The 57,671-nt window shown below is 44.7% G+C and carries 59 protein-coding genes, 1 riboswitch and 1 other annotated feature (2 of these 61 cut by a window edge); of the genes, 22 read left to right on the top strand and 37 right to left on the bottom strand.

All coding sequences use genetic code 11. From position 1 onward, the window contains the following. Positions 1-1,555, bottom strand: partial view of a biosynthetic-type acetolactate synthase large subunit gene (gene ilvB, locus MHI51_RS06555; RefSeq protein WP_036679490.1) — the 5' portion only. 188 nt of this gene lie to the left of the window's left edge; only the first 1,555 of its 1,743 coding nucleotides appear in the window; it begins with the start codon at positions 1,553-1,555; the stop codon falls past the left edge of the window. Positions 1,556-2,146: 591 nt separating this feature from the next. Here ilvB and MHI51_RS06550 point away from each other — a divergent pair. Further along, a complete protein-coding gene (locus MHI51_RS06550; RefSeq protein WP_036679492.1) occupies positions 2,147-2,593 on the top strand; it encodes an N-acetyltransferase in 447 nt (148 codons plus the stop codon). A 22-nt stretch (positions 2,594-2,615) separates the two neighbouring features. Here the strand turns inward: MHI51_RS06550 and MHI51_RS06545 are convergent, their stop codons facing one another. The 5 genes from MHI51_RS06545 to MHI51_RS06525 all read right to left on the bottom strand — a co-directional run bounded on the left by MHI51_RS06545 (position 2,616) and on the right by MHI51_RS06525 (position 7,920). Next, complete coding sequence (locus tag MHI51_RS06545; RefSeq protein ID WP_076128060.1) at positions 2,616-2,945, bottom strand: hypothetical protein; 330 nt, start codon at positions 2,943-2,945, stop codon at positions 2,616-2,618. A 184-nt stretch (positions 2,946-3,129) separates the two neighbouring features. Further along, positions 3,130-4,086: an ABC transporter permease gene (locus MHI51_RS06540; protein WP_036679496.1), complete on the bottom strand. Its 957-nt coding sequence runs from the start codon at positions 4,084-4,086 to the stop codon at positions 3,130-3,132. Beyond that, positions 4,087-5,160, bottom strand: a complete 1,074-nt coding sequence (locus MHI51_RS06535) for an ABC transporter permease (protein ID WP_076107269.1) — start codon at positions 5,158-5,160, stop codon at positions 4,087-4,089. Then, positions 5,153-6,691 carry an ABC transporter ATP-binding protein gene (locus MHI51_RS06530; RefSeq protein WP_036679500.1) on the bottom strand — a complete coding sequence of 513 codons (1,539 nt, stop codon included), beginning with the start codon at positions 6,689-6,691 and terminating at the stop codon, positions 5,153-5,155. The genes MHI51_RS06535 and MHI51_RS06530 overlap by 8 nt, the downstream gene beginning before the upstream one ends. A 179-nt stretch (positions 6,692-6,870) precedes the next feature. Further along, positions 6,871-7,920 carry a BMP family protein gene (locus tag MHI51_RS06525; RefSeq protein ID WP_076107271.1) on the bottom strand — a complete coding sequence of 350 codons (1,050 nt, stop codon included), beginning with the start codon at positions 7,918-7,920 and terminating at the stop codon, positions 6,871-6,873. 309 nt (positions 7,921-8,229) lie between these two features. On the opposite strand from MHI51_RS06525, the gene MHI51_RS06520 reads away from it, so the two are divergent. Beyond that, a complete protein-coding gene (locus MHI51_RS06520; protein ID WP_051491073.1) occupies positions 8,230-8,772 on the top strand; it encodes an acyl-CoA thioesterase in 543 nt (180 codons plus the stop codon). Positions 8,773-8,901: 129 nt separating this feature from the next. On the opposite strand, the gene rplT is transcribed toward MHI51_RS06520, so the two are convergent. From rplT to MHI51_RS06500, 4 genes are all read right to left on the bottom strand, one after another. Then, complete coding sequence (rplT, locus tag MHI51_RS06515; protein ID WP_036679505.1) at positions 8,902-9,261, bottom strand: 50S ribosomal protein L20; 360 nt, start codon at positions 9,259-9,261, stop codon at positions 8,902-8,904. Between the two features lie 31 nt (positions 9,262-9,292). Next, positions 9,293-9,493 (bottom strand): 50S ribosomal protein L35, encoded by a 201-nt coding sequence (gene rpmI / locus MHI51_RS06510; protein ID WP_036679507.1) that lies wholly within the window; start codon positions 9,491-9,493, stop codon positions 9,293-9,295. Positions 9,494-9,553: 60 nt separating this feature from the next. Further along, positions 9,554-10,051: a translation initiation factor IF-3 gene (gene infC, locus MHI51_RS06505; protein ID WP_036679510.1), complete on the bottom strand. Its 498-nt coding sequence runs from the start codon at positions 10,049-10,051 to the stop codon at positions 9,554-9,556. A gap of 57 nt (positions 10,052-10,108) precedes the next feature. Beyond that, positions 10,109-10,253, bottom strand: a sequence feature (ribosomal protein L20 leader region). 78 nt (positions 10,254-10,331) lie between these two features. Continuing rightward, the gene (locus MHI51_RS06500; RefSeq protein WP_036679513.1) at positions 10,332-11,570 is read right to left on the bottom strand and encodes a glycosyltransferase family 2 protein; all 1,239 of its coding nucleotides are present in this window, start codon (positions 11,568-11,570) and stop codon (positions 10,332-10,334) included. A gap of 404 nt (positions 11,571-11,974) precedes the next feature. Between MHI51_RS06500 and MHI51_RS06495 the strand changes: the two genes are divergently transcribed. Next, positions 11,975-12,502, top strand: coding sequence for a phosphatase PAP2 family protein (locus MHI51_RS06495; RefSeq protein ID WP_076128062.1), 528 nt, complete (start codon positions 11,975-11,977; stop codon positions 12,500-12,502). A gap of 51 nt (positions 12,503-12,553) precedes the next feature. Continuing rightward, positions 12,554-13,669 (top strand): MGDG synthase family glycosyltransferase, encoded by a 1,116-nt coding sequence (locus MHI51_RS06490; protein ID WP_076128064.1) that lies wholly within the window; start codon positions 12,554-12,556, stop codon positions 13,667-13,669. A 92-nt stretch (positions 13,670-13,761) separates the two neighbouring features. Here the strand turns inward: MHI51_RS06490 and trmB are convergent, their stop codons facing one another. Beyond that, the gene (gene trmB, locus MHI51_RS06485; RefSeq protein ID WP_036679523.1) at positions 13,762-14,478 is read right to left on the bottom strand and encodes a tRNA (guanosine(46)-N7)-methyltransferase TrmB; all 717 of its coding nucleotides are present in this window, start codon (positions 14,476-14,478) and stop codon (positions 13,762-13,764) included. Between the two features lie 196 nt (positions 14,479-14,674). Further along, the gene (locus MHI51_RS06480; protein WP_036679526.1) at positions 14,675-14,854 is read right to left on the bottom strand and encodes a hypothetical protein; all 180 of its coding nucleotides are present in this window, start codon (positions 14,852-14,854) and stop codon (positions 14,675-14,677) included. 324 nt (positions 14,855-15,178) lie between these two features. Between MHI51_RS06480 and MHI51_RS06475 the strand changes: the two genes are divergently transcribed. The 4 genes from MHI51_RS06475 to MHI51_RS06460 are packed head-to-tail and all read left to right on the top strand — an operon-like array spanning position 15,179 to position 18,732. After that, positions 15,179-16,135 (top strand): TIGR01212 family radical SAM protein, encoded by a 957-nt coding sequence (locus MHI51_RS06475; protein WP_076107276.1) that lies wholly within the window; start codon positions 15,179-15,181, stop codon positions 16,133-16,135. Continuing rightward, positions 16,135-16,737 (top strand): class I SAM-dependent methyltransferase, encoded by a 603-nt coding sequence (locus tag MHI51_RS06470; protein ID WP_076219068.1) that lies wholly within the window; start codon positions 16,135-16,137, stop codon positions 16,735-16,737. The genes MHI51_RS06475 and MHI51_RS06470 overlap by 1 nt, the downstream gene beginning before the upstream one ends. A 48-nt stretch (positions 16,738-16,785) precedes the next feature. Continuing rightward, entirely contained in the window at positions 16,786-17,754 is a 969-nt protein-coding gene (locus MHI51_RS06465; RefSeq protein ID WP_076219069.1) for a type I phosphomannose isomerase catalytic subunit, read from the top strand. A 27-nt stretch (positions 17,755-17,781) separates the two neighbouring features. Continuing rightward, a complete protein-coding gene (locus MHI51_RS06460; RefSeq protein ID WP_076219070.1) occupies positions 17,782-18,732 on the top strand; it encodes an alpha/beta fold hydrolase in 951 nt (316 codons plus the stop codon). 1,804 nt (positions 18,733-20,536) lie between these two features. Here MHI51_RS06460 and MHI51_RS06455 read toward each other — a convergent pair. Next, the gene (locus tag MHI51_RS06455; protein WP_076278041.1) at positions 20,537-22,426 is read right to left on the bottom strand and encodes a B12-binding domain-containing radical SAM protein; all 1,890 of its coding nucleotides are present in this window, start codon (positions 22,424-22,426) and stop codon (positions 20,537-20,539) included. Between the two features lie 15 nt (positions 22,427-22,441). Beyond that, positions 22,442-24,277, bottom strand: a complete 1,836-nt coding sequence (recQ, locus tag MHI51_RS06450; protein WP_076219381.1) for a DNA helicase RecQ — start codon at positions 24,275-24,277, stop codon at positions 22,442-22,444. Positions 24,278-24,447: 170 nt separating this feature from the next. On the opposite strand from recQ, the gene MHI51_RS06445 reads away from it, so the two are divergent. The 9 genes from MHI51_RS06445 (at position 24,448) to MHI51_RS06405 (ending at position 33,114) form a co-directional block, all read left to right on the top strand. Continuing rightward, complete coding sequence (locus MHI51_RS06445; protein WP_179087516.1) at positions 24,448-26,061, top strand: spore germination protein; 1,614 nt, start codon at positions 24,448-24,450, stop codon at positions 26,059-26,061. Next, a complete protein-coding gene (locus MHI51_RS06440) occupies positions 26,054-27,157 on the top strand; it encodes an endospore germination permease (RefSeq protein WP_076219380.1) in 1,104 nt (367 codons plus the stop codon). The genes MHI51_RS06445 and MHI51_RS06440 overlap by 8 nt, the downstream gene beginning before the upstream one ends. Then, on the top strand, positions 27,150-28,373 hold the full coding sequence (locus MHI51_RS06435; protein WP_076128080.1) for a Ger(x)C family spore germination protein: 1,224 nt from the start codon (positions 27,150-27,152) through the stop codon (positions 28,371-28,373). Before MHI51_RS06440 ends, MHI51_RS06435 begins: the two co-directional genes overlap by 8 nt. A 24-nt stretch (positions 28,374-28,397) precedes the next feature. Then, complete coding sequence (locus MHI51_RS06430; RefSeq protein ID WP_076219379.1) at positions 28,398-28,586, top strand: CLC_0170 family protein; 189 nt, start codon at positions 28,398-28,400, stop codon at positions 28,584-28,586. 101 nt (positions 28,587-28,687) lie between these two features. Continuing rightward, positions 28,688-29,668 carry an RluA family pseudouridine synthase gene (locus tag MHI51_RS06425; RefSeq protein ID WP_076219378.1) on the top strand — a complete coding sequence of 327 codons (981 nt, stop codon included), beginning with the start codon at positions 28,688-28,690 and terminating at the stop codon, positions 29,666-29,668. Between the two features lie 153 nt (positions 29,669-29,821). Next, positions 29,822-30,343: a hypothetical protein gene (locus tag MHI51_RS06420; protein WP_076193016.1), complete on the top strand. Its 522-nt coding sequence runs from the start codon at positions 29,822-29,824 to the stop codon at positions 30,341-30,343. 47 nt (positions 30,344-30,390) lie between these two features. Then, entirely contained in the window at positions 30,391-30,786 is a 396-nt protein-coding gene (locus MHI51_RS06415; RefSeq protein ID WP_076219377.1) for a hypothetical protein, read from the top strand. Positions 30,787-30,806: 20 nt separating this feature from the next. After that, positions 30,807-31,376 (top strand): TetR/AcrR family transcriptional regulator, encoded by a 570-nt coding sequence (locus tag MHI51_RS06410; protein ID WP_036681438.1) that lies wholly within the window; start codon positions 30,807-30,809, stop codon positions 31,374-31,376. Between the two features lie 157 nt (positions 31,377-31,533). Beyond that, entirely contained in the window at positions 31,534-33,114 is a 1,581-nt protein-coding gene (locus tag MHI51_RS06405; RefSeq protein WP_342410525.1) for an oleate hydratase, read from the top strand. Between the two features lie 139 nt (positions 33,115-33,253). On the opposite strand, the gene MHI51_RS06400 is transcribed toward MHI51_RS06405, so the two are convergent. Next, positions 33,254-33,976: a DsbA family oxidoreductase gene (locus tag MHI51_RS06400; RefSeq protein ID WP_076142179.1), complete on the bottom strand. Its 723-nt coding sequence runs from the start codon at positions 33,974-33,976 to the stop codon at positions 33,254-33,256. A gap of 236 nt (positions 33,977-34,212) precedes the next feature. On the opposite strand from MHI51_RS06400, the gene MHI51_RS06395 reads away from it, so the two are divergent. Both MHI51_RS06395 and MHI51_RS06390 read left to right on the top strand, forming a co-directional pair. Continuing rightward, positions 34,213-35,145, top strand: a complete 933-nt coding sequence (locus MHI51_RS06395) for a glycosyltransferase family 2 protein (protein WP_036681860.1) — start codon at positions 34,213-34,215, stop codon at positions 35,143-35,145. A gap of 173 nt (positions 35,146-35,318) precedes the next feature. Beyond that, on the top strand, positions 35,319-36,425 hold the full coding sequence (locus MHI51_RS06390) for an FAD:protein FMN transferase (RefSeq protein ID WP_076219375.1): 1,107 nt from the start codon (positions 35,319-35,321) through the stop codon (positions 36,423-36,425). A 158-nt stretch (positions 36,426-36,583) separates the two neighbouring features. Here the strand turns inward: MHI51_RS06390 and MHI51_RS06385 are convergent, their stop codons facing one another. From MHI51_RS06385 to MHI51_RS06340, 10 genes are all read right to left on the bottom strand, one after another. Further along, positions 36,584-37,306, bottom strand: a complete 723-nt coding sequence (locus MHI51_RS06385) for an HAD family hydrolase (RefSeq protein ID WP_076219374.1) — start codon at positions 37,304-37,306, stop codon at positions 36,584-36,586. A 33-nt stretch (positions 37,307-37,339) separates the two neighbouring features. Beyond that, positions 37,340-37,801: a GNAT family N-acetyltransferase gene (locus MHI51_RS06380; RefSeq protein WP_342410524.1), complete on the bottom strand. Its 462-nt coding sequence runs from the start codon at positions 37,799-37,801 to the stop codon at positions 37,340-37,342. Between the two features lie 102 nt (positions 37,802-37,903). After that, on the bottom strand, positions 37,904-38,410 hold the full coding sequence (locus MHI51_RS06375) for a metallophosphoesterase (RefSeq protein WP_036681852.1): 507 nt from the start codon (positions 38,408-38,410) through the stop codon (positions 37,904-37,906). Positions 38,411-38,612: 202 nt separating this feature from the next. Then, on the bottom strand, positions 38,613-39,806 hold the full coding sequence (locus tag MHI51_RS06370) for an anti-sigma factor (protein WP_076220004.1): 1,194 nt from the start codon (positions 39,804-39,806) through the stop codon (positions 38,613-38,615). Continuing rightward, entirely contained in the window at positions 39,799-40,302 is a 504-nt protein-coding gene (locus MHI51_RS06365; protein WP_036681849.1) for a sigma-70 family RNA polymerase sigma factor, read from the bottom strand. The genes MHI51_RS06370 and MHI51_RS06365 overlap by 8 nt, the downstream gene beginning before the upstream one ends. A 168-nt stretch (positions 40,303-40,470) precedes the next feature. Then, positions 40,471-41,475, bottom strand: a complete 1,005-nt coding sequence (locus MHI51_RS06360; RefSeq protein WP_282579687.1) for a siderophore ABC transporter substrate-binding protein — start codon at positions 41,473-41,475, stop codon at positions 40,471-40,473. A gap of 122 nt (positions 41,476-41,597) precedes the next feature. After that, positions 41,598-42,353 (bottom strand): ABC transporter ATP-binding protein, encoded by a 756-nt coding sequence (locus tag MHI51_RS06355; protein ID WP_036681845.1) that lies wholly within the window; start codon positions 42,351-42,353, stop codon positions 41,598-41,600. Then, positions 42,347-43,291 carry an iron chelate uptake ABC transporter family permease subunit gene (locus tag MHI51_RS06350; protein WP_036681842.1) on the bottom strand — a complete coding sequence of 315 codons (945 nt, stop codon included), beginning with the start codon at positions 43,289-43,291 and terminating at the stop codon, positions 42,347-42,349. The genes MHI51_RS06355 and MHI51_RS06350 overlap by 7 nt, the downstream gene beginning before the upstream one ends. A 2-nt stretch (positions 43,292-43,293) precedes the next feature. Beyond that, positions 43,294-44,241 (bottom strand): ABC transporter permease, encoded by a 948-nt coding sequence (locus MHI51_RS06345; protein ID WP_036681839.1) that lies wholly within the window; start codon positions 44,239-44,241, stop codon positions 43,294-43,296. A 228-nt stretch (positions 44,242-44,469) separates the two neighbouring features. Then, complete coding sequence (locus MHI51_RS06340) at positions 44,470-44,730, bottom strand: YqkE family protein (RefSeq protein ID WP_036681837.1); 261 nt, start codon at positions 44,728-44,730, stop codon at positions 44,470-44,472. A gap of 91 nt (positions 44,731-44,821) precedes the next feature. On the opposite strand from MHI51_RS06340, the gene MHI51_RS06335 reads away from it, so the two are divergent. Next, positions 44,822-45,166 carry a helix-turn-helix domain-containing protein gene (locus tag MHI51_RS06335; protein WP_076128100.1) on the top strand — a complete coding sequence of 115 codons (345 nt, stop codon included), beginning with the start codon at positions 44,822-44,824 and terminating at the stop codon, positions 45,164-45,166. Positions 45,167-45,183: 17 nt separating this feature from the next. On the opposite strand, the gene MHI51_RS06330 is transcribed toward MHI51_RS06335, so the two are convergent. Beyond that, positions 45,184-45,687 carry a GNAT family N-acetyltransferase gene (locus MHI51_RS06330; RefSeq protein ID WP_076128102.1) on the bottom strand — a complete coding sequence of 168 codons (504 nt, stop codon included), beginning with the start codon at positions 45,685-45,687 and terminating at the stop codon, positions 45,184-45,186. A gap of 25 nt (positions 45,688-45,712) precedes the next feature. After that, a complete protein-coding gene (locus MHI51_RS06325; RefSeq protein ID WP_405173697.1) occupies positions 45,713-46,555 on the bottom strand; it encodes an SDR family oxidoreductase in 843 nt (280 codons plus the stop codon). 225 nt (positions 46,556-46,780) lie between these two features. Between MHI51_RS06325 and MHI51_RS06320 the strand changes: the two genes are divergently transcribed. After that, entirely contained in the window at positions 46,781-47,875 is a 1,095-nt protein-coding gene (locus tag MHI51_RS06320; RefSeq protein ID WP_342410519.1) for a Xaa-Pro peptidase family protein, read from the top strand. 84 nt (positions 47,876-47,959) lie between these two features. Here MHI51_RS06320 and MHI51_RS06315 read toward each other — a convergent pair whose 3' ends face one another. The 10 genes from MHI51_RS06315 to MHI51_RS06270 form a co-directional block, all read right to left on the bottom strand. Further along, positions 47,960-48,925 (bottom strand): nitronate monooxygenase family protein, encoded by a 966-nt coding sequence (locus MHI51_RS06315; protein WP_076142180.1) that lies wholly within the window; start codon positions 48,923-48,925, stop codon positions 47,960-47,962. A 6-nt stretch (positions 48,926-48,931) separates the two neighbouring features. After that, entirely contained in the window at positions 48,932-49,735 is an 804-nt protein-coding gene (locus MHI51_RS06310; protein WP_342410517.1) for an energy-coupling factor transporter transmembrane component T, read from the bottom strand. Beyond that, positions 49,728-50,585 (bottom strand): ATP-binding cassette domain-containing protein, encoded by an 858-nt coding sequence (locus MHI51_RS06305; protein ID WP_076142166.1) that lies wholly within the window; start codon positions 50,583-50,585, stop codon positions 49,728-49,730. The genes MHI51_RS06310 and MHI51_RS06305 overlap by 8 nt, the downstream gene beginning before the upstream one ends. Beyond that, on the bottom strand, positions 50,570-51,370 hold the full coding sequence (locus MHI51_RS06300; protein WP_405173696.1) for an energy-coupling factor transporter ATPase: 801 nt from the start codon (positions 51,368-51,370) through the stop codon (positions 50,570-50,572). Before MHI51_RS06300 ends, MHI51_RS06305 begins: the two co-directional genes overlap by 16 nt. Further along, complete coding sequence (locus MHI51_RS06295) at positions 51,371-52,192, bottom strand: SDR family NAD(P)-dependent oxidoreductase (RefSeq protein ID WP_405173695.1); 822 nt, start codon at positions 52,190-52,192, stop codon at positions 51,371-51,373. 2 nt (positions 52,193-52,194) lie between these two features. After that, the gene (locus MHI51_RS06290) at positions 52,195-52,536 is read right to left on the bottom strand and encodes a MaoC family dehydratase (protein ID WP_405173694.1); all 342 of its coding nucleotides are present in this window, start codon (positions 52,534-52,536) and stop codon (positions 52,195-52,197) included. Further along, the gene (locus tag MHI51_RS06285; protein ID WP_076128119.1) at positions 52,511-52,912 is read right to left on the bottom strand and encodes a MaoC family dehydratase N-terminal domain-containing protein; all 402 of its coding nucleotides are present in this window, start codon (positions 52,910-52,912) and stop codon (positions 52,511-52,513) included. The genes MHI51_RS06290 and MHI51_RS06285 overlap by 26 nt, the downstream gene beginning before the upstream one ends. Beyond that, a complete protein-coding gene (locus MHI51_RS06280; protein WP_405173693.1) occupies positions 52,909-54,060 on the bottom strand; it encodes a thiolase family protein in 1,152 nt (383 codons plus the stop codon). The genes MHI51_RS06285 and MHI51_RS06280 overlap by 4 nt, the downstream gene beginning before the upstream one ends. Further along, the gene (locus MHI51_RS06275) at positions 54,057-55,538 is read right to left on the bottom strand and encodes an AMP-binding protein (protein ID WP_405173692.1); all 1,482 of its coding nucleotides are present in this window, start codon (positions 55,536-55,538) and stop codon (positions 54,057-54,059) included. The genes MHI51_RS06280 and MHI51_RS06275 overlap by 4 nt, the downstream gene beginning before the upstream one ends. A gap of 271 nt (positions 55,539-55,809) precedes the next feature. Continuing rightward, positions 55,810-56,523 (bottom strand): queuosine precursor transporter, encoded by a 714-nt coding sequence (locus MHI51_RS06270; protein WP_076128125.1) that lies wholly within the window; start codon positions 56,521-56,523, stop codon positions 55,810-55,812. Between the two features lie 10 nt (positions 56,524-56,533). Then, a riboswitch (PreQ1 riboswitch) is annotated at positions 56,534-56,579 on the bottom strand. A 366-nt stretch (positions 56,580-56,945) separates the two neighbouring features. Between MHI51_RS06270 and MHI51_RS06265 the strand changes: the two genes are divergently transcribed. After that, positions 56,946-57,671 carry the 5' end (the start) of a methyl-accepting chemotaxis protein gene (locus MHI51_RS06265; RefSeq protein WP_076193028.1) on the top strand. 963 nt of this gene lie beyond the right edge of the window, so 726 of the gene's 1,689 nt are visible here — the first part of the coding sequence; its start codon is at positions 56,946-56,948; its stop codon lies beyond the right edge, outside the window.

Genomic DNA, 57,671 nt, shown 5'->3' with positions numbered 1-57,671 from the left:
GCTTAACGAAGTCCGGACTGCCTGCGAGGTCTGTAAAGCTGTAACGTTTATCATAGATAAGATTCTGCCATTGGCGAACCATGCCAAGCACCTGATTGTTAATTACTACAATTTTGACTGGTATATTGTTAATCGCACATATCGCTAGCTCTTGGGAACACATTTGCATGCCGCCATCACCATTAATCGATACTACCAACCGTTCAGGATGTGCCATCTGTGCACCGATAGCTGACGGGAATCCGAAGCCCATCGTTCCAAGACCGCCTGAAGTAATCCATGAACGCGGATGATTGAACTTATAGTATTGTGCAGCCCACATTTGATGCTGACCAACATCCGTTGTAACAATCGCTTCACCTTTAGTGGTGTCATTGATCATTTCAATCACCCATTGTGGTTTAAGCTCTGTTTCTGAATCCTTATACCGAAGCGGCTGATCTAGCTTCCACTGAGCAATCTGTGTTCTCCAAGCATCAGCATTAGATGCGCGGCCAACCTCAGGATTCAGCATTTCCAATACCGTTTTCACATCGCCTACAATCGGAATATCAGGCGATACATTTTTCCCGATTTCTGCAGGATCGATATCGATATGCACGATTTTGGCTTTTGGCGCGAAGCCGTCCAGTCTGCCAGTAACACGGTCATCAAAACGTGCACCGATATTAATGAGCAAATCGCACTGTTGGATCGCATTATTCGCGGTATACGTACCATGCATACCCGGCATTCCCATCCAAAGTTCTTCTGCACTAGGGAAAGCTCCGAGACCCAGCAAGGTTGTAGTAATTGGAATCTCTGTCCGTTTCACGAATTCGAACATAGCTTCATGTGCTCCGGAGTAAATAACTCCACCACCTGCAATGATGATCGGACGTTCAGCAACCGCAATCGCACGAACCAATTTATCAAGCTGCAGTTTGTTTGGAACTGTACAAGGATTGTAGCCCCGAAGATTCACTGTTTTCACTGGTGTGAACAACGTCTTCGCTGCTGACACGTCTTTCGGAATATCGATCAACACTGGACCTTTACGACCGGTATTCGCCACATGAAAAGCTTCATGTATAACACGGGGGAGATCCTCAACATCTCTTACAAAGTAGCTATGCTTAGTGATTGGCATCGTTATCCCGGTAATGTCTGCTTCCTGGAAAGCATCTGTACCGATCAGGCTGGAGAATACGTTACCTGTGATTACAACCAATGGAGTGGAGTCCATATATGCTGTAGCAATACCTGTTACAAGATTCGTTGCTCCGGGACCTGAGGTAGCTATACATACCCCTGGTTTGCCACTTGCTCTAGCGTAACCGTCAGCTGCATGAATAGCACCTTGCTCATGACGTGTTAACACGTGATTGAAATCCGTAAAACCGTACAATGCATCATAGATGTACAGTACAGCTCCACCCGGATATCCGAATACAGTGTCTACACCTTCTAATACAAGGCTGCGGAGTAATATCTCGGAACCGGAAATGACCTCCGGCTCCATCCATTTTTCTTTTAACTGCTCAGTAGACCGTAATTCCGGTATTTGCGCGCTCATCAGTATTCCTCCTCCGATATTTAACATTCATTATGCAAATGACGGACCGTCCTTTATACATCAGCAAATGGTTCCTTATAAAACAAAAAAACCTTTCGCCTCCCACGCACAGTATTAGCGCGTGAGGGACGAAAGGTTGATCTTCCGTGGTACCACCCATGTTTGCATTACATCTCGCGATGCAACGCCTTATCAGGTATACAAAAATCCATCGATGTAGGCAAGGGCCCTAATCTCTGTAACCTGAAGTCCCTAACGCGGACTAAACGATTTCCCCTAATAATTCCACCACTCTAGCCAGTGGACCTTTCAGGAAAACAGCTCCGAGGTGAGCTCGTATATAAGGGATTTCGGTGGAGGTTGCAGCAGATCCTCACACTCTCTGAGCAAAAGAGCCCTTAAAACTTCGTCCTCATCATTGCCGATACATGTATGTTCGATAAAATGTTTAGACACATTATATGATTCCTAACATGGATAAGTCAATACCCTTATTTTTAATATTGTCACAACTCCTACTTCTACGTGCTGGGAACCCCCACCACGCTCCCGACATATGATGTACGACAATGCGTAGAAAGGGGGCGCTCTATGATCCGTTATCGTCGACCCAAGCAGGATGACGTCATTATCCTTGATTTAATCGAGCGACAGCTTGTACCATTATCTCATTTGCCAAAGACTGAAATTGCCAAAATCAAAAAAGATATCCCCCGTCGTCTGGGACACGGTATCACCTTAGTCGCCTGTCCCGACTATGAGAGTGATCCAATGGGGTTTGTCCATTTCCTGCTGCATGGTGATTTACTTTATATCGATATGTTAGCCATAGCACCCGCAGCACGGCGCAAACACTTGGGGAATATGCTCATGGATCGAGCAGAACGATTTGCACTATCACGCGGATGTCATCGGGCTAAGGTATCCGTCGATTTAGGAAACACAGCAGCTCTTGCCTTTTATCAAAAATTGGGCTACAGCGTAGCCCGTTATCAATCCCTAAGCTTCTGTTACGAATTGGAGAAAAGGTTCATCTAGTTAAATCGAATTTCAACTGAACTTAAAAGAATCCGAAAGGTGGATAGGGTGTGCCTCCGTACCCGTAACCTCCATAAGGATTACCATAGCCAGGACCTCCGCCATAAGGAGCTCCACCGCCATAGCCACCACCAAAAGCATAAGGTGCTGTACCAATAGCTAGCAAATCAAACAACACTAAAGGAATGATTGCTTTGGTTTGTACTTTTTTACCACTTACGCGTTGTAATATCAGACGATTTCCGGATACACGAAGCAGTTTCCCTGTCACCTGAGTACCGTCCTTTTTTACTGCAATGATCTGCTTACCCACGAGTCTCATAACCTGCTTCTTCGTAACTGGCTTAGTCATATGATCCCCTCCTAAATGTTTTGTACGCCTCTCATTTGCATCATCTACAAAACAGTCTATTCGATGGAAAGGACCTTCGCCTGTACACTTGCCCTCCTGCCTCAATGTTTATCCTTGCTGATCCTAATAAAAAAGCCGTATTTCCGGGAAAAGACCGGAAATACGGCTTTGAAAAGTTACATTTCTATCGCTTACCAGGATCGTATGGCTGTCCTAATGCCTTAGGAGCAGAGGATCGGCCTACAGCCCCTACCAGCACGATGATAGTCAGTACATAAGGGATCATAAAGATAAACTCTTGAGGAATATTTTGTGACCACTCATACAATTGAACATAGTTGCGGATCGCTTGGGAGAATCCGAAGAATACCGCTGCACCAAAGGCACCAAGTGGATTCCATTTCCCAAAGATCATCGCTGCAATGGCGATAAAACCTTGACCAGAGATTGTATTATGTCCAAAGGTTCCGGTTGTTGTTAAAGTGATTGTAGCTCCACCAATACCCGCCATCAATCCACTCAACATTACACCGATATATCTCATCCGATTAACTTTTACACCCAGTGTATCTGCAGCACTTGGATGCTCACCTACTGCACGCAAACGCAATCCAAATGGCGTCTTAAACAGAACCAAATAAATAACGATGACCAGTATTATGGCCAGATAAGTTGTAGGATAGGAATTAAAAATCCCTTCACCAATCACTGGGATTTTGGAGAGCCCAGGAATTGCAACCTTGCTAAACCCATCAATGATCGGAGTTTCAGCAGATCCATCAAACAGGAGCTTTACCATATAGAGCGTGCTTCCTGCAGCTAAAAAGTTAATAACCGTACCACTAATCGTCTGATCAGATTTAAAGGTTATAGATGCAACCGCATGAATTAGTGAGCCTAGCACACCAACAGCTATAGCACAGAGTACACCAACCCAAGGAGCCCATTCGCCCATTCCAGCGTCCTGAGCATAATAACCGCCTACTGCTGCCGCAAAGGCACCAAACATCATCAAACCTTCAAGTCCAATGTTTACGACACCGGAACGTTCAGAGAAGATGCCGCCAAGTGAGGCAAAAATGAGCGCTGTGGAAAAAACAAGCGTTGTATTAAGCAGTTGACCTAACGTCTGCAGATCCATCTATAACACCTTCTCTTTCTTGCGCTTGAAGTAAAAGGGCTTAAGCACCCAGCGCACAATCCCTTGTGCCGCAATAAAGAATATGATTGAACCAATAACGATACGAATAAGCTCTGGTGGAACATCTGCAGCAAAACTCATACCCGCAGAACCATAAGTCAGCGTACCGTAGAGAATCGCAGCCAGAATAACACCAAGTGGATGTGTTAAACCAAGAAGAGCAACAGCGATACCATCAAATCCATATCCTGGCGATGCCGCGAAAATAGCTTGATAATGGAATACACCAAGCACCTCTCCTGCTCCGGCCAGACCGGCGAATACACCACTTATGAACATTGCCTTCATAACGTTACGTCCAACATTCATCCCTGCATATTCGGCAGCATGTGGATTGTAACCAACTGCACGCATTTCGTAGCCCTGCTTGGTCTTCCATAAGTACACATAGAAGAATACCGCTGCAGCAAGAGCAATAGCTGTACCCCAGTGTAGACGTGCATTATCAAATATCGAATTCAAAAAGGTCATGGAAAGCGAGGCCGGAATATCCTCGGAACGATTTTGTCCTGGAAGCAACAAAAAGTTTCTAACGATATAATTCGACAGGTAAAGAGCAATCCAGTTTAACATGATTGTGGTAATAACTTCGTTAATCCCACGTTTTGCTTTCAAATAACCGGCAATCCCTGCCCATAAACCACCACAGACACCCGCAATAATTACAGCAAGCGGGACAAGCAGGAAGGATGGCAGACCTGCCATCTTAATACCCACCACTGTTGCCGCTGTCATACCAATCATTACTTGGCCATCTGCCCCGATATTAAACATCCCTGAACGGAATGCGAAAGCTACGGCTAGCCCTGTAAGCATTAATGGTGTCATTTCGCGCACAGCTTCACCAAAGTTATACAAATTACCAAACACCCGTTTGAACAGTGCGGAGTAAGCAGTTATCGGATCATAACCGCCCAGAAGCATAACTATTGCTCCCACAAGAAAACCAAGCACGATGGCAACCAGAGGAACGATGTAGCTGTCAGTTGTGAAGATTTTTTTGAACTTATTCAACTGCCTTACCTCCCCGCTGCAAGCTGCCTGCCATCATAAGACCCAGTTCCTGATCATTCGTATCTTGCGGGAACACTTCACCGACAATTTTCCCTTCATAGATAACAGCGATTCTGTCAGAGACGTTCATAATCTCGTCCAATTCAAAGGAAATAAGTAGAACAGCCTTTCCTTGATCACGCTGAGCTATGAGTTGCTTCTGAACAAATTCGATAGCCCCAACATCTAAACCGCGCGTAGGTTGTGCGGCAATTAACAATGTCGGATTTTTATCTATTTCCCGCGCAATAATCGCTTTCTGTTGATTTCCGCCGGATAAAGAACGGGCTTTGGTCTCTATTGAAGGTGTACGTACATCAAATTGCTCTATAAGCTTCGCTGCGTACTTATCAATGACATCATTTTGCAAAAAGCCATTTTTGTTGTAAGGACTCTTATAATAGGTTTCCAAAACCATATTCTCACTCATGGTGAAATCAAGCACTAATCCATGCTTGTGGCGGTCCTCAGGAATATGAGAGACATTCATCTCTGAAACCTTCCGCGGTGATAAATTAGCAATTTCATTGCCAGAAACGGTTATCGAACCCGAATCAATTTTGCGCAGACCTGTAATGGCCTGGATCAACTCACTTTGTCCATTGCCATCTACGCCAGCAATCCCGAGAATTTCCCCTGCTTTAACTTCAAAGCTAAGACCATCCAGTACGGAGACCCCGTCTTTACTCTTACTGCTGACATCCTTCAGTTTGAGTACAGATTGGCCAACCTCAGGAGCTTTCTTGTCCACTTTAAAAGTTACGCCACGCCCAACCATTTTTTCAGCTAGCTCATTAGGATTGGTCTCTGCGGTATTCACAGTATCAATTACTTTCCCACGTCTAATAATGGTGACCCGATCAGATATTTGCATGATTTCTTTAAGCTTATGCGTGATCAAAATAATGGATTTTCCCTCTGCAACAAGCCGCTTCATAATCGCCATGAGTTCCGTAATTTCTTGAGGCGTAAGTACTGCGGTCGGCTCATCAAATATGAGAATATCCGCTCCACGGTACAGGGTCTTCATAATTTCTACCCTTTGCTGCATACCTACCGAAATGTCATGAATAACGGCATTTGGATTCACTTGCAGGCCATATTGCTCCGATAGCTTCCGAACCTGTTCCGCAGCGGATTTATAGTCAATTTTAAGACCTTTTTTCGGCTCCATCCCAAGAACAATATTCTCGGTCACCGTAAAAGGCTCCACAAGCTTGAAATGCTGATGAACCATACCAATACCAAGCTCAATAGCTTTATTGGGGTTATCAATAATAACCGGTTTCCCGTCGATTTCAATACTGCCTTCATCCGGTTGATACAATCCAAATACAATGTTCATCAAAGTGGACTTGCCTGCACCATTCTCACCAAGCAATGCAAGGATTTCACCCTTTTTAAGCGTCAAGCTAATGGAATCGTTAGCAACAATACCGGGAAAGCGTTTTGTGATTTGCTTCAACTCTACGACAGGAGCCGCAGCACTCATGGAATCACCCTCATCACAGAATATATAACTACCTTATAGACACGGATGTACCGCCCTTTGTAAGGCGGTATATCTATGTTCCTCTTATCATAACCAGTGCTTTAACAAGGAATAAGGCCAGCACAACACCGGCCTTATTCTTTGATCCTTATTGTATTGCAATAAATGGAGACTAACTATTACTCGGAAGGAACAGTGATTGTTCCATCAATGATTTGTTTTTTGTATTCTTCAACTTTAGCCAGGATCTCTTCAGAAACGTTGTCCTTAGTATCAGAAATACCTACACCATTATCTTTCAGACCAAGAACGGTTGTAGTACCACCCTTGAACGTACCGTCAATTACTTCTTTAGAAACTTTAAGAACAGCTTCGTCTACACGTTTGATCATGGAAGTCAAAGTAACGTCAGTACCAAACTCGATGGATTGGTCTTTATCTACACCAATAACCCATACTTTAGTACCGCCTGCTTTGTTACGAGCTTTAGCTTCGTTGAATACGCCATTTCCTGTTTGTCCAGCAGCAGGGAAGATAATGTCGTTTCCGTCGTTATACAATGTAGCCGCAAGAGATTTACCAACGTCTGGTTTGTCATAACCACCGGCATAAGTAGGTGTTACTTTAGCTGAAGGGTTAACTGCTGCTACACCAGCTTTAAAGCCAGCTTCAAAACGTTTGATTACAGGGCTTTCCAGACCGCCGATGAATGCAACTTTGTTAGTTTTTGTAGTCAGACCAGCAACCACACCAACCAAGAAGGAACCTTCATTTTCGGAGAAAGTAACGGAAGCTACGTTAGGAGCTTCAACTACGCTATCAATGATAGCCAAGTTAGCATTTGGGTTCTCAGTAGCTACTTTTTTAATTGCGTCGCCAAGATCAAAACCAATACCCCAAGTCAAGTTGTATCCATCTTTAACGAAGGAGTTAAGGTTTGGCTCATAGTCAGCATTTGATTTACTTTGCAAGTACTTAACGCCACTACCTGTTTCTTTTTCAAGAGCTTGCAATGCTTCCCATGCGGATTGGTTAAACGATTTATCGTTTACACCACCAATGTCAGTAACCATACCAAATTTGAAATCGGATTTAGGTGCGTTTGTTCCTGCATTGGTTCCTGCATTAGTTTCACCTTTAGCGGCGTTGTTATTGTTGTTTCCACAGCCTGTCAAAACGACTGTAAGAGACAGCAACATTGCAAGAGATAGCTTTAAACCTTTTTTCATTGAATGTAATCCCCCTTAAAATATTGGATGTCTTCTGTGTTCTGCTTGGACATTCCATTAGTTCAAATTATAACTGCAATAAAATCTAAAATCCAGTGCATAAATGACCTCAGGTCAATAATAATTTGCACTTTTTAGCAAGTAACCGCTTTCCATGACATAGCATGTTACAGTTATGTCCGGTTAATGTCAGAAACCCTGATTTTACTCTGTATAGTATTCCAACACATTACAAATATTATTGCACACTTAAGTGTTTTCTATTATTATGATTCCTTAGTAATTGCACTGAAAGGAAGTTATCAGATCATGACCGAAGAAATAAATCCACAAACAACACCGGCCTTCAAATATTGCCGTGAATCCCGTGTCTTCAAAACCGGACGCGTTTTCCCTAATGATGTCAATAATCACAAAACATTATTCGGTGGCAAGCTTATGAGCGGCATTGATGAAGTAGCCTCCATTTCAGCTATGCGCCATTGTCGAACTAACGTCGTCACAGCCTCTACAGACTCTGTAGACTTCTTGAGACCCATTCGCCCTACTGACTCCGTATGCTTTGAATCCTTCGTCTCCTGGACCGGACGGACAAGCATAGAGGTGTTTGTGAAGATCATTTCAGAAAATCTATATACTGGAGAGCGCGCTGTCGCTGCTACTTCATTCCTAACCTTTGTCGCAGTCGAAGAGGATGGCACGCCTACTCCGGTCCCAGCTATCATCCCAGAGACAGACGAAGAGAAGCTGATCAACGAATCTGCTAATGAACGTTCCGAGCTACGGAAAGTTCGCCGCAATATCAGCAAAAAACTCGCCGCTCAATTAAACACCATAAAGTACTGGGAATAGCTCTGCAGATGCAGAGCTTTTTCTTTTATGTAGGGAATGTCAACGCTGCTTCATCCCTATCTTACCGCACAAAAAAGCACCGCTGCATGGGCAACCCGCAGGCGGTGCTTTTCGGTTATATTACAACACTTACGCGTTGATTTTCTCTTTAGCAATACCAGCCAAGGAGTTGAATGCGTTAAGATCATTTACAGCCAGATCAGCCAGCATTTTACGGTTAACTTCTACACCAGCCAATTTCAGGCCGTATACAAGCTTGCTGTAAGAAAGACCGTTCAAACGAGCTGCTGCATTAATACGAACGATCCACAGTCTGCGGAAGTTACGTTTAGTTTGACGACGGTCGCGGTAAGCGTAAACCATCGATTTCATTACTTGTTCTTTAGCTGTTTTAAAAATACGGTGTTTAGAACCGAAATAACCTTTTGCCAATTTCAACACTTTTTTATGTTTACGACGAACTACAAATCCGCCCTTAACTCTTGCCATATTAATAAACCTCCCAAAAATGTGTAATAAACTATTTCAAGTTAGCCAATCCTTGTTTCAAACGTCTTACATCCCCAGGGGCCATTACTGGATTTCCGTTCAGAACGCGCTTAGCGCGTTTAGATTTGTGGGACAGCAAGTGGTTTTTGTGAGCTTTGTAACGTGTTACTTTACCAGTTCCGGTAATTTTGAAGCGGCCTTTCAGGCTGCTGTGTGTTTTCATCTTAGGCATGGTGTTTCCTCCTTGAATATTATGCGGCGCCAAATTGCAGATAAGCAAGTGACTCCAGATTTATTGAGCTTTAGGAGCCAAAATCATAATCATGCTGCGGCCTTCCAGCTTTGGCTGGCGCTCAACAACAGATATATCAGCCACTTCGTTCTTCACTCGTTCGAGGATTTTTTGGCCGATATTCGCGTGTGTAATCTCACGTCCGCGGAAACGTACGGAGCACTTCACTTTATCGCCCTCACCCAAGAACTTGATCACATTGCGGAACTTAGTTTGATAATCATGTTCCTCAATGTTAGCACGGAACCAGACTTCCTTGATATCAACGACCTTCTGGTTTTTACGCGCTTCCTTCTCTTTCTTCTGCGTTTCATAACGGAACTTGCCGTAATCCATGATGCGGCATACCGGCGGCTTAGCCTGTGGTGCTACATTGACTAGATCCAGATTAAGATCGATCGCCATTTGCAGCGCTTCGCGGATCGGTTTAATTCCGATTTGCTCACCTTCCGCACCAACCAACCGTACCTCTTTGGCCCGAATTTCATCATTGATCATATGTTCCTTACTGATAACTCTCCACCTCCGGATCTTTTTAACAACTATTCTCACGTAACTCCATAAAAAAGGGGTGCCGGTAACACCCGACACCCCGTGTTTGATCAACGTTCATGAACATTAACATTCATAAAGCATTGAGATCAAAACCAGCCGGCGAATATGCCAGTCAGGTGAGAAGCAGGTGCTTCTTCTTGCAATCCCTATGATTTGCGTACTTGAATACTATACACCACACTATTTGGGGTGTCAATCCTTTTATGCAGAAATTTCGTGAATTTTATACCTGCTTACTTTGTACTTCTTCAAGTCGTACTACGCGAGTATGCTTGGTATGGCTCCATTGCTTATTGTTCTGCGTGAAGAACGCATAGAACGTAATCGGATACCACGAGATCAAGTAGATCGGGAAGAATACAAGATAAGCATATACTTTCTTGAACGTAACCTTCTCCAATGCCATCGCAATACCAAAAGTCACCAGATTGGCGCCAATAGCCAGGAAGCTGAGCCAGATCGGCAAGCTGCCGTAAATGTTAGCGATATTCGGTCCGTTAAAGAACGCCATATCCACCCACATTACCGCCGTCATTAAAAAAGTGAGCAATACAATATATACATTCGCTCCATAAAGCGCGAGGTCAAACTTCGTTAAGCTGCGTTCTTTAATACTTTGCCAAAGCAATGGGAAAAAATAACGGCGAGCAACAGTGAAGTGCCCCTGCATCCAACGCAGACGCTGTCTTGAGGAGGCCTTGAAGGTTAACGGCTTCTCATCAAATACCTTTGCATCATAATTGAACTTAGGATATACACCATGTGCTGCACTACGCATCGTAAACTCCAAGTCCTCGACCAAACTTGTAGCTCCCCAGCCCATTTCTTTAAGAAGTGTGGTCTCAAAACACATTCCGGTTCCGCCAAGGAAGTTAGCCATATTTAAATTATGGCGTGAAAGTTGCCACAAACGGTTAATATACCAGTACGAAATACCATAAGCAGCTGTAATCCAGGAATCCTCTGGATTCTTGGTGTCGATATAACCTTGGATTACCCGTGCACCTGAACAAAGATCATTATTCATCTCCATCAGGAACTCGGTATGCGCCAAGTTATCAGCATCGAACATGACAACAGCATCATATTGCCGCGGCATAGCCCACAGCTCTTTAAGCATCCATTCTATTGCGTAGCCTTTACCTCTCAGATTTGCATTGGTGCGGACACAGGCGTTCATGCCGTGTTCTCTAACGATGCGAGCTGTACCGTCTGTACAATTGTCACAAATTACAAATACATCGTACAGTTCTGATGGATAATTAAGCTGCTTCAGATTCTCCATTAATGCGCCGACAACTTCTTCCTCGTTATGTGCGGCAACAAGTACGGCAAAAGATTTTTCCGGCTTATACTGCGTTTTTTTCTTTTTCCTGTGCAGTCCGAATAATGAAAACGTAAACTGATAGACTGCGATTGCTGCCAAGATCACTTGGAGCGTAACAAACAGTGCGTCTGTCATGACCTTTTGATGCCCCCTTTTTTCACTCTTGGTGTTCTTTTTTTCTCTCTAGCTTGCTTGACGTTCTTTCTGACCCTTTTGTTGCATCCCTTAACAATAGACCAAGAGTATTCTTATTCTCGGCAGACTTCACAATTTTTATATATGCTGTTTAAAAGAATTCTATGGATTCCTTTTTTTGAATCCTTATTTATCTCTTACCCTTTTAAACAGGTTTAGTCTGCTTGAATCATTGTAAAGCGTAATAGTGCTCTAAGTCAAAACTGGCAAATTTCGTGTAAACCTGAGCTTTTCCTTGAAATGAACTACCTTTAAAAAGTATGATTAAGACAGATCTAAGCTATAGAACGGATTACTGCATTAACATCTGTTAACGGTAGCCGGACTAGCGGAGGGAATTAGATATGAGACATTTATTCATGAAACTACATCTCTGGGAGCGGCATCTTTTTAAGTGGATCAACGGACGAATGCATAATCGTTTTTTGAACTTTTGGCTCTTTTACCTTACTCATTTGGGTGGAGCTACAAGCACGATTGTTATCAATATACTGGTATGGGTATTAGCTCCTGAGCCTTGGAGAACTACAGGTTTACAAGCCTTAACAGCACTAGCTGTCAGCCATATACCCGTAGCTATCGCCAAAAAACTGTACCCGCGTATGCGTCCTTATCTGGCGTTACCGGAAACCAATACTTTTCGTAATCCATTAAAGGATCATTCTTTTCCATCTGGTCATACTACAGCTATCTTTGCTTCTACGGTCCCTTATATGCTGGCGTTTCCTGCTTTGACCGTTATTCTGCTGCCGCTAGCTTGTATTGTCGGATTTTCTCGTATTTATCTTGGATTGCATTATCCATCAGATGTTATAGCTGGCGCAGTGATCGGTTCCTGCGTAGCAGCTGGTACTATAGCCTTATGGATGTAAAGCATTTATTGTTAATAACCGGGAAAACCCTTGAGAATAGGTGAATCAACATTGCGTAAAAAAAGAATCTTAATACTCTCGGAAGGTTTTGGCGCCGGACATACACAAGCAGCTTATGCGTTGTCGAGCAGTCTGCGCCAATTATCGCCTAATTTACAAACGAAGGTGCTAGAACTTGGGAATTTTTTAAACCCCAAGATGGCACCTATTATTCTGTCTGCTTACCGAAAGACGGTAACGACACAGCCAAAATTGATGGGTTATGTCTACCGTCACCAGAAATCATTCAATCGTCTTACCACGCTTGCCTTGCATCGTATATTTTATACGCATGCCAAAAATATTGTGAGGCAACTGAAACCCGACGTAATTGTCTGCACACATTTTATTCCAGGTGCTGTAGTGTCCCGCCTAAAGAGATTGGATCCTACCCTAAATGTGCCGCTCGTCACCGTCATAACGGATTATGATGCGCATGCAACCTGGATTAGCCCAGAGGTAGACCTTTACCTGGTTTCAACACCTGAGGTTAAATCCAAATTGCGCAGCCGAAATATTCCTGCCACGAAAATTCAGGTAACAGGTATACCGATACACCCTAATTTTTGGAAGCATCCCGGAAAGCAGGAGATTCGAGAGCAATTCAATCTGCGGGAGATGCCAACCGTTCTTGTCATGGGCGGAGGCTGGGGAATCATGAACGACCAAGTCGTAAATGCTTGTCTGGCGGAATGGCGTGACAAGATTCAGATTGTTTTCTGTCTCGGCAATAACGAACAGCTGCTAAAGGAAATGAAAGAAGACCCGCATTATAATCATCCTAATATCTCCTTACTCGGCTTTACGCGTGAAATCCACAAGCTGATGGAGGTGTCCGATCTGCTGGTTACAAAACCGGGAGGAATGACCTGCAGTGAAGGGCTTGCAAAAGGTATTCCGATGCTCTTCCATCACCCTCTTCCCGGGCAGGAGGAGGAGAATTGCCGCTACTTTACTGCAGCCGGCTTCGGAGAACCCATCGAATCTTTAGAGGTTGTCGAAATGTGGATGGAGCGCCTCTTAAACAACTATGAGGATGTGCAAAACAAGCGCAAACTTCATCTTGAAGAAATTGCGCGCTACCATCCTTTACAATGTGCTCAGAGTATCATCGAATTATTGGAATAGTTAATTTAAAAAAGCGGCAGCCTCCAAACTACTTTACTTGGAGAGTTGCCGCTTTATTATTGAAGCATGCCATTTGAAGCAGTGCTTTGTAACTACAGCCGATATTTATCCAATCGGGTAGCCTGATACTGTTTGAGTGCTTCTGCACCTACAATTGCCTCGCAACGATGGATATTCACGCCACGTCCGACAAATTTCGTCTCATATTCTGTCATGATATGATCCTCGTTGATGATGCCATCTGCATGTAGGTCCAAAGAAATATTTTTCATCTGCAAACCAAAGTCCGCAAAGGCATTTAATGAGAACTCAAAAAGACTGCGGGAATCTGTTTTTAGATGAATTTCACCTAGATCGCTAAGCAAACCGCGATATTTGTCAAGAAAACGCGGGTGTGTCAAACGACGCCGGGCATGCTTGCTTTTAGGCCACGGATCGCTGAAATTAAGATAAATCCGTTCAAGCTCTCCCGGAGCAAATACTTCCTCAGCATAATCGATATTTGCAAGTGCCAATTTCAGGTTAGGCGGTGTTTCATGTCCTGCCGGCTCCCATACTGCTCTAGCCTTATCTCCAGCACGGCGGATCAGCTCATCATACATATCCACTCCGATAAAGTTAATATCAGGATATTTAAAGCTCATTTGGCTGATAAACTGTCCTTTGCCCATTCCGAACTCCACATGGATCGGATGATCGTTACCGAACAGCTTGGACCACTCACCTTTATAACTCCGAGGATCTAGAATGACTAAATCCGTCTGTTCTTCCAAACTTTCACGTATTCCTTTTCTTCCGCGTAAACGCATAGGTATTCCTCCGATTATCTCTTATACGATAACTGTCACTTGCAATATTGTGCCGAAATTGTCCCGAAAAGTAAAGGGATTGCGGTAAAAAAAGAAAAAGGAATTCTCTGGTTCAGCTCTTAAATGAGCTGTTCAGAGGAATTCCTTCGTTGTTGTATATTGGAATAGATTTCGTTCTTGTCTGGCAAATCAGGATTTACTTTGTGTTTGTGGCAAATGTCTTTTTTTCGAATGCGCTACGAATTTTGCGCTGCGCATCTGTCTTGATCTTAGGGTTGCCGTTAAATTCCACGCCCGTTAGTGCAAGGGCTTCATCTGGTGTTAAGTGGACTTCAATCGAATCTTTACCCTCAGCATATACCGTTTGAGAATTCATTGCTATCACCTCACGGTTATTATTATGGATCGGACGACACGAAATTATGAACTCTTGGATGAATTTCTTTATGCCACAGCAGCTTTTCACACTCTGAATATAACATACTATGTAAGCATTTTCAAGCTGAAAGCGCCTTATTTCCTGCCTATTTTTCATGCCGTTATGAGGAGTCAATGTTACGCCGAGCTCGGTTTTTTGATACAATGTATTGGATTATAAGAAACGGCTGTGCGTTCTCTGGGATAAGGACGCCATCTGTCTCAGAAAAATATAAGGATAAGGAATCTTATCCATAATTATATTTTCAGAAAGGGGCTTCTCGTGTCTAATCTTCAATACACTTCTCCTCCGCAACTTTGGGGAGATAAACGTTTTCATACTTGGAATTACGAAATGCGTGAACACATGAACACCAAGGTATTCAAAGTTATGCTTGATGCAGGCTTTACCTGTCCCAATCGTGACGGCTCCATTGCTAAGGGAGGCTGCACATTTTGCAGTGCCAGAGGTTCTGGTGATTTTGCCGGAAGCCGCCGAGATGACCTAGTCACACAATTCAATAACGTCCGTGACAGACAGCATCTGAAATGGCCAAATGCTAAATATATCGGTTACTTCCAAGCCTATACTAATACGTACGCTCCGGTCGAAGAGCTGAGAGAATATTTCGAAGTTATTTTGCAGCAGCCTGGTGTCGTTGGATTGTCTATTGCTACCCGCCCTGACTGTCTGCCGGATGATGTGGTCGAATATTTAGCAGAGCTGAACAAGCGTACGTATCTTTGGGTAGAGATGGGTCTTCAGACTATACATGACTCCACTTCTGAGCTTATTAACCGGGCGCATGATACGCAGTGTTATGTGGAGGCTGTGGAGAAGCTGCGCCGTCACAATATTCGAATCTGTACCCATATCATTCACGGTCTCCCACAGGAGACGCACGAAATGATGCTTGAAACGGTATCTGCTGTAGCTCGCATGGATGTGCAGGGAATTAAGATTCACCTTCTGCATCTCATGCGCAAAACACCAATGGTGAAGCAGTATGAAGCAGGATTGCTCCGATTCATGGAACAGGACGAGTATGTGAAGCTGATTGCTGATTCACTTGAAATTCTGCCCCCTGAGATGATTGTTCATCGCTTGACTGGAGATGCCCCACGGGATCTCTTAGTTGGACCGATGTGGAGTCTCAAGAAATGGGAAGTGCTAAATGCCATTGACGATGAGCTTGTTGCTCGTGATACTTGGCAGGGTAAGTATTGGAGGAAGGGCTAATGGGCTTTATGTCCGTTCTAAGCTTTGCTCATAAATTAATCTCTGAGCGGCTAACTTTAGGTGACCGTGCGATTGATGCAACTGTAGGTACTGGTGCTGACACGCTTTTTCTAGCCAAAACAACCGGAGCTCGTGGCGAAGTTTACGGCTTTGACATTCAAGCTGCGGCGCTGAAGCTGGCAGAAGAACGTCTCCGGCTTGCGCGGGAGGACACTTCCTCACTCTCTGCCGTTACCTTACTGGAACGCAGCCATGCCGAAATGGCAGAAGCCGTCCCGGCTAACTGGCCAGGCACCGTTGGTGCTGTAATGTTCAATCTTGGCTATCTGCCTTCAGGCGATGCCGACAAGAATATCATTACTGAGCCGGATAGCTCTATTGCAGCCCTGGAAGCTTCACTCCAGCTGCTGCGTCCGGGGGGAATTATTACGGCTGTACTGTATCCTGGCCATGCAGGCGGAGATCTCGAAGCCGCCGCTGTTGAAGCTTGGGCTGCGACTGTTTCCCCTAAGGTAGCGCAGAGCATTGTATACCGCCAGTTGCAGCGCACGGACGCACCTTATGTAATTGCCCTCGAGAAGAAAAAAGGTTCCCCCTCTTAAGCTTTGTAAACAATCAAACAATCTTGTAATTGGGAAGGAAGATTACGAATGACACAACCATATCCTTTAAAATTTCAACCGGAGTTTAAAGAACGTGTCTGGGGTGGCCGCGCGCTGGCGAAATTCGGCCTGAATCTACCAGAAGGCCATATTGGTGAAGGCTGGATGATTGCCGATCATGCGAATGGAACGTCTTCGGTGGTTAATGGAGAATTAGCTGGACAAGGTCTGGATCAAATTCGTGAGCAATTTGGTCACGAGTGGTTCGGAAGCAAGGGAATATCAGAAGCTGGTGGAAGATTTCCACTCTTGATCAAATTGTTGGATTGCAACGACAACCTTTCCGTTCAAGTCCATCCCACGGATGATTATGTAGGATTGCCTAAAGGTGAACTGGGTAAAACAGAGATGTGGTACGTATTAGACGCTAAGCCAGATGCAAAAATCATCTACGGCCTTAAAGAAGGCGTAGACCGTGAAACATTACGCGAAGCACTGGAAAAAGGCACGGTTATGGATAGCCTTCAAGAGGTATCTGTCTCCGCTGGCGATTCCTTCTACATCCCTGCCGGAACGGTACATGCTCTATGTGCTGGTGTCGTTGTAGCGGAAATTCAACAGAATTCCGACACTACATACCGTATTTATGACTACGACCGTCCAGGACTAGATGGAAAACCACGCGAGCTTCATATCGAGGATTCTCTGAATGTTACAGCTTATGAAGGCGCCGGCGCTACTTCGATGAAGACCGATCATGCAGTGCCTGGAGAGTGGCTGCAGCTTGCCGCTTCACCTTATTTTATTGTCGAAAAAGGGATCGTAAATGGTTCATGGGATCTCACCACTTCAGAAGACAGCTTCACTATTCTGGTTATCTGCGAAGGCAGCGGACATCTGACTTGGGAAGGCGGCTCCCAGCCTTATGCCGCAGGGGAATGTTATCTGATTCCTTCCAACCTAGGCCGTTATACTATCGAGGGTCATTCTACTGTGCTTCGCTCTTATTTACCATAAGTCGAGAACCTTTAGGAGGAATGGACCATGAAGGAAAACAGCTTTACTCTAACGGATCCCATAGGTGTAACCATCCATGTCTATGAATGGTTACCTGAGTCCGATGTCCCAGTTAGAGGAATCGTGCAAATTTCACACGGGATGTGTGAAACTGCTGCCCGCTACGCTCGTTTTGCGGAAGCTTTAACCGGGGTTGGTTATGCAGTATATGCCAATGATCACCGGGGACATGGTAGAACCGCTGGTCAAGTCAACCTGCTTGGTGATGTTGGGGAGGACGGATTTTATTGGATGCGGCGCAATCTTCTACAGGTAGGTGCCGCAGCACTCTCCAAGCATGAAGGAAAGCCCATCATTTTATTCGCACACAGTATGGGTTCCTTTCTGGGTCAAAAACTCATGTGCGAAGAAGGCAACGAAATCTATTCAGGGTTTATCCTAAGCGGGACAAACGGTCCACGCAGTATGCTGCGTATTGGAGAATCTCTGGCTAGCGCGCAGCTTAAGCTAAAGGGTGAGCATCATCGCAGTGTACTGCTGAACAGTCTGGTATTCGGCAGCTATAACCGCGCCTTTTCCCCGGTCAGAACAACATTTGACTGGCTGAGCAGCGATACTGCGGAAGTAGATAAGTACATTTCCGATCCATTCTGCGGAGCTATTTGTACAACACGCTTTTTCCGTGGTTTCTTCCACCTCCTAAGAGAGATCCATACTGAGGAATCACTTAGCACATTGTGTACAGGTAAGCCCATTTATATATTTGGTGGGGATAAGGACCCTGTCGGTATGAACGGTCAAGGCATTCCCCGTCTTGCGGAGTTGTATAAGAAACGAGGAGTGTCAGACGTTGAGTACCGACTCTATCCAGAAGGCAGACACGAAATGCTAAATGAAGTGAATCGAGATCAAGTCACAGCCGATGTGCTCAACTGGTTAGAGCGCCACCTTCCTTCAGAGGTTTCAACGATAAGTTAAGAAAAAACGCGGTTGTTAGTGAATTTATGAGACGACAAATTAGACAATAAATGTGGCAACATAGAAGCGATGCTCCAATTATTTTGGGGGTCGCTTCTTTGCGGTTTGCGGTTTGCGGTTTGCGGTTTGCGGTTTGGTAGCTTGTCTCAGCAGACTTCTCAATCTAACAATCTCCAGTTCCTCTGCGCATCTGAACTTTAGTAGATAAACTTCCCCCTCACCTTCGGACTCGGTTGACACTAACTACAGCTCATCATCTTCCTCCACCACTTCCGGACTCAATAGTCACTAGCTACACCTCATCACCTTCCCCCGCCGCTTTCGGACCCAGTTGACACTAACTACACATCATCACTTTCCCCGGGTGCTTTCGGACCCAGTTGACGCTATTTGCTAATTTTCAGACATTCGAGCTAGATATCGGACTCCAGTGCAGCTATTCATGCAAAACAGGTTCATATTGGGTGTTTTTCATGCCAATAGCGACTATGCGGTCCGTTAGGATCTAAAAAACAGGATAATTCCACGTATAAGGTCCGCTGGGTCCGCCTACGCCGGGTTACTCACCGCTTTCGGACTCAGCTGTCGCTAACTACACATCATTACTCTCCCTGCTACTTTCGGACTCAGCCTCCATCTGATCACCTTCCTCCACCACTTGCAGACTCAATCGTCACTAGATCCACATCATCACCTTCCCCCGCCGCTTTCGGACTCAGATGACGCTATTTGCTAATTTCCAGACATTCGAGCTAGGTTTCGGACTCCAGTGCAGCTATTCATGTGAAACAGGATCATATTGGGTGTGTTTCGTGCCAATAGCGACTATGCGGTCCGTTAGCATCCAAAAAACAGGATAATTCCACGTATAAGGTCGCTGGGTCCGCCTACGCCGGGTTACTCACCGCTTTCGGACTCAGCTGTCGCTAACTACACATCATTACTCTCCCTGCTACTTTCGGACTCGGCCTCCATCTGATCACCTTCCTCCACCACTTGCAGACTCAATCGTCACTAGATCCACATCATCACCTTCCCCCGCCGCTTTCGGACCCAGTTGACGCTATTTGCTAATTTCCAGACATTCGAGCTAGGTTTCGGACTCCAGTGCAGCTATTCATGTGAAACAGGATCATATTGGGTGTGTTTCGTGCCAATAGCGACTATGCGGTCCATTAGCATCCAAAAAACAGGATAATTCCACGTATAAGGTCCGCTGGGTCCGCCTACGCCGGGTTACTCACCGCTTTCGGACTCAGCTGTCGCTAACTACACATCATTACTCTCCCTGCTACTTTCGGACTCAGCCTCCATCTGATCACCTTCCTCCACCACTTGCAGACTCAATCGTCACTAGATCCACATCATCACCTTCCCCCGCCGCTTTCGGACTCAGATGACGCTATTTGCTGATTTTCAGACATTCGAGCTAGATATCGGACTCCAGTGCAGCTATTCATGTGAAACAGGTTCGTATTGGGTGTTTTTCATGCCAATAGCGACTATGCGGTCCGTTAGGATCTAAAAAACAGGATAATTCCGAGTATAAGGTCCGCTGAGTCCGCCTTCGCCGGGTTACTCGCTGCTTTCGGACTCAGCTGTCACTAATTACACATCATCACCTTCCTCCTCCGCTTTCGGACCCAGTTGTCACCATCCCTCTCCTCCACAACATGTGGACTCAATCGTCACTAAGCTCCACCTCATCCCCTTCCCAGCCACTTCCGGACTCCGTTGACGCTATCGCACAAGACAAAAAAATAGACCGTCCCATAAAGGAACGGTCTATCCTTCCACCCGCCTATTACAAAGGCAGTGTGTAGTACTGAGCGCGTTGGCTCTCGTTCTGCTGATACATTACGATTAGTAGCGTGCGCCCTTCTCTAATGGAAGCGGGCTCCGCTACAGCTACAGCCGAGCTTGCTGCTTGCGCAGTCTCTTTTAAATGGAATGGCGAGTCTGCCGAAGGCAACGCCTCCAGATTAGCCATATCAGCTTCACTATCCTCCAAGCCTTCATCGGCACGCATGCCGCTGATGGAATCCAGCACCGCTTCCAGCGAGAATGGCAATACTTCCAGCACAGTATACTTTTGCAGTTCTCTTTCGTTAAGTCCTGCTTCTACTAACTGGGCAGAAATTTGACCCGGATTAGCCGCGATATCTTTTAAATAGCTCGACCAATCCGACTTATCCAGCACGAAATCCCACCAGATTTTGCGCGGCTTGTACTTGTGTCCAAGAAAATAATCCAGCTTCATCAAGCCAGTTATAACATCCATAGACGGCGTCCCGCGATCTATCAGGAAGGACTGCAAGCGGGTGAAGAGATCTTCCAGCTGATGGCCAATCTTTTGCCAGCCTCTCTCCTCCCAGTAGTCACCGAACTCCTGAAAGAAATCGAATGGCGAATCAAATACATGACGGATCAAGTACTTGGCCGTATGGTCCATCCGGTGGCTGTTCCAGTATTTCTCCAGCACATCCTCAAGCCGCTTCAAACGGATAATGTCTGAGAAAGGCATCATATGACTGCTAAGGATTTCATAAGGTGCGTGTTCCATATACGTGTACTCATATTTAGACGCCTGCGCCCGCAGCCCCGTTCCCCGCAGCATTTTGAGGAATCCTAGCTGTAGCTCTTCCGGCTCCATAACGAATACATCATTAAACGTTTTACGGAAGGTGCTGTAATCCTCCATAGGTAATCCAGCAATCAAATCCAGATGCTGATCGATATTGCCGCTTGCCTTAATCTTCATTACGGTACGGGACAGCTTTTTGAAATTCTGGCGGCGTTTAACAAGCTCATTCGTCTCATCGTTGGTAGATTGCACCCCAATCTCAAATCTAAAAATACCCGGAGGCGCATTCTTAGATAGGAAATCCAGAACTTCCGGCCGCATGATATCTGCGGTAATTTCGAACTGAAACACGCAGCCTTGATGATTATCGATCAGGAATTGAAACATTTCCATCGCATAATTGCGGTTGATATTAAAGGTACGATCCAGAAATTTAATGATTTTGGCGCCATTCTGTATTAAATAGAGCAGATCAGATTTCACTCGTTCAATATCATAATAACGTACGCCTACCTCAATACTGGATAAACAGAACTGGCAGTTAAATGGGCACCCGCGGCTTGTCTCAAAATAAACAATACGTTTACTCAAATCTGGAATATCCTCAGGAAAACGATGCGGCGTAGGCAGCGTATTCAGATCGCTTTTGGGACGTGGTGGATTGACAATGATCTCTTCTCCCTTGCGATAAGCGGCTCCATACACAAAGTGAAACTTACGATCATCCCTTAGCTCCTGCAGCAAATGGTGGAACGTCTCTTCCCCATCTCCATTAACTATAAAATCAATGCCAGCTTCTCTTTTCATCCAATGAAGCGGCTCATACGAAACTTCCGGTCCTCCGAGAACAATCGTAACTTCAGGCATCACTTGCTTAAGAATACCAATCAGCTTCAGCGTCTCTTCGATGTTCCAGATATAACAGGAGAAACCAATCACATCTGGCCGTTTCTGAAACAAGTCGGACACAATATTCATCACGGGATCTTTGATGGTGTACTCTGCCAAATGAATATCCTTAAATTCATGCTCACTGTACGCTTTTAGCAAGCGGATTGCGAGTGAGGTATGAATATATTTGGCGTTTAACGTGGTCAGGACGATTTTCATGCTACACGACCTTTTCTACATTTCATTTTGAAAAAACTCTAAGAATGCCTTACCGTACTTCCGGTATTTCACTTCCCCAACACCCTTTACCCTCAGCATTTCCGCTTCGGTCTGCGGGCAAACCACACTCATCTCACGCAGCGTGGCATCATTAAAAATAATGTACGACGGCACATGCTCGCGTCCTGCCAATTCACGCCGGATAAGACGCAGCTGCTCAAAGACAGTCTCATTGACGGCTGATGGCGACAGGTCATGCCCGCGGCTACGAACTCTCGTACCAGATGTTGTACCTGTCCGCGAAGGCCGTGCCACACGCTGCATCACCTCACGCTGTCCGCGCAGGACCTCGGCAGCCAGAGGCTGAAGCCGTACTACAGGGTACTGGCCTTCCGACAAGGCAAGATACCCTTCTGAGATGAGCACATTGATACTCTCTGAGATTTCCTTCTCCGTCCGGCTCGACATCGCCCCATGTGTGGGCAGCTTATCGAAGCCGTACTGCATCACCTTTTGATTGCGCGAGCCTTTCAGCACAGATGCCACCAACGCTACACCATAACGCTCCCGCATGCGGTGGATGCAGGAGAAGATCTTTTGCGCATCGACGGTCATATCCACTAGCTCTCGTTCATCCGTACATGAGCTGCAGATACCACATGGCTTGTCCCCATGCTCTTCCCCGAAATAATCCAGCTGGGCACTGCGCAAGCAGCGAGTAGTATAGCAATAATCAATCATTTGCTGAAGCTTGCGATATTCGTTAGCTTTACGGTCAGTATCCTGTGGATTCTGCTCGATCAGGAACTTTTGCGTCATAATATCCTGCGCACTAAACAGCAAAATACATTCACTCGGCTCCCCGTCACGTCCAGCACGACCTGCTTCCTGAACATAAGCTTCCATATTTTTGGGCATATTGTAGTGAATTACGTACCGGACATTGGATTTATCAATCCCCATCCCAAAGGCATTCGTAGCCACCATGACCCGGATATCGTCATAGAGGAACCCTTCCTGGCTATCTGCCCGCTCCTGGTCGTTCATACCCGCATGATAGCGACCTGCCGCTATGCCAGAAGCTTGCAGCCTCTGATACAGATCATCTACTTCTTTGCGGGTTGCCGCATATACAATCCCCGGCTGGTGAGAATGCGTAGCCGCATAATCCATAACGAACTCCCGCTTGTTCTCTCCCCGCAGCACGGACATTGCCAGATTATCTCTTCCTAGCCCCGTCATGAAAATACCCGGCTCGCGCAAGCGCAGCAGCCGGACCATATCCTCCATAACCTCCGGCGTCGCCGTGGCGGTAAATGCTGCCAGGATCGGACGTTTAGGCAGCTCATCTACAAATGGAGATACCGACAGATAACTTGTCCGAAAATCATGTCCCCACTGGGATACACAGTGCGCTTCATCAACAGCCACGCAGGAAATAGACAGCTCAGCCATTTCCAGACGGAACCAGTCCAGCTCAAGTCTTTCGGGCGCAACATAGAGCAGCTTCAAATCGCCCCGCCGGGCAGCCCGAATCCGCTCATTCACTTCTTTTCCGCTTAACGTCCTATTAATAAAGGCTGCCGGAATACCCGCAGTAGTTAACGCATCCACCTGGTCTTTCATCAGCGAGATCAGTGGTGATATCACCAGTGTCAGCCCTGGCAGGAGCAGTGCAGGAACCTGATAACAGATCGATTTCCCGCCACCCGTAGGGAGGATTCCCAGTGTGTCGCGTCCTTCCAGCAAGTTCTGAACAATCTTTTTCTGGCCATCCCGAAAGTCTGGATAACCGTAATATTTTTGCAGCTCAGCCTGCGCCTGTTCAATAGTAGGTGCTTGCATCTTCATATCTCTCATAACTCCTTAGGCGTTTCTATCTTTAGTTTAGCGGTCAATGGTGTAATGAGCAACACTTCTTAACTATCATCACCCTGTTCTTCTTTTGAAATATTTACATAAAAGGTCTTCTTTTAAGCCAAGCTTTAATAAGCGTGATTTCATAGAAAGGTGGAGCGACCGTGCAAAATTGGAAACAAAAATATACCTCCTTTAAACAAAAGCCTGCACGTAACGAGTCCTCTGCCCAGGACAATCGTCCGGTAAAGCCATTGGATTCCAGCCTGAAGAGCAATATAAGCTTCATTCGACAAGTCTTTGGAGAAGACAGCGACCTTATTGTCCGTAACTTCAAGGTATACGGTAGATATGATGCGGCTATTATCTTTTTTTCTTCTGTGGTGGACCAGAATCAAATTCAGAACTATGTTTTAAAGCCATTAATGAATGTTTCCTCCGACCACTCAGAAATTCCAAAAGATCTAAAGGATTTACCTGATTACATCTGGAGTATGACGGTACAAGTCACACAAGGTAACCGCACTAAGGACCTAAATACTCTAGTCTCCGTCTTGTTGGATGGAAATGTAGTTCTAATCATAGATGGAATGGATCAGGCACTTTACTTCAATCTGCGTAAAATTGAGCATCGTAGCATTGAGCAACCTCAAACTGAACAAGTTATACGCGGTTCACGTGATGGGTTTATAGAGAATTTAGAATCCAATATCTCTTTGCTTCGCTATCGACTACAAACGCCGGATTTTCGTGTAGTAACTGCCCCTCTTGGCGTACGGACGCGCTCAAAAGCAGCTGTTTGTTATATCGAAGGAATAGCCGATCCAGGGCTAGTTCAAAAGGTGATGAAGAGATTATCAGCAATAAATGTAGACGGCATCCTTGATGCGGGGTATATCGAGCAATTTATAGAGGATCATCCCCTTTCCCCGTTTCCACAGGTTCAGCCAACCGAACGTCCGGATAAATCTATAGCCTCTTTATTAGAAGGACGAGTCATCATCCTTGTAGATGGCTCACCTTTCTGCCTCATCGTCCCGGCACTTTTCAACCAATTCTTTCAGACGATGGATGACTATACGGAACGTTTTATCGTAGGAAGCCTCCTAAGAATGATCCGCCTGATCGCATTATTATTTTCCCTTTTCTTCCCTGCCTTATATGTATCCATTATCTCTTTCAATCCTGAGCTACTGCCGACAGAGTTCGCCGTAGCAATAACAGGTGCAAGAGCTGGCGTACCCTTTCCAGCCGTATTGGAAGTTCTGATTATGGAAGTCTTCATGGAGGTGCTGCGCGAAGCAACCATTCGCCTACCGCAAATGATTGGCGGGGCTCTTTCTATTGTAGGTGTGCTTGTCATTGGTCAGGCAGCCGTAGCAGCAGGTCTGGCGAGTCCAACTACCGTAGTTGTTGTGGCTATAACGACCATAGGGTCTTTTGCCACACCCGCTTACAATGCCGCAATCTCTTCAAGAATGCTTAGATTTCCATTGATCATATTGGCAGGCTGCTTTGGCCTGTACGGAGTAATGCTGGGCACTATTGTTATTATCAACCATTTGTTATTCCTGGAATCTTTTGGCGTTCCCTACATGACCCCCTTTGTCCCTACGATATGGAAGGACCTTAAGGATAGTATCGTTCGGGTACCTTTATGGTGGATGCGAAGCCGCCCAAGCTTTCTTAATACACCTGATCCTGATCTTCTTGCTAAGGATATTCCGAAAATGCATACCGATCTGATTTTTAAGGAGAAAAGTGAAGCTGATGAATAGTAACCGCCCCATAACAACGATCCAAGTCATGGCTGTAATCGTCAGTACGATTATAGGAATAGGAATCTTAAGTATTCCTCGTTATATGGCTGAAGCCGGAGACAGTGGTGCACCGCTCGTGACTGCTTCTGGTGTACCTGTTGCTTTTTTGGGTTGCTGGTTTACAGCAGCTGTCTGCCGAAAATTCCCGAACGAAACGTTGTTCGTATTCAGCCGCCGCCTTCTCGGAACTGGGCTCGCGGATATTTTCTCCATTTTCATTTCTTTGTTTTTTGCTTTCTCTGCCGGGATCACCATGCGCCAATTCGGAGAAGTATGTGTTGCAGTTGTCTTTAAAAAGACACCCGTCGAAGCAGTAATTCTCTTAATGCTCCTACTGGTTGCCTTATCAATCCGAAGAAATATTGTGAAATTCACTTATGTTCATGTTTTCTATTTACCTTTTATTCTATTATCTGTTATAGCAATTGCCTTGGTAGCTATGAAAAATGTTGACGTTCTAAACTTGCTACCCCTCACCGGAAATCACACCACCTTTTCAAGCTTTTCCAAAGGAACGATTACGTCCGCTGGCCTTTATCAGGGCACATTTGTCATCATCCTGCTGGTTCCTTTAATGAAAAAACCTCAACAGATCCTTAAAGCAGGCACTGTTGCGCTTTGTATCATTGGATTCATTTATGTAATGATCGTTTGGGTCACTTTAGGCATGTTTGGAGCTCAAGAAACCAAATTACTTTCCTATCCAACCTTAGAAGCAGCTCGCTCCATATCCATCGGCGCAGGACTTTTAGAACGGTTTGATGCTCTTTTTATAATAATTTGGGTGGTTTCTATATTCACTTCCATCTTTACGAACTACTACTTAGCTGCATACTCTCTGCAACAAGTGCTGCGGCACAAGGATCACCGCCTAATATCCAGCTTCTTACTTCCACTTATCATCACTTTTTCACTTTTGCCGAGAAATATATTTCAGGTCTATTCATTTGCTAGCATTACAGCGATAATCGGTTTGATTTTTTTGACCTTCTATCCTCTTTTATTATGGTTAGTCTCTCTAATCCGAAATAAAGGAGCCATTTCTCATGAATAAAAAAATTTACAAGCGTGTAGTTCTTATATTTATTCTCTCACTCATGTCTGGCTTACTCTCAGGGTGCTGGGACCAGCTTGAAATAGAAGACCGTGCATTGGTACTAGGGTTATCCATTGATTCCGTCCCTCCAGACAGCAAAATAAATGATGATCAAACCACTCATCTTAAAAGCGCAAATATTAACCTTCCCAAAATCCGTGTGACCGCCCAAATTGCGGTTCCGGGAAGAGTTCCACTCGGACCAGGCAGCGGGGGTGAAGGCGGAGGCGTGAATCAAAATCCAGTATGGGTCGTAGAAGTGTACGGGTACACCTTAGATGACGCCATGAACAATTTACAGCAGCAAATTTCTGATCCACGTTATCTAATTCATTTACGAGTGATTATTATTAGTGAGGACATCGCAAAAAAAAGCATGAATGACTTAAATGATTATTTGCGGCGAAATCCAGAAGTTCGTCGCCGGACCTGGCTGCTAGTATCCGAAGGGGAGGCTGCTAAATTTATGAATATTAATCCTCCGCTGCAGCGAGTGCCGACCCTTTACATCCTCTCCACCATGGAAAAAGCAGTAACATCAGGAAAATTCCCCGCTGATTATATAGGTGTATTCTGGTCAGCAGAATCCAAATGGGGCGAAAGTGGTTATCTGCCTTACGTCTCATTACATCAGGAAGACAATATCATGATTAAAGGCCTAGCTTACTTTAGTGGTGGAGTGATGGTCGGATCGACGATTCCGATTGAGATTGGCGCATATATGTCCATGAAGGGCATTAATCCCGGGGGATACTCCGATCTTTTTTATGCTGATGAATTCGGTCCGGTGATGCTCAAGGTCAACGACCGGTTCACGAGGGTGAAGGTTCATTTCAAAGAGGGCAAACCTCACATCACCTATAACCTCACTTTAGAGGCGGCTCTAGATGAGCATTTACGTAGTGATATCCCTATCGATTCCAGCCGTTCTTTAGAAAAGATTGAAGATATTTTTCAAAAGAGAGTGATCGGTATTTTCAACCACCTTATCAAAGAAACTCAACAAGCGCATTCCGATGTCTTTGGCATGGGTGAATATATTCGTGCATATGCTCCCTCCTACTGGAAAGCCAATATTCGTGACAAACATGACTGGGAGCAGCAGTATTCCAATCTCAGTATTGAAGTTAAGTTGAAAACTCACATCGACAGAGTAGGTCTTAAACAAAATTAAATGACGTTTATGGGAGGCTCTACTATGCTCTATCACCAGCTAACCTACGTAATTGTTGCGCTGCTGATCTCCAGTGTTCTGTTGCTTACTGTGGATACTAAAATATATGCAGTCAATGCCATGCACCGGGAAAAGAAATATGCCCGCATATTAGGCTGGGTATATCTCGGTTTATTCCTGCTTCTTGGATTAGCCCAGCTGTTCTATCTATGAGCATTTACAAACCAAACCAGCAAGCCTGCCCTCTCCATAGTATTTCTTCACAGCCCATGGTATATTGAGGAGTACAATATTAAAGGACGGAGAATGCATCCATGAACTCAAGAAGAAATCCTAAAGAAACAGCCAAAAGAGGTACTCGTTCTCACAGCAAGCCTACTGGCAAGCTTAACCATAAAACTAAAACAACCGCAGCACCCAAGTCTTTTACTGTAAACGAACCTTCTGAACTGTTGCCCTTCTTACTCACCCACGTCACGGGTCGCGGACGAAATGCGATTAAATCCATCCTATCGCGTGGACAAGTGTCGGTGAATGATAAGGTAGTTACACAGCATAATTTCCAACTGCATCCGGGTCAAAACGTTACTATTGATCAAGAGAAGCCTGTACAAACAGCAGAGATGATCGGACTTAAAATCGTTCATGAGGATGATGACCTGATTATTGTTCAAAAGGATGCTGGACTGCTATCTATCGCCACTGCGGAAGAAAATGAATTGACGGCTTACCGCCAGCTTATGGAGCATGTCCGTGTTAGCAATCCAAAAAATCGGATTTTTGTCGTACACCGTTTGGACAGAGATACTTCAGGCGTAATGATGTTTGCCAAAAGCGAACGGATTCAGCAGGCATTACAAACTACGTGGAAAGATACTGTGAAGGAACGTTCTTACGTAGCGCTCGTCGAAGGCGCGGTTAAAAGACCTGAAGGCAAGATAAGCTCTTGGCTCAAAGAAACCTCAACCCTTAAAATGTATTCCAGTCCTCATGAAGGCGATGGACTACATGCAATTACACATTATAAGCTTATTCAGGCTAACCGCCATTTTTCCTTGCTAGAGGTTAAGCTCGAAACCGGACGAAAAAATCAGATTCGGGTGCATATGGCAGATATCGGCCACCCTATCGCAGGTGACAAGAAATATGGGGCAGAGACCAAAACGGTAGGAAGACTTGGTCTACATGCTCGAGTGCTCTCTTTTATTCATCCAACCACTGGAGAACTGATGACCTTTGAGAGCCCGATTCCGAAGACGTTCCTGAAATATACTGCGCCTGCGCCTACAAACTAAGAATTGAACGTATACCCACGACTGACGAGCCTTCCCCCTTATGGGAAGCTGTAACTTCTACACAAGATGCCCGGTCCATTTGGTCCTGGGCGTCTTTTTTTAACTTCCTATCACATCATGTTACAATATAAATAAACAAAGAAGGTGCCCTTATTGTTCCACCCTACTGTTTTCGATAATATTAAGATCGCCTTTGAGAACCAGATTTATGACTACGATAATTTAGACGGAATACTGGTGGTTACGGATCGCTCCGACCTTCTGAATATGGCGCTGATGTCCAGAGAGTTCAGTCTCTCCTTCCAATTAACTGCAGGCAGGAAAGTAACCGCCGAAATCCTGCTCACTTCGACCACGAAAGATCTCAGCGATGAAATCATGGAGGTTCCTAATACGGATCCCGGCTGTAATCTTTCACTTCGTTTTTATATGGAAGTCGAAGATATTCCTAGTGAATGTCAGGCGATAGACAGTATTCTAAAAGCGATCTGGGGACCTGATTTCCAGCCTGTGCAATCTTTAAGCTTCATATATGGCCAGGAAAGTGAAACTTACAATAACTGCATCGAGCTGCAATTCAAAAGACAACTTACAGAAGAACAAATGGAGGACATTCCAAACCTGCTAAGCCACCTGCTGCAAAGTGCGGAAGAACTGGAATCCTTCACGGTATAATTCCTACTTTTTAACGTTCGAACTATGGGAAAAGAGGTGTGCATGAAATGAAATTCCTGCCTGCTGCCAAAAGTAAAAGTTGGTTTCTCTGGATGACCGTTTATGCCATTCTGCTATGGCTTCTCTTCCCTCTGCACCGATTTGTGATGCTGGCCCAAGAAATGGATACCACACTCTTACTGCGCTTTGCTCTTTTTTCCGTAGTAGTGGCAGGCATCGTCAACACTTTAGGCTGGCTCGGAGCACGTCTGCTCTGGGTATTTAGTACGGCGGGAATAATCATAGGCGCGGCATTTATGCTGGGCTACACCTACAAAGAGATGTCCGGTTGGGAGGATCTCGCAGGCTTCCTCGCATTTTCCTTATTTTCATGTGCCGGATTTGCACTGGGTTTATTAGCGGAAGGTATTCGTCTGCTGTATACGCGAGCATCGAAGTCTTGAATGGAAGAGGTGAAACGCTGTTGTCCAATTCTTTTCTAACCAAAAATGCATTGTCCCATTCTTTAAAAGAACTAATGGAGCATACACCGCTCAATAAAATTACTGTTAAACAACTAGTGGACCATTGCGGACTAAACAGACAAACCTTTTATTATCATTTTCAGGATATATTTGATTTGCTAGGTTGGATCTATAAGACTGAGGCTGTCGAAAGCCTCGCCCAGTATCGCAGCTACAGCACTTGGACGGACGGTTTTTATAGAATCTTCTGCTATATTGAGCGGAATAAATCCTTTTGCTGTAACACGCTAAATTCACTAGGCAGAAATCACCTGGATGCATATCTGTACGAGGTGACAAACGATCTCATCATGGGGGTTATAAACGAGCTGTCCTCCGGGATGGAGGTTTGCGAAGAAGACAAGCATTTTATAGCCAATTTCTATACGCTCGCCTTCACAGGCCTAATCATCCAGTGGATGAGAGAAGGCATGAAGGAACAACCGCACCATATGATTGAGAAGCTAAGTGATCTAATTGAAGGAAATTTTCTGAAAGCTTTACACAAATATGAGAACCATCCGTTGTAACCTTTGGTTGCAGCGGTTTTTTTTGTCTAAAAACTAGACAGATCACCCATAATGACAAAAATCCAGACACTCTAAAGAGTTTGATTATACCTTCAAAATAGGAGTTGGTTTACATTAAGAGTGTGATTATTTAAACAACTACTTGGAGGCGACCATTGTGAAAAAAGAGTACGGTAATAGACAGGTTTATTTTGTCGGTGGCGGAATTGCATCCCTAGCGGGCGCTGCTTACCTGGTCAGAGACTGTGATTTTCCGGGACAAAACATTCACATTATTGAAGAGATGAAGATTCTTGGTGGTAGCAATGACGGCGCAGGTGACGCTGAACATGGTTACGTTGTCCGCGGCGGCCGTATGCTCAACGATGAAGCTTATGAAAATCTCTGGGAACTATTAACAACGATTCCTTCTGTCGACCGTCCGGGGTTGTCTGTGCGGGATGAAATTATTGCTTTTGATACCGCTAATCCAACACACTCAAACGCCAGACTAGTAAATAAAGACGGCAAAGTAGAAGATGTATTGTCCATGGGTTTTGATATGGCTGATCGTCTCGCTATGGGCAAGCTGATTATTACACCAGAAGATAAAATGGGGAAAGCGCGTATCAACGACTGGTTCGCCCCTCACTTTTTCACAACAAACTTCTGGTATATGTGGGCTACTACTTTTGCATTTCAACCTTGGCACAGCGCTGTAGAGTTTAAAAGATATATGCTCCGTTTCTTCCATGAATTCCCAAGAATTCAAACACTGGAAGGTGTAACCCGCACTCCTTATAACCAATATGATTCCATCATTCTGCCTTTGCACAAATATCTTGAACCATTTGGTGTCGATTTCACACTGAAATGTACAGTGACTGATCTGCAGTTCAAAAAAGGTGACGGAATTACCGTAACCCAAATGAATGTAGTGCGCGAAGGTGTCAAAGATGTGATTGATGTAAAAGAAGATGATCTCGTGATTATCACAAACGGTTCTATGACCGAAGGCTCCAGCCTTGGTTCTATGACTTCTGCTCCACGCCTTAACGGCAAGGGAAGCTCGTGGAAATTATGGGAAAACATCGCTTCCAAGAAACCAAGTCTTGGCAATCCTTCTTCGTTCGATGATCATGTAGACGGTTCGAAATGGGAGTCCTTTACTGTAACTTTCCATGACTCCAAATTCTTCGATCTGATGGAAAATTTCACACGTAACCGTGCCGGCACAGGCGCTTTGGTCACATTCAAGGATTCGAGCTGGTTTATGTCCGTTGTACTGGCCTACCAACCGCATTTCCGCAATCAACCTGAGCATGTTAAAGTGTTCTGGGGTTACGGACTGTATCCAGACAAAGTTGGGGATTTCGTGAAAAAGAGAATGTGTGATTGTACCGGCGAAGAAATCATGCAAGAATTGATCGGTCATCTTCACTTTGAAGAATATAAGGACGAGATCATGGCTACCGCCAACTGTATTCCTTGCATGATGCCTTATATCACTTCACAGTTCATGCCTAGACTCAATAGTGACAGACCAAAAGTTGTCCCTGAGGGTTCCACGAACCTGGCCTTTATTGGACAATTCTGTGAAATTCCAGATGACGTTGTATTCACTGAAGAATACTCCGTGAGAGCAGCGAGAATTGCGGTATATACTCTACTTGGTATCGAACGGCCTATCGAGCCAATCAACCAATATCAATACGATGTACGTACACTATTCTCAAGCTTTGTTACATCTTTCAGATAAAACAACAATCAGCGGCGAGCGCTTCCGGATATCGGGAGCGCTTGTTTTTGAGTGTGGGAAGCAACAAAAGAACAGTTTTATCGAAACAAAAAAGAGCTGAAGGCTCCCTCAGCTCTTTTGTTTTACTCGAATCCAAACTTTAAATATTGCAAGATCCATCTGCGCAGCCATCATCGGTGGATACTTCAGAATTCCCCTTACCAACCACTTGTAATGTTGGCCCTGCTTGTTCCTCCGCCCACACAGTATCCAGTACCTCTGTAAATACAGGACCTGGTTGTGCACCAGATAAAGCATATTTATTGTTGAATACAAAGAAAGGTACACCGGTAATATTAAGACGGCTTCCTTCTTCAATATCGCCATTAACCTCATTCGCAAAAGCATCCGTTTCCAGCATTGCCGCAGCTTCCGCTTGATCCAGACCTACTTCAGCAGCGAGTGAAGCCAGTACACTGCGATCTCCAAGATTTAATGAATCCGTAAAGTAGGCACGCAGCAGACGTTCGGACATTTCTGCACCTTTTCCCTTTGTGCTTGCAAAATGACTCAGTCGGTGACTGTCAAAAGTGTTGGTATGCTTCACTGTATCAAAATTAAATTCCAAGCCCACATCTTTAGCTTGCTCCGCTAGTTGTGCGTTCATTGCTTTTGCCTTTTCGACGGTCATCCCGTATTTGGTAGCCAGCAGCTCATGAATACTCTTGTCTGTACTTACCTCTGCATGTGGATCCAGTTGAAAGCTACGGAATACTACCTCCACTTGATCACGGTTCGGGAATTGGCTTAGCGCATTCTCCAACCGTCTTTTGCCAATATAACAAAAAGGACATGCATAATCGGACCAGATATCTATTCTCACGAAAAAACCTCCTAATATTATTGATAATTTGTAGCTGCTATATAAGAGTAATAACTAAATATACGTCACTTACTATTATATAGTTAAAAACTCAAAATTACAAACTTAACTTTTATTAAAATAACATTTATAGACGTGAATGTTAAAGCAAAAAGTAAACGAAAGTGGTATATACGCTCCCCTTCAGGGCAGATAGAATAAAGTTAACACCAGAAATTCCGAAGGGAGATCCCCATATGCATGATGTATCTATAGTGATACCTACCCGTAACCGTATAAACGACCTTACAGTGTGCATAGAGTCTATTAGCAAGCAGACACAGCTAGAGAATGTCTCCATCGAGCTCTGGATTGTGGATGACGGTGAGATTCCTGAAGAAAGATTAACCTATTATCGTAACATACTGAACAAATTGCCACAGGCTGAGTTTCGATATCATCGTAAGACTAATCCGGGACTCTGGCTTTCCCGTTATGAGTCACTTGGACTAGTAAATGCTGAAATTGTGCTTCATTTAGACGATGATGCAGAATTAGATGATTCCTTATATATTCGACGATTACTTGATACTTATGCAGCGGACGATTCAATTGTCGGTGTAGGCGGTGTGGCAAAAGGCATGCGCAGCAGCAAACCGGGCCGGCTGTTTGGCATGCTGACCGGACAAATGTCCGGATCCCCGGGCAGATTATCCCCAAGCATGTTTGCAGGCTCCCTATTCCTGTGGGGAGAGAAGGAGCAGGTTTTTGAGACAGATTTTTTTCACGGCTGTAATATGTCATTCCGGCGCTCAGCATTACAAGATATGAAACCCTATCCCTGGATGACAAGTTACTCCATTGCCGAAGATATTTACTTGTCCCATTTGGCTAGCCGTTATGGCAAGCTTGTCATTAACCCGGCTATGAAAATCATTCATCATGAGTCGCCGGGTTCTCGGGATAAGGCGGGCGTTGTTGCAAGAGCTACTGCCATCAATCATTATTATCTGCTCAACTTACGTAAAGCACCCCCTATGAATTATGCCGCATTGATCTGGACGTTAACCTGTCTGACAGGCAAAGAAACTCTCAAACGAAATTTCAAAGCCGTTAGCGGTTATGCCAAGGGAATCCTTTTCGTAATGAATCCTCGTAAAAACAAATACCGTGAATACATGCTAGATTAGCTTAATAGTTACCTCTATATCCACAGCGTTGCTCCGAATCAGATTGCGGGGCTTTTTTTTCGTGCAGACGGAGTTGTACCTAAATATGCCATGAAATTAATTTCCATCAACTTCTGATCTAGGGTATGATAGTAATAATGTGTTTTAGAAACTAACTTTATGGATGGTGGAATATGTTCAAGAACAAAAAAACGACGTTGATCCTCGTTGTTATCCTCATCGTCGTCATAGCTGTCGGCGCTTGGCTAATTACTAAAAATAAGGATGACAAAGCGACGGAAACACCGGGTGGCGCAACAGCTTCAGGAAAAGGCGAAGCCAAGTCACTCTCACAGACCTTTTATATCTATGACACGGTCGTGAATATCAAAGTGTTCGGAGAAAATGTAGCCCAAAAAAATATGGATGATATCCAGCAAATGCTGGAGCGAATGGATATGGAGCTTAGCCGTACAAAAGAAGGCGGCGAGGTTTACGCAGTCAATCAAGCAGCAGGAAAAGAAGCGGTTGTCGTTTCGGACGAGACCTTAGATGTTGTAAAACAATCGGTGCAATATGCAAAAGAAATGGACGGGCTATTCGATCCCACGATTGGTCCGCTGATCGACCTCTGGAACATCGGTAGTGGCGGGGATAAAGTCCCTGATCCAGCAGCTATCGATGCAGCCAAGAGCCTAACCAATTACAGGGACGTTGAAATTGACGAAGCTGCTAAGACCGTGAAGCTATTGAAGGAAAATATGGTACTGGATCTTGGAGGTATCGGCAAAGGGTATGCTGCTGACCGTATCGCTGATTATTTAAAAGAGCAAGGCCTTAACAGTGCAATGATCAACCTCGGTGGCAGCAGTATTATTGCGTTAGGTACGAAACCAAACGGAACGGATTGGAATATTGGTCTGCAAGACCCTGACCAAAGCCGCGGCACACAGCTAGGAACGATTAAAATCGCAGATGAGGTCATCGATGCTTCTGGTGTTTACGAACGTTATTTTATGCAAGACAATGTTCGTTACCACCATATTCTTGATCCACGCACAGGTTACCCTTCTCAGAACGGTCTCAAAAGCTTGACCATTATGAGCCCTAATGCAACAGATGCGGACGCTTTGTCCACTGGGGTATTCTTGATGGGGATCGAAGAAGGCATGAAATATCTGGAGTCGTTACCTGAAGATGTAGAAGCTTTCTTTATTACCGATAACAACAAAATCTACGCCACACCAGGCATTAAAGAAAGAATGAATCTGACTGACCCTACGTACAGCTTCGCTGATTAAATGAAATAGAGCTTGCCCCCATAAAGCCGTTGTTGGCTTTGGGAGGCAAGCTCTTTTGTTGTGGATAAAGGTTCTTTGGCGTGGCTGAGGGATATTCATCGCCCATTCATCGCCCAGCAGCCTGATAATCAGGGAATTCCTCCCTAATTAATTCCTGATCAAGATTTTTGCAGCACCAAAGGCAACTCGCTAAATTCCTTATAATTCGTGAAAATATAACTAGGCTTATGATCCGTAGCCGGCTGTCTGCCTCTCGGATTATACCAGCAGACCTTCCAGCCAGCCGCAAGCGCTCCTACTACATCATTAGCCCAGGTATCGCCAATATAAAGTGAATGGTCTGGTGAAGTTCCAGACTTCTGATTCACATGCAAAAAGAGTTGCGGATCTGGTTTGGCCAGACCTACAGCGTCAGAAATAAAAATCATCTCCTCGGGGATCATCTGATCCAGACCTAATCCGCGAATCTTTTTCATTTGATGATCCTTGGGTCCATTCGTAATGATGCCTACTTTATGACCAGCAGTAATGAACCTTTCCAATTGCTCCCGGACTCCATCTATCATTTGAATGGTGTACTGACGGCCAATATATGCCGCTTGTACCGCCGTGGCTTGATCACGATCGAGCTGTAAACCATACTCTGCAAAAGCAAGCTCCAATCGGCGTACCCTAGTCTCCTCCAGCGGAATTTCTCCACGTAAATACATAGGCCATAATACATCACTATGATGTCTTACTTTATAAAATAATTCCGCAAAGTCCAGACTGCTCTCATCCGGTCTAAGCACTTGACGCACCGCTTCTTTAAAAGGAACCAAATGATCATATAAGGTATCATCAAGGTCAAAAAAGATTGCCAGCTTATTACTTGTATCCACTTTAACGCCCCTTACTCGTCTTTCTCTCTAGCTTTAGAAAAAAAGGTTATAGGTATAAAAATCATCATCGCGAATGTAGCCATGCGCTTCATATAAACGCTGTGCCCCCACATTCGCCGTCATTGTTGTCAGGGACAAGCCCTTGGTATTAGTTGCGAGCGCATGAGCTATGGCACTTTCCAGCAGCTTGGAGCCGAGCCCATGTCCTCGCAGTTCTGTAGTTACATATAGATCATTCAATATCCAGAGACGCTCCATAGAGACCGATGAAAAAGAGGGATAGAGCTGAATGAAGCCCCACGCTCGTTTCTCCTCGCCTTCTCCCTCCACCGCAATAAAGATTACCGATTCGTTCAGCTTCAACCGATCTGATAAAAAAGCGTGTGCGCCATCCAGATCAGAGACTACCCCATAAAATACCCGATACTCATCAAACAATGGGATAAGCCGTTCCAAATCATCATAGATCACACGTTCAATACGATAGTTGTTCATCCTCAACGCTCACTTTCCGGCTTGGGCCGTTTTAACGTTATTGTATATTTCAGCCGTACCGTGCACCATGGAGCGAACGCCAGATCATTTGGACAATTATTCTTATTCTTTGGAATCGTAGAACACATGGCGGGCACTTACTTTACCCTCTTCGATATCCAAAATTCCGAAGGAATACAGTTTCTCACGTCGTTTATCTGTTGGCGATCCTGGATTAAAGAGCAGAATCCCATTCTCTTCCCGCAATAAAGGCTGATGCGAATGACCGAATAAAATACAATCCACCTTATCGTTCGCAAAAGCAAGCAGCGCATTCCCGTCCGTTCCTTTGCGGGAGTGTGGCGTATGACCATGGACCATTCCGATCCGGACTCCCTCAAGCGTTAGCAGCTTACGCTCCCCGAAACGCTCGATGATCTCTATTCCATCGTTATTCCCAGCAATCCCTTCCACTGGAGCCAATTCAGCCAACAAATCGTAGATTCCCATACTCACCCAATCTCCAAGATGTAGAATCAAGTCTACATTCCGGAATTCAGCAACAAGTGCTTTGGGCAGAGACTTAGCCATTCTTGTCATATGTGTATCTGATACCACGCCTACTTTCATATAACTCAGCTCCTAATCTATCATACTCATCTCATATTCAAATAATTGTACGATTTGCTTAAACGAGAAGCAAGTTCTGTGACTTCTCCCACACAGAAAAGCCGGGTACACCCCACTAACACAGGGCATATCCGGCTGCCATTAAAGAATTACGAAGAAATCATTTACGCTTACTACCTTCTACAGTATTTAGCATCCCAATTCAGTTCTCTCTATCCCGCCAATTCCATAATCTTACTTCTTCAACATGAATATTGCTGACCCATTTTTCTTCCTTTAACTTGAGCAGTTCTTTAACCGGACCGGTTACGACAGCTCCATACAGCCTAACTCCGTTCTTCTCCAGATAACTAATGGAGTCATCCAGATCAATAAACGGAATTACCTTGTTGGCGATCGATTTATGCTCCTGCATTAAGTGCAGTGTCTTAAGGAAGTTCGCATTACGAAGTTCACCATCCCCATATGAGTCAACAGATGGAGAAACACTCGTGCGGCTAGTCACCCCTCCAAACCAACCCCACTTTTTCTTTGACTCTTGTGTCACCTTCATATCATCGGCATGCCAGATGGGCGTACTTGGAAATCCTAAGGGATCATTTATTACTGGCTCTTGTGTCCTTGGACCTGTATCTGCTGCGAACCATAAAAGCTCAAGATTTTTATGCTGAAACTTCTTCAATAGCTCATCTGTCGTAAAAAATTGTTCAAAAGACAAATAGGCTTCTCCTACCGTACCTTCAGGGAGCTTTTCTAGTTTTTCCCACTCACTGCTGTCATCCATCCTATTTTCTGCAGACTGGTTCTCAGTGGGATAGATAAAGTAATTACCTGTCCCACTGCGTTCATATGTCCATGAATAACTATATATTCTGGGCCAGCCTAATAGAAACTTCATCGAATAATCTCCAACATTAATCCGCGCGTCACCAATTTGTTTTATTATTTCACCCTGCAGATTCATACTAAAAAACGGTCCGGAATCGCTACTCAAATGGACGATTGTATTCGGCTGTGAAACAGCAATTGCGGAAGAAACGACATCACGGTAAGTCTCTCCTCTTTCTCCAGTGCCATAAAATACCGCTGTGATGATACTGCTGACGATCAAAAAAATCAAAAATGCAGAAATCACCGTCAAAGTATTTGATATACGTGCTTTCCACTTGCCACGGCGGATGATCTTTTTTTCTTTGCCGGGTCTGTTTCTTTTACCCTTTCCGAATTTTATGCTCTTCTCCTCATCTGAAGCCGGCTTTTCTTCGCCCATCAGTTCATCCAGATAGGCCTGGTAAGCTTCCATTTTCTCTAGCTCACGTTCAACCTCATCCCTATCCTCATCAGCAAGAGTGCCTTCGCCATACCTTCTTAACTTCTCCTTAAACTCTTCACTCATGTTCATTTCTCCTCCGCTCTGCCTCACGCAGCTTCTGTCTGGCCCGAAAGATCAATATCTTATATTGGGACAAGCCCACATCCATAATGTCCGATGCTTCCCGATAACTCAGCCCATGAAAATCATGCAGCAGCAGTGCATTTCTCTGATTGTCCGGTAGCTCACCTACTGCTATCCTCATCTCTTCCCAACGTTCCTGATGAAGCAGTGTGCTTTCTGTGGTATCTGGATGAGCAAGCTTTTTGAAATAATCCTCACTCTGAACTGTACTGCGGCCTTCCTTTCGCTTGTAATCTACGAAGGCGTTATAAGCGACACGGAACAACCATGGCTTAATCTTCTCTTCTTTACAATCCTCCAAATGTAGATAAGCGCGATAAAAGGTTTCTTGCATCAAATCTTCAGCCGCATAATGATCACCACAAAGGGAGCGCAAATAGCGGTAAATATCCATCACATACATCTGATATATTTCATCCAATGACTTTCGCTTCATGCACTCCCCCCTTAACCTAACCACGTATCCCAGCCTAAAAAGTTACAGATAAATTTAGCAACTAGTATGAATATACCAGTAATTCCATGGAAAAAAGCGAAAAAAAAGCCTGCTGGCAAGGAGTATTACTCCTGCCAACAGGCTTTTTAATTCACCAAGTTACTCTGCTTACAGAACAACTTCAACTTCTTTGAGCATTTCGCTAACGGATATTAAACCGCCACCGGACAAATACCAGTAGTTAGGATCCAAGTAGATGATTTTACCGTTTTTAAAGGCATTTGTGTTCTTCACTAGATCGTTTTCAACTGCTTTTTTAGCTGAGCCGGCTTCGCCGCCATCACTCTTCACAGCCGCATCTCTGTCCACTACAAACAGATAATCCGGATTCTTATCCGCTACATATTCGTAGGATACGCTTTGTCCGTGAGTGGATACTTCAATTTTATCATCAGCCTGTGCAAATCCGAACACATCATGGATAATCCCAAAACGGGAACCTGCACCGTAAGCACTGATTTTCCCTTCATTCGCAAGAATAACAAGTGCTTTTTTGCCATCAGCTGTTGCCTTCGTATTCAAAGCTTTGATGGAATCATTGATAGTCGCAAGCTCAGTTTCTACTTCTGCTTCTTTTCCAAAAATTTGACCCAGCATTTTCACGTTATTCGTAAAAGATTCCATGTAGTTTGCATTATCTACAGCCACATACAGAGTAGGTGCAATTTTGCTGAATTCTTCATAAGAATCCTGTTGTCTGCCGGAAATGATGATCAGGTCCGGAGAAAGACTGTTTATTTTTTCGAAGTCAGGCTCTTTCAAACCCCCAACATTCTCATATTTAGCATCGTTATATTTAGAGAGATAAGCCGGTACATTACTTTGAGGCACTCCAGTCACCTCTACACCCAGTTTATCCAGCGTATCCAGTGTACCGAAGTCAAAAACAACCACTTTTTGCGGATTGCTTTTGATAGTTGTTTCGCCAAGCGCATGCTTGAAAGTAAGCTCTGTCGGTGCTGTAGTAGCTTCCGTTGTTGGTGCTGTAGTAGCTTCCGAATTGCCTGCCGCTGCTGTGTTGTTATTTGAAGTTGCTGCATTATTGGAGCCACAAGCCGCCAAGATTACCGCAAGAAATACTGTCATAATCAGTAAAGATAAGTTCTTCTTCAATGTATTCACCCCTAATTTTTATAGTGAAGCTATTTGAATTATTCGCGTATGCGTTAAGAAGCTGGCGCCTTTCACTTCTTACGTTACGTCATAATAATATCCGCATAGTAATAGTTACCTTTTTAGAAATAGACACCGATTTTTCGGCCTCCTATAGTTTCAATAGGAATGTCCATGTCATATACCTCTTTAAGAACTGCAGAATCTATAATTTCATCCGCTGTACCCGAGGAAGCTACTCTTCCATTTTTAAGCGCAACAATGTAGTCAGAGTAACAAGAAGCAAAGTTAATATCATGGATAACGAGCACAATCGTCTTCCCCTTCTCGTCCACCAAACGGCGAAGCACCTTCATAATTTGGACGGAATGCTTCATATCAAGGTTGTTGAGCGGTTCATCGAGCAGAATGTACTCTGTATCCTGAGCCATAACCATGGCAATATATGCCCGCTGGCGTTGCCCTCCACTGAGCTGATCAATATATTTATCCTGCATCTCTTGGAGATCCATGTAAGCAATCGCTTCGTCAACGAACGCCCGATCCTCCGGACTCAGCTTCCCCTGTGAATACGGGAATCTCCCAAAAGAAACGAGCTCCTTCACAGTGAGGCGTACGCTAATATGATTGGACTGCTTTAACACCGATATTTTACGAGCAAGCTCATTACTTTTGCAGGTACCGATTTCCTTACCTTCGATCAGCACCTCTCCTGCGTCTTTGGAGATAAGTCTGCTGATCATGGAGAGCAGTGTACTCTTACCCGCACCATTTGGTCCGATAAACGAGGTGATTGCGCCCTTTTTAATGGACAAAGACACATCATCAACGACGGTTACTCCGCCATAACGTTTGGTTAAATTTTTAACTTCTACCACGACTTATTCTCCTTTAACAGCAGATAGACGAAGTAGACGCCGCCTGCAAAATTGATAATCACACTGACCGTAGTATTGAATCCAAAAACACGTTCGACCAGGAACTGCCCGCCGACAAGCGCAACAATGCTCAGCAGAATCGTTCCAGGAATCAGATAGGCATGCTTATAGGTACGGAACAGCTGGTGTCCCACATTAGCTACCAACAAACCTAAGAAAGTGATTGGCCCCACTAGAGCCGTCGAGATCGAAACGTAGATAGATACAATAACTAGCAGCCTTTTGACCACATAGTCATAATTGATCCCCAGATTAATGGCTTCATCTTTTCCAAGCGAAATAACATCCAAATACTTAACAAATCGCAAGAAATACAACGTAGTTAGCGTCAGAACAATGGTGGAGAGAATCAATAGGTCACTGCTGACATTGTTGAAGCTGGCAAACATTTTCCCCTGTAGAATCAGGAATTCGTTCGGATCAATAAGCACTTCCATAAAAGAAGACGCGCTCTGGAACATCGTCCCCATGATCAGCCCTACCAGCAGCAGGAAATAAATATTTTGTCCTTCCCTACGGAACATTAGCTTATATAATACGCCTGAAAACAGGACCATGAGACATGCAGAGAACAAGAAGTTGATGTTTTTATTCATAAAGGTCATATTCGATGAACCTAAGGCATATACACCGAATGTCTGGATTAACATGTACAGGGAATCGAGCCCGAGAATACTTGGTGTCAAAATACGATTGTTCGTGATGCTCTGAAAAACTACGGTAGAGACAGCTATCACAGCTCCGGTAATCAGAATGGCCGCCAGCTTTCTTCCCCGGCTGGGCAGAACGTAGTCCCAATTTCCCAAAGCATGATACGTCATAAACAAGACGATGAGGGCGACAGCACTTATAGATAATATAGTTAGTTTTGTCTTCATCTCTAGTTCGCCTTTCTTCTCATCAGCAAGTAGATAAACAGACCACTACCGATGACGCCTACCGTGAGACTGATTGATATTTCATATGGATAGATAATGAGCCTGCCCAGAATATCGCAGAACAGGAGGAACACCGCACCGAGAATGGCTGTATGCGCCAGACTTTTTTTGAGGTTATCTCCTATGTACAACGTTACAATGTTAGGTACTACCAGACCCAGAAATGGAATCGTACCTACGGTTAAAATGACAACAGAAGAGATTAACGCTACAATTACCAATCCCACGTTGACAACCGCTTTGTAATTCATGCCAAGATTAACGGAGAAATCCTCGCCCATACCGGCTACCGTAAATTTATTAGCGAAGAGATACGCCAGGATGACAAGTGGAATGCTGATATAAATTAATTCGTATTGGCCTTTGATAATCGTTGAGAAATCTCCAAGCATCCAAGACGAGATATTCTGAATCAAATCATTTTTATACGCAAAAAATGTTGTAATCGAGCCTACAATGTTGCCGAACATGAGTCCGACCAGCGGGATAAAAATACTATCCTTGAACTTGATCCGATCCAGGATTCTCATAAAAATAAAGGTGCCCAATAGTGCAAAAACAAAAGCAACCAGCAATTTCTGCATTGGCGTTGCGCCTGTGAATAACATGAGGGATACGAGAATACCAAATTTCGCGGAATCCATCGTCCCTGCCGTAGTCGGGGAGACAAATTTATTGCGTGACAGCTGTTGCATAATTAATCCGGCAATACTCATACTGACTCCAGCGATAATCAATGCGGCTAACCGGGGAATCCGGCTTACCAGCAAGGTCTGTGCTTGAGATTCCGTAAGATGAAAGAGATCTAATGGGGATATATCTTTAACGCCTATAAACAAAGATATAAATGAAAATACTATTAGAAGTAGGGACAAATATTTTAGTTTCATGAGTTGTTCCTTATCTGTTTAATAGTTTACACATGCGATTTTATGATAATGATTTTCATTCGCAATGTTTTAAATTATACCTAAGCCCACTTTGAGGGTCAACCCTTTCATATACTTAAATTTAAAATAATTAAGACTTAGGCTTATCTGCTTAAGTTACATAAAAAAAGACACCCTAACGGGTGCCTCTTTAATCTCTGCCATATTTTTAGCGCTAAGCTATAGGATTTATTTATATTTCTTCCAATCCTGATTACTGTTCTCCAGCAGATGTGCAAAATCATTATCCAACCGCTTCTGCTCAGCCTTGCGCTGATCCTCCACTGCCTTACGGGCAGCTTCTTTACGGTCATTTTCCTCCGCTTTCAACGCATCAGATTGCGCCTTCAGCTTTCCTAGAACATCACTGCTTAGCAGATCTTTTAACGTAGCAGGGCCATCATTCGTAGCGGCTCTTGGTGTGGTAGGCATTTTCTTTTTTTTAGCCACTGTCCATCATCCTTTCTAGTACTGAATTAAATTAGAATTTGTTTAAGTTATTGGTCTTTTCGTTTATAATGTTTACTAAGAGGTGAGCCCTATGAAGTCCAATGATTTATGTCCCCGGCTACAAAAAAGTATGGATATTATCGGCAGGCGTTGGACTGGTTTAATTATCTACCAGCTCCTTCAAGGACCCCAACGTTTCAATGTAATTGAAGCGGCATTACCCATCAGTGGAAGACTGCTCTCCGAACGGCTCAAAGAGCTGGAACAGGAAGGGATCGTTCTTCGAGAAGTGTTCCCAGAGACCCCCGTGCGGATCCAATATTCTTTGACGGATAAAGGTCTTGCTCTGGAATCAGTCATCCGAGATTTACAGAGTTGGTCCAAAGAATGGGTCGATTGTGACACCGATAATCTAAATTCAACTCTCAAAATGTAAGCGTTTTATCTGAGGCGTTAGATTTTAAGGCCTACAATGACTAAATCACGCTCTATACCGTCAAGTTCAGCCACACCAGGCAGCATTCCCCACTCTTCAAAACCAAACTTTTTCAGTAAACCAAGGCTTGGATCATTATGTCCAAACACAAAGCCGACTAGATTCTTAATTCCGAGACTAGGGGCTTTCTCAATGGCCTCTGTCAGAAGAATTCTGCCAGCACCACCACCACGGAACTTTTCATTCACGTATACACTGATTTCTGCTGTTGCATTATATGCTGGACGACCATAGAAGGATTGAAAACTGAACCATGCAGCAATTTCATCTCCTTGCTTCAGTACCCATAAGGGACGGTGATGGCTATTATGCTCAAGAAACCATTTCTCCCGGTCTGCAACAGTAACGGGTTCCAGATCTGCAGTTACCATCCTCCCAGCAATCGTTGAGTTATAAATATCTACAATAGCTGCTAAGTCTGCAGATGTTGCATCTTCAATTCTGCTGTTCTCCCAATTCATCCCTTAATTCCTCCAAATGTGTTAATTAACTCAGGCCGACCTGCTCCTGGCTCCATTGCCAAAGCCGTTCGGCCTCTATTGTATTCTGCGCTCTGGGAGACAGTTGTTTAATCTTTCTTCGATAATAATATTGACCGGTTACCTCTCCAAGATCGGGATCTGTAGCCAAATAAATCGCTGTATCGGCACCTTGTTCAGGTGTTAAGAAAAAGTATGAGAGTAACTTAAGTACCGACTTGCCAAAACCAGTCTCCCGGTTTACACCTATATTCGTCCCCACTGCTCCTGGATGCAGGCAATTCACCGTCACCCTTGTTCCGTGAAGACGCAAAGCCAGCTCCCGCGTGAACAGAATATTGGCTAGCTTGGATCGGGCATAGGCTTTTGCAGGATTAAAACGGCGAGCGAGGGTTGGATCTTCATAATGGAGCGCACCTATCTTGTAAGCACCGGAGGCAACCACAATGATACGGCCTTGCTCTGCTGCCTGCAACGACTTAAGTAACAAATTGGTAAGTAGAAAATGCCCCAAATGATTTACGCCAAGATCCATCTCAAAGCCGTCCTTCGTAAGCTGACGCTTAATCGTGACTACCCCGGCGTTATTGATAAGTATGTCTAGCATCGGATATTTCATAGTGAATTCCTCAGCAAAGCTGCGAATGCTCTCAAGTGAAACCAGATCACACAACATGAGCTCGATATCCTCGGAGTGGCTCTTTTGTTTGGCGGCAGCAAGTGCTTCTTCTCCCCGCTGGCGATTACGGCAAACCATAATAACTTTAGCTCCCTTGCGAGCCAGTTCAACTGTTGTGGCCAGCCCCATACCGGAATTCGCTCCGGTAACAAGTGCGATTGTTCCTCTCATTGCAAGAATCACTCCTCTCTCAACAACCGTACCCGAATAAGCTTCAGCCTAACCTTAGGAGAAATATATTTAAAGATATGTTACACCAACTAGTAGGGTTAAGAAAAGCTTCATGTCATGATTAGCCAACAATAGTTATAGTTCGTCAGGTGCGTCTGGTCTATTTTTGATCTATAATAGGAATATTGCAGTTCTAATCGTGAAGTTGAAAGGGGAACACCAACTATGAATAATGCTCTGACAAGCCTAGAGCAGCAAATGGGGGGCGAAGGTCTGGATGCCCTGCTCGTAACAGATCCCAAGCATGTCTACTACTTAACCGGCTTCGCCAGCGATCCGCATGAACGTTTTCTGGGTCTGCTGCTGATACGCGGAGAAGAGCCTATGCTCATTCTGCCTGCATTGGATGCAGAAGCGGCTCAAGCGGCTTCTTCGGTCACCAAAATCCTAACTCACACTGACACTGATAATCCCTATAACCTGCTAAAAGATTGTTTCGGCAGCAGTAAGCTAGGTACTCTCGGCATAGAAAAAGAACATTTCTCAGTAGCCCGTTTTGAGCACCTAACCGCTGCTGTTCCAGCTGAAAGGTTTAGTGATATTGGTCCATTGCTGCGCAGCATGCGCTCCAAAAAGACCCCGGATGAAGTTAAGCGCATGAAACATGCCGCTGAGCTAGTTGAGGAAGCCTTGCGCCGCGTTCTTACCCACGTAAAAACAGGCGTTACAGAAAACGATCTAGTAGCGGAGCTAGAATATCTAATGAAAAAGGTTGGCGCTTCCGGCCCTTCCTTCGACACTATGGTGCTTTCTGGTCCGAAAACTGCCCTGCCTCACGGTGTTCCGGGCAACCGGGTCATTCAACCCGGCGACTTTCTGATGTTTGATATCGGGGTGTATGCTGATGGTTATGCTTCTGATATTACACGTACCTTTGCTATTGAATCCGTGGACGACAAGCTAGTCACTATCTATAACACTGTGCTGGCTGCCAACGAAGCTGGGATCGCTGCCTCCAATCCTGGGGCACCTTTCGGCTCAGTCGACAAAGCTGCACGTGATGTGATTGAAGAAGCTGGATTCGGAGAATATTTCTTACACCGTGTCGGACACGGACTGGGCATGGATGTTCATGAATATCCATCACTTCACGGACAGAACGACGACATTATCGAAATCGGCAATGTGTTCACCGTTGAGCCGGGAATTTATGTGCCTGGACTAGCGGGTGTACGTATCGAAGATGATCTGATTATTACAGCTGAAGGTGCAGAGACCTTAACAAGCTTCCCTAAGGAACTGACTATTCTTCATTTATAGAAAAGAATTACAAGCCACAGCCAAAAACACAGAGCAGCGATTCCTCCAATAATGAGAGAATCGCCGCTCTGTGTTTTTTTAAATTCAAACCTGTGTTCCCCACATCCCGCGAACCAACTTAGCCTCTTTCACCATCCTGCCGATCAGCTCCGCGACTGTAGGAATATCTTGGATCATTCCTGTCACTTGACCTGCCCAGCCGATGCCCTCTTCTTTGATATCATCATAGATCCAGCGCTTGTTGGCTGCACCACTGATATACTCTTTTAATGCTTCATAGGTCGGTGTCACGCGCTCGATTTCAAGAATTTGATCAATGTAGTCACTACGTAACACTCGTGCGGGTGCTCCAATAGAACGTTTGATTACAACCGTATCCGACTCTGAGCTTTCTACTAAAGCTTTTTTATAAGACGCGGCCGCATGAACACATTCCACTGTAGCAACGAAACGAGTGCCCATTTCGATTCCTTCAGCCCCAAGTGCATGAGCAGCCATCCATCCACGGCCATCTCCGATCCCTCCGGAAGCAATCACAGGAATATTAACCGCATCAACCACTTGCGGAACGAGCACCATGGTTCCAACATCGTCACGCCCTAAGTGGCCCCCTCCCTCATGCCCAACAACAATAACCGCAGAAGCCCCTAATTGTTCAGCTTTTTGGGCTTGCCTGCGTGAGGAGACGAGCACAAGTGTTTTAATATCGGTGGGCTGTAACATTTCCAGTATAGGGGCTGGATTCCCTCCAGTAAGGCTCACCACGGGAACCTGCTCTTCGATGGCGACCTGCACCCGATCTTCATAACCAATCCCATGCATGCCGATAGCAAAATTAACACCAAATGGTTTGTCCGTTAGTGTTCGTACCCGACGTATTTCTGCACGTAAGGCCTCCGCATCCGGAAGACTCATTGCCGTGACCTGACCCAGTCCACCGATATTTGAAACCGCAGCCGCGAGGTCTGCATAACCTAAATAAGCAAGTCCTCCTTGAATAATAGGATATTCTATGTGCAATAACTCCGTAATACGGGTGTTCCATTTCATCTTCATCTACACCTTTCCTATCTTTAAGCAAAGCAGAATCACGGCAATTGAAAGAGCAGCTCCCCCTGCCAGATAATCTATTTGCTGAAATTGCAGTCTTTTAAAAGAAGTCCTTCCTTTACCATTCCCATAAGCACGCGCATCAATTGCATAGCTCAGCTGTTCAGCACGTTGAATCGTTGTGAAGAGCAGAGGAATAATGATCGGAATGTACGCATATATCCGTTTAGGCAGTGATAATACTGTGAGATCATAACCTCTAGCCTTTTGTGCGAGAAGGATACGATCAAGCTCCTCCTTGATGGTAGGGATAAAACGGATCGCAATCACTATCATTAAAGAGAACTGCTCTACGGGTACCCCCAATTTGGACAGAGGGGCAAGCAGCTTCTCCAGACCATAAGCTAAGTCTAGCGGTTTAGTAGTTAATGTCAGAATTGAGGCTAACAAGATGAGCAATATAATCCGCCATACAAAACGTAATCCTATCCGCAATCCCTCTTCAGTCACCTCGATAAAAAACCATGACCAGAGAATCGTCCCCTTGGTGAACACGGCATTGTAAACAAAAGTAAATAATAAAATAAATAATACCGGCCGTAGCCCTCGCCAAAAAAAATGCACAGGAACTTTAGACAGTAGTAACAATCCCAATACAAAAAAGGTTGCAAAAACATAACTAAGCCCCGTACCAAGCATCATAAAGCTAAGCATGAGCATCCCGATACTTACAAGCTTTGTACGAGGATCTAAACGATGAAAAATCGAATGCGTCTCCACATATTGACCGACTAATACGGAATCAGCCATGCCCTTGCCCCCTCGAATGCCAAATCGGCAAAATCGCTTCGAAGATATCCTGCTCTTTACAGCTGGCAACTTCAATCTTCTGACCAGATAATTCCTCCACTAGCTTCAAGAGCTGTACGGGTTCAGGCAAGGATAGTCCAAGTTCCAGCAGTAATTCTTCCTTTTCCAGAAACAATGTTCTGGTATCATGATGCCCTTTTAACTGACCTTCATGAAAAACCATGACCTCATCTGAGAATTCGGCAACATCACCCATCTGATGCGAAACGAAGAGGATGGTGCGATTGTCTTGTTGCTGCCATTCCTTTAGTAGCCTCAGCAAAGACACTTGGCTAGCTGGATCGAGACCCGCTGTCGGTTCATCCAATATCAGCAGCTTCGGATTTGTCATCAGTACAGAGGCAATAGCTACACGGCGCTTTTCACCACCACTTAGCTGGAATGGATTTAAGGGAAGAATCCCCTCTGGCAAACCCACTTGCGGCAAGATCATTTCAATCGCCTCTGTAATTTGCTGACGTGAAGCACCCTGCTGATTCAGAGCAAAAGCAAGCTCCTTATGCACCGTTGTTTCGAATAGCTGATGCTCCGGATATTGAAAAACAAAGCCCAACTCGGGGACAACCTTTAAGCGTCCTTTAGCATCTCTGCTGGCAGGCTGCTGGTTAATCCAATAGTCTCCTTTTACGGTGGGAATCAAGCCCTTCAGCACTTTGACAAAGGTAGACTTTCCTGCGCCTGTTGGACCGATAATAGAAATCCATTTGCCTTCAGGAATAGTGCAGTTTATATTGCGCAAAGCCACATGATCGGCATAGTTCACACTTAGATTTTTTAATTGGTAGACCATTGTGATCGAATTATCCCCTTCCAATCGGCTGTTAGCGGTGCTGCTGAATGGAGCAATGTATGTACACGCACTGCGAAGGGCAGTTGTAATTGATAGTCCGCAACAGGCATGGTTTCAAAAAAAGTCAGTGGATCGCCGTCAAACTCAAGTCGTCCTTGGTGCAGGAGCAATACGCGTTCTGCTGCAAGCACTTCCTCCATATGGTGGGTGATATGAATAAGCGTCAGGCCTTGACGATGCAGCTCTTGCATGATGGAAAGAACCTGCTGTCTTCCCTGAGGATCAAGCATTGAGGTAGCCTCGTCAAAAATAATGACTTGCGGGCGCATCGCCAATATAGCTGCGATAGCGACACGTTGCTTTTGACCTCCAGATAGCTGATGTGGCATAGCTTCCAGATAATCCTCCATATGAACGGCCTGTAAGGCATAATCCAATCGGCTGCGCATTTCCTCCCTCGGCACACGGATATTCTCCAAACCAAAAAGCACCTCATCCATAACGGTTGTGGTGATAAATTGATCCTCTGGATTCTGAAAAACAAAACCGATTTGCTGATGAATCTCCGCAAGATCCGTTGGTTTTGCTGTGTCCAAGCTCTTAAATTGTACAGTCCCTTTTCGCGGCAGCAGCAGTCCGTCCATGAGCTTTGCAATAGTGGATTTGCCAGAACCATTCGCCCCGACTATCGCCACAAACTCCCCTGCGTCTATCGTAAAGCTAATATCCTCCAGAAGAGGTTGTCCTTTTTTATAATAAAAACAAACTTGATCGAAGGTAAGCATTTATTCAGTCCCCTTTTGACGGTGCCAAGCAGCAAAAAATGCCTCAATGCTATTCTCGGAAAATGCAGGTGCAGGCTTCTCCCATTTTGTCACTTTTGATCCATTCACGGCAAAGATTTCACCGGTTAAATCCGCGTCGGACTCCCTCAACAATGCAGTCACGAAGGAAGCAATAGCCTCAGCGTCACCTATTCTCCAAAAATCAGGCAAAGGTTCATTACGACTGGCATGTTTCTCCTTCAAATGGTCAATTATTGGTCTGGTCATATCCGTTAATGCCGCTGGAGAAATCGCATTGACCCTAATCTGGTCACGTTTCAGCTCTGCTGCGAGCGTCCACATCATGCCCAGTATTCCAGCCTTGGCTGCACTATAATTCACCTGACCTACGGAACCTGCTAGTCCAGCAGCAGAGGTCATCAACAGGATATCCCCACCTGTTTCACGCATATGTGGTAATACTCTTTGAATGCAATAATAAGTGCCATTTAAATGCACATCCAGAACATTCTTCCACTGTTCATCCGTCATACGTTGACATTTCTGATCCTGCACAATTCCCGCGTTAGCTATCAATACCTCGATACGACCGTATCGGGCAATGACCTCATCTACCATGGCAGTGACTGCGGCGGAATCGGCTACATTAGCAGCGTACCCTAGTGCCTCTCCGCCTGCCTGGCGGATCTCGCGCACAACCTCATCAATTAAGACTTGTTTCGTACCATTTACAACCACTATATAACCTGACTTGCCAAGCTGCATGGCGATACTACGTCCGATCCCTCTTGTTGCTCCAGTAATTAAGGCCACTTTATTCATCACTACACCTCTTCCACTGCAAAAGCTCCCGCAGCAATAACATCGCCAGCTTCTGTTGTAAGGATCACTTTCACAAAGCAAGCGTCCGCTGCAAAATCAAAAATCACGACACTATCGACCTCTATTGGCTTATGAAATTTCATATCATATTGAGTGATCCACTGTGTAGGGTGCTCAGCAATATACAAAGATTGGGCTAATCCCATAAGATACATCCCATGTGCGATGGGTCGCTCCAAACCAGCCTTGGCTGCGGCCTCTGCATCTAGATGTATAGGCGCCAAATCTTGGGAAGCAGCTGCATATTGCCGGATAGCCTCAGCTGTTATGCACTTTTTTATCATGATCATCACCTACCCGAATTAACACCGTTTCTGCGGTGACTATTAGCTTACCCTCACACCTACAAACCAGCGTATGTGTGTAAAAAGTCAGTTTACCCTGTCTGCCTTCTTTTTGCACCTCGCCCGTTAACGCTAATTCACAATCCAAAATCATCCCCGCCGTAATCGGAGCCTGATATGAAAATTTCTGAGTGCCGTGAAGCAAGGGTTCACCGATGATTAACCAAGGAATATCGAAGTCTTGCCAGAAAATAATAGGCATCGTCGCAGGAGCGATCAGCTTTCCATTTATCGTCTGCACGGGTGCTTCAATACTCTGTGCATAGTCCGAAATCCATTCAGCAGTCATATGGATCTGATGTCGGACACTGTTCATTCTATAACCTCCACGAGTGTTGCCAGACCTATCCCGCCGCCGATTCCCAGAGTAGCAAGCCCTCGTTGGTAAGGGGCATGTTGCATTTCAGCACATAAGCGAGTCATTAACATAGCCCCGGAAGCTCCGTATGGATGGCCTATTGCTAATGCCCCCCCGCCAAGATTGACCTTTTCCTGTGGAATTTGAAGCTCGTTCAGTGATGCCAATACTTGTGAAGCAAAAGCCTCGTTAAACTCTACGATATCTAAATCGGCAACGGTAAGCTTTTGGCGTTTTAACACCTTTTGCACAGCTGGTACAGGCCCCATACCCAAATAGTTCGGATCTACACCCGCAGCTTGCGCATCCACGACCCGCAAAATAGGGGTAAGCTTAAGCTGCTGGCATTTCTCACGAGACATCATTAATAGAAGCGCTGCGCCATCATTAATAGGACAGGCATTTCCAGCAGTAACGGTACCCTTTTCTTCAAAAATTGGCGGCAGCTTTTGCAGCTTGTCCAGACTCGTATTTGCCCGAGGACATTCGTCGGTGTTCACCCACTGCCCCTCTACCTGAAGAGGTACTATCTCCTGCTGAAACCGGTCACTTTGCTGAGCATGAACCGCCTTTTGATGGCTTTTTAAGGCATATTGATCCTGCTCTTCTCGATAAATCCCGTATTTCCTAGCTACATTCTCTGCAGCAATTCCCATATCCGGATCACCGTAAGAGCTAGGCGTAAAATGTGCACGGGTATACAGCTGTGGAACCCCCATTAACGTCTGTGGTTTAGCCATTTTCCATGGAGCACGGCTCGTACTTTCGACACCACCCGCTAAATAAATCTCTCCAGCGCCGCTTTGAATCAGTCTTGCTGCTATATTAATTGCCTCTAGCCCAGATCCGCACTGACGATCCACGGTGACACCCGGAACCGAAACAGGCAGCCCCGCTTCAAGCGCAGCTACCCGGGCAATATTACCTCCTGGGCCCACAACATTCCCAATAATGACATCATCGATCAGTTCTTTAGGCAAGTTCGTTTCGGCTACAATATGCTGAATAAGCGGCGCCAGTAATGCCTCCGGCTCAAGTGTACTTAATAAGCCACCCATTCTGCCAACCGGTGTACGTTTTGCCATGACAATTACTGCTTCTATCATATCATCGCTCTTTTCACATAGTCTTTCATCGCTTGCCGGGCAATTTTCCCGCTACTTGTATAGATAAATTCATCCAGGGTTAGCAGCTGCTTCGGCGCTTTGTAGCTCGCTAAATACTGGCGGCAATAATTCTTAATTTCTTCGACAGATAAATGCTGTTCTCCGCTCCACTTCACGAGGGCTATCAGCTGTTCTCCCCAGTAATCGTCAGGCACGCCAAGCACCATCACTTCATCTATTTCCGGAAGAAACTCCAGCACCCTCTCTATTTCTTCCGGATAAACGTTCAGCCCTCCGGATATGATTTTATTCTTCAAACGTCCCGCCATATATAAATAACCAGCTTCATCCTGATAAACATAGTCTTCTAAAACAAGCCATCCCTCTCTAAAAGCTGCTGCTGTCTCATTCGGCAATTGATGGTAGCCTAAAAATATCATATCACTACGCACATATAGCTGCCCAATCTCCCCAGGAGGGACTTCCCGGAACTGGTCATCACGAATGGAAATTTGCACCCCGGGATAAGGTTTGCCTACAGAGGTCGGATTATGCTCGGTCAGAACATCCAAATAACTAATATAGCTCGCTTCTGAAGAACCGTAGGATTCATAAAGCCGCGCTCCACCAAACACTTCCATGCCCCTTTTCTTGGACAACTCCGACCACTTTGCACCTGAGCTAATCATCGCATCAATCTGTATCTGCCCAGGTACAGCCTGCTGCATCATGGATTCGATCATTGTTGGTACGACGAACAGCACCACGCCCGCAATTTGCTGGCACAGCTCTAACACCTGCGTGGCACTAAATTTTTGTGTGATATGAAAGGTTGCTCCACCATATAGACTCTGCATTACGGCGAATAAGGATAGGGAATGCACAAATGGACCTGGTGCCAAAACATCCTTCATAGCGTCCAATTCAAAAGCAATATTCGAGACCTCAAAGCTTTTTAACCATGATAAATGGGTACGCATATAACCTTTGGGCAATCCGGTTGTGCCTGACGTAAAGCCAATAAATAATAATTCATTCGTCTCATCCAACTCAGCCTCCGGCTTCAGGGCAGCCAGCCACTGATCATAGGAACCTGTTCGTTCATTTGAGAAGGTCAGCGTTGGGATCGTTTGATCCTTGAAAACCAGATTCTTTGCGGCTTCCGGCTCGGCAAAAATCATTGTCGGCTGGCACTGCTCTATAATAACCTGCAGTTCATTAGCACTCCATTTGGGATCTAAGGGAATGGGAACACAGCCCGCATAAATCGCCCCCAAAAAAACCTCAACAAATTCAATACGATTCGTAGATAAAATCGCGATTTTGTCATGCCTCAGACCCTTTTGCTGTAAGCCATTCGCGATTCTCCGCATCGTTTTTACTAATGTGGCATAGGTATGACTTGCTTGGTCATGGGTTAAGGCAATGCTGTCGGGCTGCTGTGCTGCATGACGCAGTATAGGAACTACTAGATTCATCCTGATCACACCTGTTCGTAATTTCTGTGACTACCGATTATATACATTCTCTTCAATCGGACTGCCCCGAAAGTCCAGCCCAAACTAAAGGATATGTGATAAGCGCCGGCGCTCCTGTTAAACTAACCCGCTAGAATTGCTACGATAGCTTATTTTAGCTTTATATTATTTTTATGTACACATCTTTCATGTAACGATTAAGTCCATCTTACAACGAAAAAACAGCCAGCACGCATCGATTATGATCGGTACGCGCTGGCTGTATTGTTGTTTAGTCCTTCTTTTGAACGGATGATGGTGAACCCTCTTCAGCAAAAGTAAAGGTTCGGGCGATATATAAGATAGGTGTGCTTACTGCGGTTAGTAAGAACTTCGCTAGATAAGTCGTAAGCAAAATTTCAAGCCATACATTCCAGTCATACAAGCCCGCAAATGCAATGGTACAGAAAATAAGTGTATCCACAAAGGAGCTAATCATCGTACTACCGTTGGAACGAATCCACAGCTGACTTGAGGTGCTGTAATATTTACGAATCCAAGAGTACAACCGAACATCTAGGAACTGACTAATGAAGTAAGCAGTAAGACTACCCAAAGCTAGTCGAGGCATCAGCCCAAAAATCGTCTCCAAAGAAGACTGAGCGATATCGGTCTCCTGCGGCTTAAATACTAATACCATCTGCATAATGACTGTAGTCATAAGCAAGGTGAAGAAACCAAACCAGACCGCTTTACGTGCTTCCGCTCTTCCGTACTTCTCATTAAGTAAATCGCTGGTCATATATAAAGTGACATACATCGTATTTCCGAGTGTCATCACAATGTCAAATGGCATAGCAATCGTCTTAGCTACCTGAATGTTAGCAATTACAGTAGCAATACCTACCCAGGCATACATTCCACTTTTCCCGAACAAGCGGTAACAGAGTAGAAAAAAAGCAAAATTGACAATAACAAATAAAACTCCCCACAGCAAATTAAACATATTACTGAAATTCCTCCTAGTTTTGTTTACGCGGGATGGTTACGAACCGCGGCTTACAATATTAAATTTTCGGAACAAAACATTAATACTCTATCACAATAGCGCTTAACAATCCATAAAAATAATATTTTTATATGAAATTGGTAGTTCCATTTCTTTTTTTTCGCCAATTATCTAAAATAGTCAGCAATAATTCATTTTTTTCAGAAAAAAATGCTCTATAGGACAAAACTTTCACTATTCATCCAGAGGTTAATTCTATAGAATAGTATCAAACACCTTATTCCCGATCCATTTAGTAGAAATATGACATAACTATGGAATATATCTCGGGTCGCCAATTTCCAGCAGTTGGCATGGAGTATCTAGTGAAGACCAAAAAAGAAATGACCTCACCGTCCATAAAAAAAGGAGAGAACGATATGTTTCGTATCAAGCATTCGATCAGTCGCAAATTTACGCGTTTATTATTTGTTGTTCTGTTGCTCACGTCTCTTTTGTTAAGCACCAGCTTCTATTTTATCTCTATCAGTATCTTCAACAGCTATGTTATGCCGCAGATTAACAAAATCCTTACTGCCGCTGCTCAGGACGTATATAAGAATCTCAACGTAATGCACGCCCAGCAAACCCTAAATAAGAACGATCAGTCTGCCACCAATCTCGAGTTCTATTTTCAGGAAAAGAGGAAACAACATGGAGTGGAAACCATTTTTCTGGTCAATCTGAAGGGGAAAGAAGCTGAGATTCTATCCGCAGATCACGATGCAAAATTGCAACGGGCAGAAAGTGTCACCGTATCCTCTGCAATGCAACAAGCCTCTAAAGGAAAAACTGGACTAAGCGATACATATAGCGACGCACATGGTATACATAAAACAGCTTATATCGGTATTCCCGGAAGTACGATGGTTATCGGTGTAAGCAGTGACGTAAGCTTCATTCAAGAAAAAACAGACAGTATTCTATGGACAAGTGCCGGAATCACACTTCTGACGTTGATCATCGGCCTAACTGGTGCATGGTTCATGAGTGTGCGTATAACACGTCCAATCTCAAAACTGGCAGCTTATAGTGCCCGGCTCGCAGAGGGAGATTTCACCGAAGAATTATCAGTTAAAGGAAATGACGAAGTTGCACAGTTGTCC

The organism is Paenibacillus sp. FSL H8-0260, assembly GCF_045040625.1.
GTDB lineage: Bacteria > Bacillota > Bacilli > Paenibacillales > Paenibacillaceae > Paenibacillus_AQ > Paenibacillus_AQ odorifer.
This window is presented reverse-complemented; position numbering and strand designations above follow the sequence as displayed.

What these genes read in the sequence shown, in the direction of transcription:
- MHI51_RS06550 (WP_036679492.1), top strand. Translation starts at nt 2,147, where the DNA reads ATGATCCGTTATCGTCGACCCAAGCAGGATGACGTCATTATCCTTGAT.
- MHI51_RS06545 (WP_076128060.1), bottom strand. Translation starts at nt 2,945, where the DNA reads ATGACTAAGCCAGTTACGAAGAAGCAGGTTATGAGACTCGTGGGTAAG.
- MHI51_RS06540 (WP_036679496.1), bottom strand. Translation starts at nt 4,086, where the DNA reads ATGGATCTGCAGACGTTAGGTCAACTGCTTAATACAACGCTTGTTTTT.
- MHI51_RS06530 (WP_036679500.1), bottom strand. Translation starts at nt 6,691, where the DNA reads ATGAGTGCTGCGGCTCCTGTCGTAGAGTTGAAGCAAATCACAAAACGC.
- MHI51_RS06525 (WP_076107271.1), bottom strand. Translation starts at nt 7,920, where the DNA reads ATGAAAAAAGGTTTAAAGCTATCTCTTGCAATGTTGCTGTCTCTTACA.
- MHI51_RS06520 (WP_051491073.1), top strand. Translation starts at nt 8,230, where the DNA reads ATGACCGAAGAAATAAATCCACAAACAACACCGGCCTTCAAATATTGC.
- rplT (WP_036679505.1), bottom strand. Translation starts at nt 9,261, where the DNA reads ATGGCAAGAGTTAAGGGCGGATTTGTAGTTCGTCGTAAACATAAAAAA.
- rpmI (WP_036679507.1), bottom strand. Translation starts at nt 9,493, where the DNA reads ATGCCTAAGATGAAAACACACAGCAGCCTGAAAGGCCGCTTCAAAATT.
- infC (WP_036679510.1), bottom strand. Translation starts at nt 10,051, where the DNA reads ATGATCAATGATGAAATTCGGGCCAAAGAGGTACGGTTGGTTGGTGCG.
- MHI51_RS06500 (WP_036679513.1), bottom strand. Translation starts at nt 11,570, where the DNA reads ATGACAGACGCACTGTTTGTTACGCTCCAAGTGATCTTGGCAGCAATC.
- MHI51_RS06495 (WP_076128062.1), top strand. Translation starts at nt 11,975, where the DNA reads ATGAGACATTTATTCATGAAACTACATCTCTGGGAGCGGCATCTTTTT.
- trmB (WP_036679523.1), bottom strand. Translation starts at nt 14,478, where the DNA reads ATGCGTTTACGCGGAAGAAAAGGAATACGTGAAAGTTTGGAAGAACAG.
- MHI51_RS06480 (WP_036679526.1), bottom strand. Translation starts at nt 14,854, where the DNA reads ATGAATTCTCAAACGGTATATGCTGAGGGTAAAGATTCGATTGAAGTC.
- MHI51_RS06470 (WP_076219068.1), top strand. Translation starts at nt 16,135, where the DNA reads ATGGGCTTTATGTCCGTTCTAAGCTTTGCTCATAAATTAATCTCTGAG.
- MHI51_RS06465 (WP_076219069.1), top strand. Translation starts at nt 16,786, where the DNA reads ATGACACAACCATATCCTTTAAAATTTCAACCGGAGTTTAAAGAACGT.
- MHI51_RS06460 (WP_076219070.1), top strand. Translation starts at nt 17,782, where the DNA reads ATGAAGGAAAACAGCTTTACTCTAACGGATCCCATAGGTGTAACCATC.
- MHI51_RS06455 (WP_076278041.1), bottom strand. Translation starts at nt 22,426, where the DNA reads ATGAAAATCGTCCTGACCACGTTAAACGCCAAATATATTCATACCTCA.
- recQ (WP_076219381.1), bottom strand. Translation starts at nt 24,277, where the DNA reads ATGAAGATGCAAGCACCTACTATTGAACAGGCGCAGGCTGAGCTGCAA.
- MHI51_RS06440 (WP_076219380.1), top strand. Translation starts at nt 26,054, where the DNA reads ATGAATAGTAACCGCCCCATAACAACGATCCAAGTCATGGCTGTAATC.
- MHI51_RS06435 (WP_076128080.1), top strand. Translation starts at nt 27,150, where the DNA reads ATGAATAAAAAAATTTACAAGCGTGTAGTTCTTATATTTATTCTCTCA.
- MHI51_RS06430 (WP_076219379.1), top strand. Translation starts at nt 28,398, where the DNA reads ATGCTCTATCACCAGCTAACCTACGTAATTGTTGCGCTGCTGATCTCC.
- MHI51_RS06425 (WP_076219378.1), top strand. Translation starts at nt 28,688, where the DNA reads ATGAACTCAAGAAGAAATCCTAAAGAAACAGCCAAAAGAGGTACTCGT.
- MHI51_RS06415 (WP_076219377.1), top strand. Translation starts at nt 30,391, where the DNA reads ATGAAATTCCTGCCTGCTGCCAAAAGTAAAAGTTGGTTTCTCTGGATG.
- MHI51_RS06395 (WP_036681860.1), top strand. Translation starts at nt 34,213, where the DNA reads ATGCATGATGTATCTATAGTGATACCTACCCGTAACCGTATAAACGAC.
- MHI51_RS06390 (WP_076219375.1), top strand. Translation starts at nt 35,319, where the DNA reads ATGTTCAAGAACAAAAAAACGACGTTGATCCTCGTTGTTATCCTCATC.
- MHI51_RS06380 (WP_342410524.1), bottom strand. Translation starts at nt 37,801, where the DNA reads ATGAACAACTATCGTATTGAACGTGTGATCTATGATGATTTGGAACGG.
- MHI51_RS06375 (WP_036681852.1), bottom strand. Translation starts at nt 38,410, where the DNA reads ATGAAAGTAGGCGTGGTATCAGATACACATATGACAAGAATGGCTAAG.
- MHI51_RS06370 (WP_076220004.1), bottom strand. Translation starts at nt 39,806, where the DNA reads ATGAGTGAAGAGTTTAAGGAGAAGTTAAGAAGGTATGGCGAAGGCACT.
- MHI51_RS06365 (WP_036681849.1), bottom strand. Translation starts at nt 40,302, where the DNA reads ATGAAGCGAAAGTCATTGGATGAAATATATCAGATGTATGTGATGGAT.
- MHI51_RS06350 (WP_036681842.1), bottom strand. Translation starts at nt 43,291, where the DNA reads ATGAAGACAAAACTAACTATATTATCTATAAGTGCTGTCGCCCTCATC.
- MHI51_RS06345 (WP_036681839.1), bottom strand. Translation starts at nt 44,241, where the DNA reads ATGAAACTAAAATATTTGTCCCTACTTCTAATAGTATTTTCATTTATA.
- MHI51_RS06335 (WP_076128100.1), top strand. Translation starts at nt 44,822, where the DNA reads ATGAAGTCCAATGATTTATGTCCCCGGCTACAAAAAAGTATGGATATT.
- MHI51_RS06330 (WP_076128102.1), bottom strand. Translation starts at nt 45,687, where the DNA reads ATGAATTGGGAGAACAGCAGAATTGAAGATGCAACATCTGCAGACTTA.
- MHI51_RS06325 (WP_405173697.1), bottom strand. Translation starts at nt 46,555, where the DNA reads ATGAGAGGAACAATCGCACTTGTTACCGGAGCGAATTCCGGTATGGGG.
- MHI51_RS06320 (WP_342410519.1), top strand. Translation starts at nt 46,781, where the DNA reads ATGAATAATGCTCTGACAAGCCTAGAGCAGCAAATGGGGGGCGAAGGT.
- MHI51_RS06315 (WP_076142180.1), bottom strand. Translation starts at nt 48,925, where the DNA reads ATGAAATGGAACACCCGTATTACGGAGTTATTGCACATAGAATATCCT.
- MHI51_RS06310 (WP_342410517.1), bottom strand. Translation starts at nt 49,735, where the DNA reads ATGGCTGATTCCGTATTAGTCGGTCAATATGTGGAGACGCATTCGATT.
- MHI51_RS06305 (WP_076142166.1), bottom strand. Translation starts at nt 50,585, where the DNA reads ATGGTCTACCAATTAAAAAATCTAAGTGTGAACTATGCCGATCATGTG.
- MHI51_RS06300 (WP_405173696.1), bottom strand. Translation starts at nt 51,370, where the DNA reads ATGCTTACCTTCGATCAAGTTTGTTTTTATTATAAAAAAGGACAACCT.
- MHI51_RS06295 (WP_405173695.1), bottom strand. Translation starts at nt 52,192, where the DNA reads ATGAATAAAGTGGCCTTAATTACTGGAGCAACAAGAGGGATCGGACGT.
- MHI51_RS06290 (WP_405173694.1), bottom strand. Translation starts at nt 52,536, where the DNA reads ATGATAAAAAAGTGCATAACAGCTGAGGCTATCCGGCAATATGCAGCT.
- MHI51_RS06285 (WP_076128119.1), bottom strand. Translation starts at nt 52,912, where the DNA reads ATGAACAGTGTCCGACATCAGATCCATATGACTGCTGAATGGATTTCG.
- MHI51_RS06280 (WP_405173693.1), bottom strand. Translation starts at nt 54,060, where the DNA reads ATGATAGAAGCAGTAATTGTCATGGCAAAACGTACACCGGTTGGCAGA.
- MHI51_RS06275 (WP_405173692.1), bottom strand. Translation starts at nt 55,538, where the DNA reads ATGAATCTAGTAGTTCCTATACTGCGTCATGCAGCACAGCAGCCCGAC.
- MHI51_RS06270 (WP_076128125.1), bottom strand. Translation starts at nt 56,523, where the DNA reads ATGTTTAATTTGCTGTGGGGAGTTTTATTTGTTATTGTCAATTTTGCT.